The 57,671-nt window shown below is 38.5% G+C and carries 57 protein-coding genes and 1 pseudogene (2 of these 58 cut by a window edge); 8 read left to right on the top strand and 50 right to left on the bottom strand.

Annotated features, from left to right (window positions below; genetic code table 11):
- The 11 genes from IGJ53_RS13500 to IGJ53_RS13550 all read right to left on the bottom strand — a co-directional run.
- Positions 1-557: the 5' end (the start) of a T7SS effector LXG polymorphic toxin gene (locus IGJ53_RS13500; RefSeq protein WP_438750542.1), read on the bottom strand. It extends 820 nt beyond the left edge of the window; the window shows 557 of its 1,377 coding nt (coding positions 1-557); the start codon lies at positions 555-557; its stop codon lies beyond the left edge, outside the window.
- On the bottom strand, positions 538-900 hold the full coding sequence (locus IGJ53_RS13505) for a hypothetical protein (protein ID WP_002373785.1): 363 nt from the start codon (positions 898-900) through the stop codon (positions 538-540). The genes IGJ53_RS13500 and IGJ53_RS13505 overlap by 20 nt, the downstream gene beginning before the upstream one ends.
- 12 nt (positions 901-912) lie before the next feature.
- On the bottom strand, positions 913-1,167 hold the full coding sequence (locus tag IGJ53_RS13510; RefSeq protein ID WP_002310505.1) for a hypothetical protein: 255 nt from the start codon (positions 1,165-1,167) through the stop codon (positions 913-915).
- A gap of 3 nt (positions 1,168-1,170) precedes the next feature.
- Positions 1,171-1,593 (bottom strand): DUF4176 domain-containing protein, encoded by a 423-nt coding sequence (locus IGJ53_RS13515; protein ID WP_002310506.1) that lies wholly within the window; start codon positions 1,591-1,593, stop codon positions 1,171-1,173.
- Positions 1,593-6,023 (bottom strand): type VII secretion protein EssC, encoded by a 4,431-nt coding sequence (essC, locus tag IGJ53_RS13520; protein WP_438750453.1) that lies wholly within the window; start codon positions 6,021-6,023, stop codon positions 1,593-1,595. Before essC ends, IGJ53_RS13515 begins: the two co-directional genes overlap by 1 nt.
- Positions 6,004-7,173, bottom strand: coding sequence for a type VII secretion protein EssB (gene essB / locus IGJ53_RS13525; protein ID WP_259741654.1), 1,170 nt, complete (start codon positions 7,171-7,173; stop codon positions 6,004-6,006). The genes essC and essB overlap by 20 nt, the downstream gene beginning before the upstream one ends.
- Positions 7,170-7,448: an EsaB/YukD family protein gene (locus IGJ53_RS13530; RefSeq protein ID WP_002373795.1), complete on the bottom strand. Its 279-nt coding sequence runs from the start codon at positions 7,446-7,448 to the stop codon at positions 7,170-7,172. Before IGJ53_RS13530 ends, essB begins: the two co-directional genes overlap by 4 nt.
- A gap of 1 nt (position 7,449) precedes the next feature.
- Positions 7,450-7,959, bottom strand: coding sequence for a hypothetical protein (locus tag IGJ53_RS13535; RefSeq protein WP_010733091.1), 510 nt, complete (start codon positions 7,957-7,959; stop codon positions 7,450-7,452).
- Complete coding sequence (gene esaA / locus IGJ53_RS13540) at positions 7,956-11,354, bottom strand: type VII secretion protein EsaA (RefSeq protein WP_259741652.1); 3,399 nt, start codon at positions 11,352-11,354, stop codon at positions 7,956-7,958. The genes IGJ53_RS13535 and esaA overlap by 4 nt, the downstream gene beginning before the upstream one ends.
- A 381-nt stretch (positions 11,355-11,735) precedes the next feature.
- Complete coding sequence (locus IGJ53_RS13545; RefSeq protein ID WP_002310516.1) at positions 11,736-12,029, bottom strand: WXG100 family type VII secretion target; 294 nt, start codon at positions 12,027-12,029, stop codon at positions 11,736-11,738.
- Positions 12,030-12,577: 548 nt separating this feature from the next.
- Entirely contained in the window at positions 12,578-13,465 is an 888-nt protein-coding gene (locus tag IGJ53_RS13550; protein WP_252708091.1) for an Rgg/GadR/MutR family transcriptional regulator, read from the bottom strand.
- Between the two features lie 460 nt (positions 13,466-13,925).
- On the opposite strand from IGJ53_RS13550, the gene IGJ53_RS13555 reads away from it, so the two are divergent.
- Positions 13,926-14,633, top strand: a complete 708-nt coding sequence (locus IGJ53_RS13555; protein WP_002332246.1) for an AzlC family ABC transporter permease — start codon at positions 13,926-13,928, stop codon at positions 14,631-14,633.
- Complete coding sequence (locus IGJ53_RS13560) at positions 14,620-14,943, top strand: AzlD domain-containing protein (protein ID WP_002332245.1); 324 nt, start codon at positions 14,620-14,622, stop codon at positions 14,941-14,943. The genes IGJ53_RS13555 and IGJ53_RS13560 overlap by 14 nt, the downstream gene beginning before the upstream one ends.
- A gap of 87 nt (positions 14,944-15,030) precedes the next feature.
- Here IGJ53_RS13560 and IGJ53_RS13565 read toward each other — a convergent pair whose 3' ends face one another.
- The 15 genes from IGJ53_RS13565 to IGJ53_RS13635 all read right to left on the bottom strand — a co-directional run bounded on the left by IGJ53_RS13565 (position 15,031) and on the right by IGJ53_RS13635 (position 33,221).
- Complete coding sequence (locus IGJ53_RS13565) at positions 15,031-16,068, bottom strand: zinc-binding alcohol dehydrogenase family protein (protein WP_259741651.1); 1,038 nt, start codon at positions 16,066-16,068, stop codon at positions 15,031-15,033.
- Positions 16,069-16,627: 559 nt separating this feature from the next.
- Positions 16,628-17,623, bottom strand: a complete 996-nt coding sequence (locus IGJ53_RS13570) for a tRNA dihydrouridine synthase (RefSeq protein ID WP_010733088.1) — start codon at positions 17,621-17,623, stop codon at positions 16,628-16,630.
- Between the two features lie 416 nt (positions 17,624-18,039).
- The gene (locus IGJ53_RS13575) at positions 18,040-18,810 is read right to left on the bottom strand and encodes an ABC transporter permease (protein WP_002287492.1); all 771 of its coding nucleotides are present in this window, start codon (positions 18,808-18,810) and stop codon (positions 18,040-18,042) included.
- A complete protein-coding gene (locus IGJ53_RS13580; protein WP_086323474.1) occupies positions 18,803-19,738 on the bottom strand; it encodes an ABC transporter ATP-binding protein in 936 nt (311 codons plus the stop codon). Before IGJ53_RS13580 ends, IGJ53_RS13575 begins: the two co-directional genes overlap by 8 nt.
- Before the next feature lie 315 nt (positions 19,739-20,053).
- Entirely contained in the window at positions 20,054-21,703 is a 1,650-nt protein-coding gene (locus IGJ53_RS13585) for a MutS-related protein (RefSeq protein WP_010733087.1), read from the bottom strand.
- A gap of 116 nt (positions 21,704-21,819) precedes the next feature.
- Complete coding sequence (locus tag IGJ53_RS13590; RefSeq protein ID WP_259741650.1) at positions 21,820-24,423, bottom strand: alpha-mannosidase; 2,604 nt, start codon at positions 24,421-24,423, stop codon at positions 21,820-21,822.
- Positions 24,424-24,434: 11 nt separating this feature from the next.
- Positions 24,435-25,484 (bottom strand): PTS fructose transporter subunit IIC, encoded by a 1,050-nt coding sequence (locus IGJ53_RS13595; RefSeq protein WP_002373813.1) that lies wholly within the window; start codon positions 25,482-25,484, stop codon positions 24,435-24,437.
- A gap of 25 nt (positions 25,485-25,509) precedes the next feature.
- Entirely contained in the window at positions 25,510-25,824 is a 315-nt protein-coding gene (locus tag IGJ53_RS13600) for a PTS fructose transporter subunit IIB (protein WP_002373816.1), read from the bottom strand.
- 15 nt (positions 25,825-25,839) lie between these two features.
- On the bottom strand, positions 25,840-26,286 hold the full coding sequence (locus IGJ53_RS13605; protein ID WP_002302514.1) for a PTS sugar transporter subunit IIA: 447 nt from the start codon (positions 26,284-26,286) through the stop codon (positions 25,840-25,842).
- On the bottom strand, positions 26,287-28,209 hold the full coding sequence (locus IGJ53_RS13610; protein WP_259741649.1) for a BglG family transcription antiterminator: 1,923 nt from the start codon (positions 28,207-28,209) through the stop codon (positions 26,287-26,289).
- Between the two features lie 214 nt (positions 28,210-28,423).
- Entirely contained in the window at positions 28,424-29,320 is an 897-nt protein-coding gene (locus IGJ53_RS13615) for a sensor histidine kinase (protein WP_259741648.1), read from the bottom strand.
- Entirely contained in the window at positions 29,313-29,993 is a 681-nt protein-coding gene (locus IGJ53_RS13620; protein ID WP_002303698.1) for a response regulator transcription factor, read from the bottom strand. Before IGJ53_RS13620 ends, IGJ53_RS13615 begins: the two co-directional genes overlap by 8 nt.
- Positions 29,994-30,776 carry an ABC transporter permease gene (locus IGJ53_RS13625; RefSeq protein ID WP_259741647.1) on the bottom strand — a complete coding sequence of 261 codons (783 nt, stop codon included), beginning with the start codon at positions 30,774-30,776 and terminating at the stop codon, positions 29,994-29,996.
- Positions 30,769-31,686 carry an ATP-binding cassette domain-containing protein gene (locus tag IGJ53_RS13630; protein WP_002315832.1) on the bottom strand — a complete coding sequence of 306 codons (918 nt, stop codon included), beginning with the start codon at positions 31,684-31,686 and terminating at the stop codon, positions 30,769-30,771. The genes IGJ53_RS13625 and IGJ53_RS13630 overlap by 8 nt, the downstream gene beginning before the upstream one ends.
- 164 nt (positions 31,687-31,850) lie before the next feature.
- Positions 31,851-33,221 (bottom strand): MFS transporter, encoded by a 1,371-nt coding sequence (locus tag IGJ53_RS13635; RefSeq protein ID WP_408581862.1) that lies wholly within the window; start codon positions 33,219-33,221, stop codon positions 31,851-31,853.
- Positions 33,222-33,286: 65 nt separating this feature from the next.
- Between IGJ53_RS13635 and IGJ53_RS13640 the strand changes: the two genes are divergently transcribed.
- Positions 33,287-34,207 (top strand): transcriptional regulator, encoded by a 921-nt coding sequence (locus IGJ53_RS13640; RefSeq protein ID WP_438750464.1) that lies wholly within the window; start codon positions 33,287-33,289, stop codon positions 34,205-34,207.
- Positions 34,208-34,318: 111 nt separating this feature from the next.
- Here the strand turns inward: IGJ53_RS13640 and IGJ53_RS13645 are convergent, their stop codons facing one another.
- The 17 genes from IGJ53_RS13645 to IGJ53_RS13725 form a co-directional block, all read right to left on the bottom strand.
- Entirely contained in the window at positions 34,319-34,726 is a 408-nt protein-coding gene (locus IGJ53_RS13645; protein ID WP_316400945.1) for a DUF1430 domain-containing protein, read from the bottom strand.
- A gap of 106 nt (positions 34,727-34,832) precedes the next feature.
- Positions 34,833-35,609 carry a sulfite exporter TauE/SafE family protein gene (locus IGJ53_RS13650; protein ID WP_010733078.1) on the bottom strand — a complete coding sequence of 259 codons (777 nt, stop codon included), beginning with the start codon at positions 35,607-35,609 and terminating at the stop codon, positions 34,833-34,835.
- Positions 35,610-35,652: 43 nt separating this feature from the next.
- Positions 35,653-36,075 (bottom strand): PTS sugar transporter subunit IIA, encoded by a 423-nt coding sequence (locus IGJ53_RS13655; RefSeq protein ID WP_010733077.1) that lies wholly within the window; start codon positions 36,073-36,075, stop codon positions 35,653-35,655.
- Positions 36,072-37,043, bottom strand: a complete 972-nt coding sequence (locus IGJ53_RS13660; protein ID WP_010733076.1) for a serine hydrolase domain-containing protein — start codon at positions 37,041-37,043, stop codon at positions 36,072-36,074. The genes IGJ53_RS13655 and IGJ53_RS13660 overlap by 4 nt, the downstream gene beginning before the upstream one ends.
- A gap of 1 nt (position 37,044) precedes the next feature.
- The gene (gene murQ / locus IGJ53_RS13665) at positions 37,045-37,929 is read right to left on the bottom strand and encodes an N-acetylmuramic acid 6-phosphate etherase (RefSeq protein WP_010733075.1); all 885 of its coding nucleotides are present in this window, start codon (positions 37,927-37,929) and stop codon (positions 37,045-37,047) included.
- Positions 37,930-37,932: 3 nt separating this feature from the next.
- Positions 37,933-38,784, bottom strand: a complete 852-nt coding sequence (locus IGJ53_RS13670) for a MurR/RpiR family transcriptional regulator (RefSeq protein WP_010733074.1) — start codon at positions 38,782-38,784, stop codon at positions 37,933-37,935.
- 17 nt (positions 38,785-38,801) lie between these two features.
- Positions 38,802-39,275, bottom strand: a complete 474-nt coding sequence (locus IGJ53_RS13675) for a PTS system mannose/fructose/N-acetylgalactosamine-transporter subunit IIB (RefSeq protein ID WP_010733073.1) — start codon at positions 39,273-39,275, stop codon at positions 38,802-38,804.
- Between the two features lie 11 nt (positions 39,276-39,286).
- Positions 39,287-40,105: a PTS system mannose/fructose/sorbose family transporter subunit IID gene (locus tag IGJ53_RS13680; RefSeq protein WP_010733072.1), complete on the bottom strand. Its 819-nt coding sequence runs from the start codon at positions 40,103-40,105 to the stop codon at positions 39,287-39,289.
- Positions 40,098-40,904 carry a PTS mannose/fructose/sorbose/N-acetylgalactosamine transporter subunit IIC gene (locus IGJ53_RS13685; RefSeq protein ID WP_010733071.1) on the bottom strand — a complete coding sequence of 269 codons (807 nt, stop codon included), beginning with the start codon at positions 40,902-40,904 and terminating at the stop codon, positions 40,098-40,100. Before IGJ53_RS13685 ends, IGJ53_RS13680 begins: the two co-directional genes overlap by 8 nt.
- A 202-nt stretch (positions 40,905-41,106) precedes the next feature.
- On the bottom strand, positions 41,107-41,367 hold the full coding sequence (locus IGJ53_RS13690; protein WP_010733070.1) for a hypothetical protein: 261 nt from the start codon (positions 41,365-41,367) through the stop codon (positions 41,107-41,109).
- 188 nt (positions 41,368-41,555) lie between these two features.
- Positions 41,556-42,074, bottom strand: a complete 519-nt coding sequence (locus IGJ53_RS13695) for a PedC/BrcD family bacteriocin maturation disulfide isomerase (RefSeq protein WP_010733069.1) — start codon at positions 42,072-42,074, stop codon at positions 41,556-41,558.
- 16 nt (positions 42,075-42,090) lie between these two features.
- Positions 42,091-42,228, bottom strand: coding sequence for a bacteriocin (locus tag IGJ53_RS13700; RefSeq protein WP_010733068.1), 138 nt, complete (start codon positions 42,226-42,228; stop codon positions 42,091-42,093).
- A gap of 787 nt (positions 42,229-43,015) precedes the next feature.
- Positions 43,016-43,198: a Blp family class II bacteriocin gene (locus IGJ53_RS13705; RefSeq protein ID WP_259741646.1), complete on the bottom strand. Its 183-nt coding sequence runs from the start codon at positions 43,196-43,198 to the stop codon at positions 43,016-43,018.
- A gap of 12 nt (positions 43,199-43,210) precedes the next feature.
- On the bottom strand, positions 43,211-43,444 hold the full coding sequence (locus IGJ53_RS13710) for a DUF6861 domain-containing protein (RefSeq protein ID WP_010733066.1): 234 nt from the start codon (positions 43,442-43,444) through the stop codon (positions 43,211-43,213).
- Positions 43,445-44,821: 1,377 nt separating this feature from the next.
- The gene (locus tag IGJ53_RS13715; RefSeq protein WP_010733065.1) at positions 44,822-45,580 is read right to left on the bottom strand and encodes a LytR/AlgR family response regulator transcription factor; all 759 of its coding nucleotides are present in this window, start codon (positions 45,578-45,580) and stop codon (positions 44,822-44,824) included.
- Position 45,581: 1 nt separating this feature from the next.
- A complete protein-coding gene (locus IGJ53_RS13720; RefSeq protein WP_010733064.1) occupies positions 45,582-46,895 on the bottom strand; it encodes a sensor histidine kinase in 1,314 nt (437 codons plus the stop codon).
- A gap of 92 nt (positions 46,896-46,987) precedes the next feature.
- Positions 46,988-49,159 carry a peptide cleavage/export ABC transporter gene (locus IGJ53_RS13725; RefSeq protein ID WP_438750471.1) on the bottom strand — a complete coding sequence of 724 codons (2,172 nt, stop codon included), beginning with the start codon at positions 49,157-49,159 and terminating at the stop codon, positions 46,988-46,990.
- Positions 49,160-49,434: 275 nt separating this feature from the next.
- Here IGJ53_RS13725 and IGJ53_RS13730 point away from each other — a divergent pair, with 275 nt between their 5' ends.
- The 4 genes and pseudogenes from IGJ53_RS13730 to IGJ53_RS13745 form a co-directional block, all read left to right on the top strand.
- Positions 49,435-49,569 carry a hypothetical protein gene (locus IGJ53_RS13730; RefSeq protein ID WP_010733062.1) on the top strand — a complete coding sequence of 45 codons (135 nt, stop codon included), beginning with the start codon at positions 49,435-49,437 and terminating at the stop codon, positions 49,567-49,569.
- A 75-nt stretch (positions 49,570-49,644) separates the two neighbouring features.
- On the top strand, positions 49,645-49,788 hold the full coding sequence (locus IGJ53_RS13735; RefSeq protein WP_010733061.1) for a class IIb bacteriocin, lactobin A/cerein 7B family: 144 nt from the start codon (positions 49,645-49,647) through the stop codon (positions 49,786-49,788).
- Between the two features lie 21 nt (positions 49,789-49,809).
- Positions 49,810-50,148, top strand: a complete 339-nt coding sequence (locus tag IGJ53_RS13740; protein WP_010733060.1) for a hypothetical protein — start codon at positions 49,810-49,812, stop codon at positions 50,146-50,148.
- Positions 50,149-50,794: 646 nt separating this feature from the next.
- A pseudogene (locus tag IGJ53_RS13745) lies at positions 50,795-51,101 on the top strand (tyrosine-type recombinase/integrase); the annotation flags it as partial.
- Positions 51,102-51,160: 59 nt separating this feature from the next.
- Here the strand turns inward: IGJ53_RS13745 and rpsI are convergent.
- From rpsI to IGJ53_RS13765, 4 genes are all read right to left on the bottom strand, one after another.
- Positions 51,161-51,553, bottom strand: coding sequence for a 30S ribosomal protein S9 (rpsI, locus tag IGJ53_RS13750; RefSeq protein WP_002287505.1), 393 nt, complete (start codon positions 51,551-51,553; stop codon positions 51,161-51,163).
- A gap of 15 nt (positions 51,554-51,568) precedes the next feature.
- A complete protein-coding gene (gene rplM, locus IGJ53_RS13755) occupies positions 51,569-51,997 on the bottom strand; it encodes a 50S ribosomal protein L13 (RefSeq protein WP_002323724.1) in 429 nt (142 codons plus the stop codon).
- 534 nt (positions 51,998-52,531) lie between these two features.
- Complete coding sequence (locus IGJ53_RS13760; RefSeq protein ID WP_002310545.1) at positions 52,532-52,999, bottom strand: Dps family protein; 468 nt, start codon at positions 52,997-52,999, stop codon at positions 52,532-52,534.
- 119 nt (positions 53,000-53,118) lie between these two features.
- On the bottom strand, positions 53,119-54,657 hold the full coding sequence (locus IGJ53_RS13765) for a gluconokinase (RefSeq protein ID WP_010733059.1): 1,539 nt from the start codon (positions 54,655-54,657) through the stop codon (positions 53,119-53,121).
- Positions 54,658-54,736: 79 nt separating this feature from the next.
- Between IGJ53_RS13765 and IGJ53_RS13770 the strand changes: the two genes are divergently transcribed.
- The gene (locus IGJ53_RS13770; protein ID WP_010733058.1) at positions 54,737-55,423 is read left to right on the top strand and encodes a prepilin peptidase; all 687 of its coding nucleotides are present in this window, start codon (positions 54,737-54,739) and stop codon (positions 55,421-55,423) included.
- A 71-nt stretch (positions 55,424-55,494) separates the two neighbouring features.
- On the opposite strand, the gene msrA is transcribed toward IGJ53_RS13770, so the two are convergent.
- From msrA to IGJ53_RS13785, 3 genes are all read right to left on the bottom strand, one after another.
- Entirely contained in the window at positions 55,495-56,022 is a 528-nt protein-coding gene (gene msrA / locus IGJ53_RS13775) for a peptide-methionine (S)-S-oxide reductase MsrA (protein WP_002373839.1), read from the bottom strand.
- 83 nt (positions 56,023-56,105) lie between these two features.
- Positions 56,106-56,783 carry a beta-phosphoglucomutase gene (gene pgmB, locus IGJ53_RS13780; RefSeq protein ID WP_010733057.1) on the bottom strand — a complete coding sequence of 226 codons (678 nt, stop codon included), beginning with the start codon at positions 56,781-56,783 and terminating at the stop codon, positions 56,106-56,108.
- Positions 56,780-57,671, bottom strand: the 3' portion of a protein-coding gene (locus tag IGJ53_RS13785) for a glycerate kinase (protein ID WP_259741644.1). The gene runs 239 nt beyond the window's last position; the window shows 892 of its 1,131 coding nt (coding positions 240-1,131); its start codon lies beyond the right edge, outside the window; it ends in the stop codon at positions 56,780-56,782. The genes pgmB and IGJ53_RS13785 overlap by 4 nt, the downstream gene beginning before the upstream one ends.

The raw sequence follows: 57,671 nt of genomic DNA on the forward strand, positions 1-57,671 counted from the left end.
AAGCTGCTTGTAAACAAGTGCTTCGTTTTTGCATCGAATTCTTTTAACTGGTTCAATTTCTTTTGTATCCGTACGATATCTCGCTGATAGCTTTCGGCTCTTCTCAAGAAATCTTGTTGCTGGTTTCTTAACATTTCCGCGATTGTCGGGAGCGGGATATTGGCTAAGGCTCCTGCTGTGTGAGCTGCGTTTTCCAATGAAGCTTTCGAGCGTTGTAAGATGGTCAATTGCTGCTGCAGATTCTCTTCAACCCAATAGCCTTCACTAGCAATGAAACTGTTGGCTGCTGAAAATTGGTTCAGCTCCTGTTGGATCGTATCGATGGCACTAGACACACGTTTGATCGTCGGCAGGATCAAGTCTGAAAATAGCCCTTTTCCTGCATTGTAAGCAGCCCCGGACAAGGTATGACCATCAATGGCAGCGATCAGTTGTTGGCTCCCTGCATTCAGCTGACTGATAGTCGTTCGGGTTCGGGCTATAGATAGATTGCAGACAGCGAACTTTTTAAAGTTGAAGCGTCTTTGCTGGAGTAGATTAGTCCCATGGAAGCTTATTCCTTTCCTCTTGAAATTGTATTCGTTCTTCGTTTAACTGTTCTGTCATACTAAAGCATTCTTGGTTGAACTCTTGATTCTTTTGTTGTAAATATTGTTTCAATTTCCTTTGCCTATCAATCAAATCTTCTTGAAACCAGCTAGCTTCTCTATTGCCACCGCTAACTAGTTCTTGATTCAAGTTTTGTAAGTTGCGCAAGTCTCGCACTAAGTCACCTTCTAGCAACTCAGATAAATCTTGTAATTGTCTTTTTGTATGGGTCAATACGTCTATTTGTTGTTCTGTTTCTATAATTTTTTGATTATATTCGGTTCTTAACTTAGAATTGTTTGTTTGTTCCATATTAATAACCTCTTATTTAAATTTTGTCTGGCTATCTCGTGATGCAATAGCTGCTGCTAATTTCGGAAATTTATTTGCTTGTATATTGATACAGTCGACAAGTTTCGATAAATTCGTTAGCATCTGGTTGCTCACTTGCGCTCCTTTTTTCATTCCAGAAAGATTACTTTTTTCTAATGTACATTGGTACCCACTGCTAACAGATACTTTATTTATCCCCGAAGCTGCTGCTTGAGCTGCTCCTTGGTTTGAAGCGATTTTTACCATAAACTATCCCTCTTGCTTTCTAAATTTATAGAACGGATCTTCTTTTAGCTTCTCATCTTCATACTCATCTTGGATTTCTTCTGCTTTTTGAGGTTCTGGAGTCATCTTCTCTACAGAAGAAGCTTGATTTGCCATTGCGTTAGTCATTCGCCTAATCAACTCTTCTAAAAACTGAGAATCTGTTTCATTTGAATAGCCTTCAAAAACAACGTCTAAAATATCTCCAAATTCAATAGAAAAAATCTCCTCACTGGGTATATCTCCAAAAGGATGTGGTGCTACTTTGTATCTTGAGATGATCTTTCCCTGTTCATTTTTAGCAATAGCTCGTGCCACAACTAGATAAAGCCTTGTGCCGTATATTTCTTCGTTGTCTAAACGTACCATACTCCCTAATGGTAAAAATGCTGTACTTAATTGTTCCATCAATCTTTTACCTCCGTTGGAATCACGATTTGTGCTAAACTATCTTCTTCTAAACGATGTAAAACATTTCTTGGTACAGGTAAATTTTGTTGGTTATACGGGATGTTTCCCACAAAAGACTGCTTTTGCAAAATACTTCCAAAAAGTATTTGAGATATATTTTCTTTGAGTAAGGTGACAAAACTACCATAAGTTGCATCGATTTTTGTTAAATTATCAAAAACGATTACTTGTAACTGCTCTTTCCCGTTGGCTAATACCTGCGCAACTTCTTCAGCGTCCAAAGATAATTTATCTGTAAAATTCACTAACCCATTCACAACCACCAAGCGCTTCTTCACGTTACTTTCTAACATAGCGTCTATCGCTTCTTTCAATTCGACATTTTGGTGACTGATTTGTGTTCGATCAATGTAAACTGCTACCTTGTCAGCTATTTTCTCTAAAGTACCTGAAACATCAATGATGACAACATCTGCTTCTGATTGAAACCCTGTGACTTGTTGGATAAACCAAGGAGTCAATAGTTGGAATTGTCTATTGGATTCTGTGAAAATCCCCAATGTTTTTCCTTGAAATAAATGGAAAGACTCAGGTATTGATGATAACTTATTCAACCCTAAATAAAACGCATCTCTTTCTTTTTTCGGTACAAATCCATTAAATGTTTCATACGTCAATTCACTTGGAACCATCGGAATTTTTTCTGGTCTTACGCCATTCCATGCTTGTTCCATCGAAGATACTTCTTTTTCTAAATGTTCAAGAATTGCTGCATTATTTTCTCCTGCCACTGGTAAATAAATTTGGATAGCTGCGGGTTCATCGAGCACAACTTGGCCACGCCCATTAATTGCTTGAGGAACAAGGCTTGCACGACCTACTAAGCTGGTGATTTCCGTTTCATCATTCAAATATAGAGCTATTTTGGTAGAAATATTACTCAGCATATTCATACGAATGCTGCCTACTCGATTGGCAGTAAAAATAAGATAGCATCCTAAACTCGCACCATCACGAAGCAGCTGCAGGAGTAGTCCATCGATTTTTTCCTTACGCGTATCATCCGTGCTTAGACCATCATAACTATCAAGAACTGTAACAACGATTGGTAATGTTATTTGCCTTTTTGTTTCATATTGTTCAAGATTTGCTACGCCGCATTCTTTGAATAACTGTTTTCTTTCTGTTAATACAAGAGAAATCCTATCCAACATTTTTTGCAGCTTTTCGTCTTCCTCCAAAGTGACAATGTCTGCTGTGTGAGGCAAATTTTTTAATGGCAATAGACCATTATTCCCAAAGTCCAATAAATGAAAGTGAATTTGTTCCGGCGTGTTCTGACGTGAAAGATTCATCGTAATCGCTTGCAATATTGTTGATTTTCCGTACCCCGGACTTGCAAATATAGCAGTGTGGCTAGCTTTTACCAAATCATAATTATAGATTTCTTGTGTTTGTCTGGACGGTATGTCTACTACTCCAAGCGGGATATCCATTTTTCTTTCTTTCGTTTCTTTCACAGTCGGCGTCACGATCTGGTCTTCCAGATTGGGTAACCAAGGCTTCTCGGGGAGGATATAATCCGACTGTTGAAAAATTTGATCGATCTTGTCAATCACTGCCTCTAGTTGCGTTGGTAATTCGCTAGTATCTTTTCCTTGAATCACTTCCTCACCAGGATCATAGAGCACCTCTGATTGCCCTAAATCATTGATCATAAAAATCCGTTCGTCCACATTTTCTTCGATTATTTTGTCTGGATCATATGAAACACCGGCATAACCGCTTTGGAATAATTCATATACTTCATTTTCGCCAACTTTAAGATAACCACGACCAGGATTTATGATTTGAGCAGCATCTGGGGTTTTTAGTAATTCATTCGAATCTTGGACACTAGCCATTTTAAGTGCGATTTTACTTGTACTATTTGCTTCAATCTGATCATTTACCACGCCAGATGGCTTTTGTGTGGCTAGAATCAAATGGACTCCTAGCGATCGGCCGATTCGTGCTACTGAGGTCAATTCTTCTAAGAATTCAGGAACATTTGCTTTTAATTCAGCAAATTCATCTGAAACTAAAATCAAATGTGGTAATGGTTTACTAGGATAAGTGATAGCTGGATTAGGGTTTAGACGTTGTTTATATAAACTCATGTATCCATTGATATTGTTTACTCCATATTTAGCAAACTCTCTTTGTCTTTTGTTCAGTTCTGCTTTGATACTTGCCAATGCACGAGCCGTCCCTGCACCATCTAGATTAGTAATTGCCCCCATGAAATGAGGTAATTTTTCTAATGTATTTGCAATTCCTCCACCTTTCCAATCAATAATCAGCATTCCGATATCCTCTGGAGAAAAATTAATCGCCAAACCTAGCAAATAGGTGGTCAAAAACTCCGATTTTCCTGAACCAGTCGTTCCTCCAACGAGTGCATGTGGACCATGAACCCGCTCATGCAGATCCCAATAGACATACTCCGATTTTCCTCTCCAGCCAATCAAAGAACGAATTGATTTGTTTGGTTCAGCTTTCAACCAGCGAGTCCGAATAGAAAGTTCTTCTATTTTTTTCACTTCGTATTGATCTAATAAACTAAGACTTTCCGGCACCGCATTCTTCTCCACTTCCACGTGCTGCAGGTTCGCTAAACGTTGGATGGCTTGCTCCAGTGGATAGCTAGTTGGCTGATGATTTGGCAAGAAGGTCTGATTGATGTATTCGCTGTTTTGATTGATCAGGGTAGCAGATTCACTACTTTGATATTCGATGAGCGTTGTCGTTGTCTCCGGCAGCATGTTCAAGGCTTCTTTTCCCCAAATGACTGTCACACCGTACGGACTCATGTCTTCAGCCAGAAATTCATTCAATTCATGACCTGAAAGCCAGCTTTCATCAAGGATTGAAAAAATGTAATGCGGCTGAAAAACAACTGGTTCATTTCCGGCTTCTTTGACTTGCTGGCGTCGCTTTGTCAGCATTTGATAAAAGGAATTCAGGACCATGTCCCGTGACTGTGCGTGATGGACGATTCCCCGAAGATTCAAATGTCGGATCTTCGTATGGGGCAGCCAGCGCCAGGCACTCCACTCCTTTTGATAATCCGCTTCCGGAACCAATGTGATGAATTCGACATCTCGGTACGAATGAAGAACCGATAATTGGAAAAGGATGGTTTGGACGGCGGTTCGCAGTACTGCAGATGGTCCTGCTAATCCTAGCGTCTGATCCTTTAGCGGAACGACGATTGGCGCTTCGTCCAACTGTTTATAAGGCCAGACGAGCTGTTCTTCTGCTTCTTTGCTCAAATCATCTTCTTCTGCTGGCTGGTAGTTCGTCTTGAAACTGGAGATGATCTCTCCTGTGCCCACTCGAATATTCAAAAAATCTTCATTGCGGCTCATACGCTCATAGATCCGCGCATGATATTCTTTAGCCATCACAGCCAAATCATCTATAGAAGGATTCATGTACGCCAACGCTTCTTTTTGTTTTTGCTGCAGCTTGTTCAGTTCTGATTTTTTTTGAAGCATATACTGGCGGTAGGTGGTTTCCCGTTCCTCGTTTGTTCGTTTCGTTTCTTTTTTATTGGTCAGATAACTGGAAACTGAAAAACCAGCTGTCAATAGACTCGCACCACCCATGCTTAGCATCATGATCGGGTTTCCTCCGCTAAGAAAACTTGTGGCACCGCTTAAAACGACCATACCAAGTGGTGGCACGATTGTTTTCAATAAGTCATTTCTGCCTTCTGTTTCTTTTGGTTTCGGTGCAAGGATCTCGATTTCATTCGCTGGTTCTTTCAAATGGATACGCGGGCTTCTTCTAAAAAATGGGAAATCATCCGGATATTCCGGAAGAAACGTTTCTTCTACCAGTTTCCATGGATCCAGCTGATAGTTTGTGCCCAGACTGGTGAAACGCAGCTGCTTTTCCCGGACTTCGATCACTAAACGATCGACCATCAACCGATCTCCTACGCCAAAGGAAAATGTACCTTCTTGTATAAGCTGATCGTTATAGTAAACACGTTCCTTACTCGGATAGATCTTCAGCTGATATTCTTTGGTTTTAGGATCGATAGGAATTGAGATCAATGCATCTGTTTCTAAAAAAACTGCCGATTTTTTCGCTCCGGAGATCAGAAAATCTTTTTTTGGCTTATTCGTAAAAACAGTTTCCAGCTCTTCATGTCTTAAAATCAGCAAGTGTTCATCTGACTTGATTGGTTTTCCGTCACACAATAACTTCTGGTCTTCATAAGTGAAGCTTTGACCGTTAAGTACGACTTGACGCTGTTTCTCGGTGAGTTGTTCATGGACGAACGTTTCACCAAAATAAAAAATATCAAAGAGGATCTTTACAGATGTCCGGATTTGATCACTTAATGGGACGAACCGATCAGTTGGCTTCATTTCCATCTTCTCCTCCTAACAACTTCATGTATTTATTGATCTCTTCTTCATACTTTGTGAGCAATTCTTGTTTTTTCTCACCTTTCATCTTGTTGTTGGTCTTTGTTGCATCGTATAACTTGGTATAGGCGTGTAAGATATATTGATTGTCACCAAGATTCTTAGCGACATCCAGTGCCTTATCGAAGTTCCCTTTTCCGGCATAGATCCAGTAAAGCAATGTGTTGTCGCTCGATTTAAGGGACAAGTTATTTAAAATAGCTGCCTTTTGTTCATTGGACAAATTGTCCAGTTGTACGGCACTGACTGCGGCAACATATTTAGCACCAGTGGGCAGTTTTTCAGGTTCGTCTTCTTTCAACGTATTCAAAACACCAGCGTAATCATTGGCGATATATTGTGTCTCAGCGGAACTGATACGCTCTTGTGCCGGGAGTTTATCCAGAGCATAGATCCCAGTCGCAACAGCAAATCCGATTGTCGATACCCCCAATACCAAGCTGCTCCACTTAAAAATCTGATGATTTCTTTTACTGACTACTTGTGTTTCTTTGGCACGTTTTTGCTTTTGCTTCAGAATCTCCGTTGCCAGCAACTGATCGATGATTTCGATCGTATCTGCTTCGTTTATCTTTTTTGTAAAGGTATCTTTCAGCGTACCGCTGCCTTCAATCAGCAGTTCATAGTTTAATTTAGGATGCAAGATATAAAGGACCAGTGCCCGATATTGCTTGATAAAATCATCTTCTTCATTGATATAAGGGACGATCGTTTCCATAAATCCTCGGTGCCCGATAACTAGTTCTTCTCCACGAACGAATAGATTAGCAGGATGGAGGAAAGGCTGAGCTGGACGGTGTAGAAAATCCGTTAAGAAATGGATTTTTTGTGCCAGCAGCAAACGGTGGAAGAGCTCTTCCTTTTTGACGACTTGTTCAAGCGGCAAGGTATCCGTTTCTTTTTTATAGCGAATAACCAGCTTTTCTTCTGTTGCTTCTATAATCTCTCCTGACAGCATTCGGATACCAGGTGCTAAAAAGTGCTGATACTGTGTCAGTTTGTCCAGCCTATACTGATTGGCCTGCAGAGTCACCTCTACAGCGTTAGTCTCATTCATAAATCCAATGGTTTGGTCGATGTTCTGTATTTCTCTCACAGTGGGTTTTCCTCCCTGTTTTTTTGTCTTTCGATCACTTGTAACTGATCGCCATTGCCTAAAGAATAATCAGCTAAGATGGCCTCATTTCTCAAATGGATGGGTTTATTCAAAAGAGTCAATTCAAAATTTTCGGGAAGTCGGATATGAATGATTGGAAACGACTCTTGTAAAATTGTTTTCAGCCGTGCCACAGTGACTTGGCTTGGGACTTTCAGATCGATGATCCGATCAGCTGTATGCAGACTAATACTGATTGTTGTACCTTTTTCCATGCTACACGCCACTCCTGCTCCTTTTATTTTTGTGATAAGCTAATTGTTTCCCTAAAAATAGACCGATTCCTATGCATAGGCTTCCGCCAAGAACATAGCCGCTAAAGGTAACCAGCTGATTTACTTTCCTTTGCTGCATGGTTGAAGAAGAAGTGCTCTGGACTGAAGCAACAGTGTCTCCTTCTTTGAAGAGATAAGGCATTACTTTTTGGTCAAGAGCTTCTGGCTCAGTCGTTTCCTCAAAAAATACTTTTTCCTGTGCAGTTGAGACCAGTTCTTTTTGTTTTGCTTTCAATTGCTGATCTTTCGCTTCTTTCTCCGCCAAAAACAAGTCGTTGATGGCAAATGAGACCTCGTTTCCGCCTGCTTCCGTTTGCTGATCCTCATAGATTACTTGATTGTTGATTGTAAGAGACCCTTGTTCAGCATGCACACGTGTTCCGTCGAAGCTAATAGGAAAAAGAACACTCAAAATACCGATGATCCGACAGATTTTTCTTTTTTTATTCATGATTCACGCTCTTTTCTATCTTGTTCTTCAGGAAGAACAATGAGATTCAGAAACAGTCCTAAAACAAGAAGGATGGCGATCACAAGATAACTGACCCAACTGATACGGCCGCCATTCAGCAGGACTGTAAAACCATTTTGGATATTTTGGAGCGGTGACAGCCGATAGAGAAACTCGGTGAATGAACCTATTTTGACCGTCACTCCTAATAATGGTGTGAGTATGAAATACAATCCTAGAACGATGCCGTAACCATATAAGGTAAGTTTCTTGAATTGCCGTAAACAGCCTGTGACAAGCAGCTGCATGCTGGCAAAGGTCAAAAAGGCATAGCTGAACCACAACAAGCGATTCGCTGTGCCAGCACTTGCACTGGTAGCACCAGCATAAAAACCGGCAAGTAAGATCGTCACAAACGAAAGAAGGAAGACATTAGGAACGTTCAGCCATATCCTTGTCGGCTGAACCAGCAGATTGGCTTCTGTCACTTTACGTTTTTTCATAAATCCTAGTAATGAAAGCCCTGCGACCATAAGCAGAATCGCGCCAGTTAATGTTGCGTAATAAGGAACTAATGAGATTTGTCTTGTTTGCCCGAATACACCTTTTCCTTGGATCGGCCGTGACAGAAAATGGAAAACTTGTGTATTGTCTGCTCCGCCGTTTTTCGTGTTGGATAACACTTTTTCAAAGGTCTTTGCATATTCTTCGTTTTCTTTCGTTATTTGCTTCGATTGTTGAATCGATTGATCCAGATTGGTGAGGATCGTTGTTGCATTTGTCTGAACATCAGCTGTCGTTGTTTTTAATTCTTCGATTACCGGCGCGATATCTTTGACTTCTGCAGCAGATTTCTCGGTGCTAGCAGCCGTTTCTTTGGATGATCGCATCAGTTCCTGCATCGTTTGGACTAAAGACTCTGTTTGGGTGGCAATTTGTTTCGTCTCGTTTTCTTCAGGATGCGGATTTTCTTCATTGATCACTGATGCGGCTTCGATTTTTGCTGTTTCGCCCCATGCATTGTATGAATCCTTGATTTGCCGGTTGGCATCTGTGAACCATCGATTCAATTTATCTGCTTCCTGTAGCAGTTTTTCCGGGATGGTCATCAGATTCAATGTGCCATAAAGCGTAGGGCTGGCTTCTTCTTTATTCTGATCTGTTTCATGCCCAATGACCGCTTGCAGTCGATTGATCTGAGTCTCGGTGTCCTTGTAGATCCTGTCTCCTGATTTCTTGTATTCTTCATATAATTTATCGGTAATGACCGTTTGTTTCTCGTCATTCGTAATATTGTCATACCGACGATAGATCGATTGGTCTTTAGCTAATTCCAGAACTGTTTTCCCTTGGTTTTCTGATGCACGGATCATGGCAGCATAAGACTGGACTGATAACGACTGGTTCGGATTACCGAAAAGAGTCGCGATTTGCTGCGCAGCAGTATCCAGTACTTGTAAATGTGTCAGAATTTTAGGCACATCATCGATCAGCGGCTGATCCATCGGGAGATAGACGGCATAGTGATGATCGCTTTGGACCGTTTCGTTCCTGCTCCATGAATAGTGAAGTTCATTATAAGATGTCGCTTGTTCTATTGAGTTCAAATGCCAGATGATCGGTAGGTTGACCGTGAATGTCACCTGTTTCGGCAATTCTTTTTCTTGCGGGTCATCTGTTGAATCTTGCGTACTTTCTTCCGTTTCTTCGATTTTTTCAGGTGTTGCGAATGTAAATTGATGATCTGAATGGTCGATGATTGTAGTTTGATAGCGATAAGGATGCAGTTCATCATTCACTAACTGTTCAATTTCTTGCAGCTTGGGACCATCTAGCATCACACTGACTTGTTCTTGCGAATCAGCTGGTAATTGGATCGAATAGGTATTCCCTTTTGTCGGGTCCATGGAAAGCGTGACTGTTTGCTGCGGAATGGTGATCATTTCAGGATGTCCTTGTCTAGGATCTAAATACGTGAAATGGACCTCTTTTCCCAATGGCTTGTTCAAATCATTGGCGTATTTTCGGACGATTGCCAGTTCATCCAAGTAAAGGGAAGCTTGATCAGGTGTGATCACTTGCTGTTTTGCTAATTCGTCCACTAACTGTTCCAAGCTCTTGTCTGGAATCTGAGCCAATGAGGTCTCTAGTGTTCCTTGATACTCAGCGTTCAATTTGGGTGTGTTTCCTCCCAAATCGGAAATCAGCTGGAGGATAGCTGTTTTCACTTGCTCGGTGGTTGCTGTATCAGGAGTAGCTGCAGGATCATTATAATAAGTCGCTGCAATCTGGCTTTTCAACTGGGTCAACTGTTCTGTCTGGGCTTGTAGCTCAGCGATTTCTGCCTGAAGTTCCGTGATTCTTTTTATTTGTGTCACTTGGAAAAGAACCGATTCTGATAAAAATCCGGCGTACACACCTGTGCTTTCTTGTTCATTGCTGGTATAAAAATCACCCAACTGGGACAAGATTGTTTCATTCAATTGATCATGCTGCTTTTTATAGTCTGCCGTATCTGTTTCCCATTGTTCGTTGAGCTGTTTTTTTTGCATCGCTACTTGATCATTGAATTGTCTGATCGATTCTTTCAGTTTTTCATTTGCCTGCTTCGTGTAGTCCTCGACCGATTCTTTGACTGTTTCAGTCGATTGGCTGCCTCCTTCTAATCCTTGATTGTTTCTGTCCAGCAACTCTTTGACCGACTGGACAAAGGCTTGCTGCTGGGCAGTAAAAGACTGATTGTCTGTGTCTAAAATACTGGCTGTTTCCAGCACATTCGTATAATTGCCTGGGATTTCTTTGAATGGACTGTAAATAGATGATTCCAAATTCGTCTGATAGTTTACTTGTGTTCCGGCGATTTGATTCACGTTTTGCTGTGCTTCAAATAAATTCCCGACGATACTGGAAAAATACATTTGGATAATCCGCTGATTGAAGTCCGTTAAGATCGTGTTGACATTGTCTTGAATCATTTGATTCGTGATTTCATTTTGTCCATCTCGAACTTGATATTCGATCAATGCTTTTTCCGGATTGATACTTTGCAGCGAGAGCAATTTTTCAGAAAAATCTTGGGGAATGATGATTTGCGCATCAAATTGCCCGCTTTCTACACCAGCTGTAGCGATGTTTCGAGTGGTGGTTTCCCAGCGATTTTTACTGTCTTTATTGATCAATGTCACAAAATCCGTACCTAATGAATAATTTTTGCCTTCAAAGACTGCTCCTTTATCTTCGTTGACTAGTGCATATTGCATTTTCCCTGTAGAATCAGTTGTACTGATCGTGACATTATCATCTTTGAATCCTAAGTAAAGAAAGAAAAGCAGTAAAAATAAGCTAGCGGCAATTGTTAGAAATAATGAAATGTTCCTTCTAAAATCAGTTAACATCTAAACTCTTCCACTCCTTAAAATAAATGAGGTTAAAAACAATTGGCTCTACGCAGTAAGACAAATTTTTGCAGAAACTTCTTCAAAAGTTTGTACAAAAATTGGCCTTAGTGCAGATAGTTTTCTCAGCGCACTTTTAGCCAAAAGAAGGAACAGTGAGGAGAGGCTGGAAAAATAGTGGATCCAGCCTCTTCTTGCTCCTGAATCTGGCTTCATGTGCCGATTCAGTTTTTCAGTGAGAAGCGAACTCCATCAAAAAATGCAGAAAAACATTGTCATCCATTTTTTCTTACGATATCAAGCCGTGAGGAACGACCATGCTCGATGATGTCATGTGTCTGCTGATCACTCAAAACTGAATAATTCTTATTGCCTTATTGCTTAAAATCCAAATGAGCCAGCGTCTTGACGATCCCGCTCTGCCACAGTGTCAGCATACTTGTTCAACTGTTGATTGATGCTTTCCAATAACTGCTCCATCTGTTTGACATTTCCTTCCAGCTGATTGTATTGCTCTAAATATGCTTGGAAGGCTTGCCCTTTCCATTGTTGAGCGATTTGTTGGTTCATGGAATTGACCTTTCTGATCGCATCTTGGATTTGAGATGCTGCCTGCTGGTAGACCTTTGCCTGTGATTTAAGCTGTTCGGGTGTGACTGCAATTGCTCCTGCCATGTTTGTTCCTCCTAATAAAAAGTTATTTTTTGTTACGCGTACATCATAAACTATTTTTTGTCTCTGTGGTCAAAATGTAGCATTCACGCACATCATGTGTCGTATACGATGTGTTATTTTAGCTCCTTTTTTGACTGGTCAAAAACCCAAGAAAAATAACTATACAAATTATTTCTAATCTCACATATTTTTCTAAGTATGACCTTTTTAAATTTATTACAAATCACTTTGAAATAATTCTTAAATACTGGCTGATATTTTAATGTTTTATGTTCTTTTTCAAAAAAATATAAAAAAACAGCTAATATTTACCTGACAATACTCCTCTATCCCCCTTTACTTTCTATCCGGAACGAATATTCCTTCTTGTAAATGCAGATGATCCTCCTTCGTTTTATATGTGGTGAATATTCTCCCATTTATTAAGTACGTAAATATTTGAAAAAAATTTTTTGATTTGATTTTTTATTGTCTCGTTATCCTTTTGATATTTTTCATGCAAAAAAATAGCCAAGGTATTTGATGTAACACCTCGGCTGTCTGTCTTTTTATTTGTCTACTACTAGTAATTCGTCTAATTGAAAATCGATTTCATAGATTCTTTCTACATTTCTCAAAAGATCATGATTCATTTTATGATATTTCGTTGCACCAAGTTGCTGACAAGTCTGCAACGCTTGGTTTACTTTTTGTCTTCCTTTTTCATTTCCTTTGATCATCTCCCAGATTCCAGTGAGTAGGGAATACTGATTTCGTTCAAAGAACATATCTTCTTCTAAAAAGACTGCTTCAAGTTTTGAGATATATTTCCAAATTAGTCCGCGTTGTTGCTGCTGGATAAAATGGATAATCGCATTTGCCAGCATCCGAAAGCTCTCATTCTTTCGATCCTTGCTGTTTTGATAAGCGGAAATACTGACTAATGCTTTATCTAACACTAAATCGATAAAGAATGGATCAAAAGCATACATACAATGATTGAATAACACCAACTCATAATTCGTCCATGTCTGTGCATAAATCAGATACTGATAAACTTCTGAATCAGCAACAGCAATTGGCTCATCTACTATACGAGCAATCAGTAATTTGCATAAACTAGCTAGATGTCTCTCCTTTTGAGTGATGTCTCCTTTTTCTTCGCACAGGCTGATCAAATGTTGCAATTCTTCTTTATCTTGATTCATAAATGCTAAAACCATTTCTTTCATCATCCGGTCCATGTTTGCCACTTCCGGCGGATAATCGAATATCCTCAGTTCATCATAACCAAGATTGAGTTTTTGTAAAAAATATGAAAATTTGCTAACTGTCGTGTCTGCTTGATTTTTTACAAACCGTTCGTAAACGGATCGGCTGACTTCCTTTCCGCATAATTCTGCTACGGAGATACCTTTTTGCTTTCGAACAAATTCGATGATCTCCCATACTTCCATTTTGCCAACTCCTTTATAAATATGGCTCTCCTTCAATTGAAAACAATCGCAACATGATTTTGTATGAAGTAACATATACCAATCCATCAGATCTTCATTTTTCATTCCTAAAAATCATTTTTTTCGTAAGACGTTCCTTGTTTTTCATAATATCATCGCTGTTAAAACCAATTGTTCATTTACCAGTATTTTTAAAAAAACTTAATCATAATAGTTGTTTTATAATTTTGTAATCCATTAGGGAATAAAGAATAAGCGGCAAAACGATACATATAATGAGTTATTTTATTTTCGCTATATGAAAAATACTCATTTTTATTTTTTCTAGTAGAATTTTATCTTCTAAGTATTCCCCTCGTATGAACTATTTACCATTGACAAACGTTAAACAAAAATTTAGAATATTCACAAGTTTGACGACAATTATGAAAATTTATGTCGTGCTAAAGGAGTTTTGTTATTGGATGAAAAGTTAGATATAAAAACTGCGATCAAAGACACGTTACCTACCGTTTTTGGTTATATCGGTATTGGACTTGCATTTGGTATCGTTGGGAAAGCTGCCGGGTTTCATCCGTTGGTCGTCACGTTGATGTCCCTGCTGATCTATGCTGGTTCCGCCCAATTTATCACAGTCAGCATGCTTGCTAGCCATAGTCCACTGCTTTCCATCGTTCTCTCGACCTTTCTAGTCAATTCCCGAATGATTTTGATGAGTATGACGATCGCCCCTTATTTCAAGAAAAATCGGCTGCTTCAAAATCTGCTGATTGGCACATTGCTGACAGATGAAAGTTTCGCTCTGGGAATGAATAAATTGAACTATACGGGACAAAAGTTAAACTTTCGTTGGATGAATACAGCTAATTGGATTTCTTATTTGACGTGGGTGGGTTCTTCTCTTGTTGGCGCACTTTTAGGTAATTTTATTACTGATCCGAAAAAGTTTGGTTTGGATTTCGCCATCGTCGCTATGTTTATCGGTTTACTTTATCTTCAAGTCATTTCTGATAGAAACACCTCTAAACGATTACAGTTGATTCTGATTGGTCTCACTTTGATTCTGGTATATATCGGACTGATTTTTATCCCAAGCAACTTAGTGATCGTAGTTGTGACACTGATCGGGTGCGGATTGGGGGTGTGGATCAAACATGCCTTCTTTTGAGTTTACATTGCTGACTATTTTAGGTTGTACTCTAGCGACTTGGCTTTCTAGGGTCCTACCGTTTGTCTTACTGAAAAAATTCGATTTACCGCAACCGTTGCTTGAGTATTTAAGTTTTGTTCCAATCGTCATTATGTCTGCTTTATGGTTCAGCAGTCTATTTACCCAAAACATCGGACATCTGCCGCAAATCAATCTCGAAAATGCTCTGGCTTCAGTTCCTACTCTTTTAGCTGCTATTCTTTCAAAAAGCTTATTAGTCATCGTCTTGGTAGGTATTCTTTCCCTTTCATTGATTCGCTTATTATAAATAAAAAACAAGAGCTTATGGCAAATTACTGTCATGCGCTCTTGTTTTTATCAAAATCAAATAAGAAGAAAATCGGCGTATTCCTGCTTATCCGTTGAACGGACCACTAACAACGACTTTTCCTAACATATGTCCTGTTTCTACGTCTTTGGTTGCTTGTTTCAAATTCTTTGCATTGATCCCATCTGAATAGACCTTGCTCAATGTACTGCGGATAATCCCTTCGTTTGCTAAATCAGCAATGTGCGCTAAAGCTTCTCCTTGCGTTTCGATTTCATAGTTATAGTCTGTTTTAGCGAACATATACTCCCAGTCGAAGCTGATAGATTGGTTTTTCCAAACACCTATATCTAACGGCTCTTTGATCCCTACGATCGTTCCCACATGTCCAAATGGTCGGACAAGGTGCTTGATTTGATCAAAGTAGCGGGTAATATCGAATAATACAGAGACATACTCTACTTGATCGATTCCTAATTCACGAAAACTTTTACTTAAGTCTTGATGATAATCGATTGGATAGTCTACACCTGTTTTTTTCAGCCATTCAAAATTCTTCGGACTTGCAGTCGCATAGACTTCTAGACCAGCCCAATGTGCTAGTTGATTCAAAATCGAACCGACGCCTCCAGCTCCGTTGATCACTAAGATTTTTTTCCCGCGGTTGGCATTTTCTTCTGGAATCAGACCAAATTTTTCAAATAACAATTCATAAGCGGTCAATGAAGTCAATGGCAGCGCTGCGGCTTCTTCATCTGACAGATTTTTCGGTGCAAGAGCGGCAATACGTTCGTCAACCAGTTGGTATTCTTGATTGCTTCCTGCTCTTGTTGTTGTACCTGCATAAAACACGCGATCGCCGACAGAAAATTTTTGCACTTCATCGCCTACAGCAACGACTTTCCCGACCCCATCAAACCCTAAGATACGCAAAGCATTTCTTATCCCATTATCTTGGCGAAGTTTCGTATCGACAGGATTGACAGATACTGCGTTGACTTTTACCAGAAGATCCTGTGAACTGGGTACAGGTACCTGTTCTTTTTCATCAATAAAGCTTTTTGTATCATCGATCGGCAACCCTTCATAAAAACCGACTACCTTCATTAATTCCTTTTCTGACATACGAATTCCTCCCTAGATTCATCAAGTTGGAGCATCCATACAGTGTTCATTTCAATATATATAGTATGTTATTTGTTCCACCTTTTTTATCCATCATAATTATTCTCTTACTTAAAGTAAACTATTTGCACTTTTTTGGTTAAAAAAGAGGTTGCGACAAGACTTTTGTCACAACCTCTTGGTAAACGGTGTTCTCCTACCAACTCTTCGGTCACAAGTTACAATATTCATAAAATATGAGGAGCTATTTTTTGAAATTGCTCCTTGTGACTCAGAGCTAAACGGCAGGCTCACAACCTCTGATATAAACGGTGTTCAATCAACTGACCCTCGGTATTAGCTCAAAAAACGACAAAATATGAGGAGCTATTTTCCCGTTTGTTTCTCTAATACTCAGGTCAAAACGCTGATTTCACAACCTCTTCCTTAAACGGTGCTCAAAAGCTTGCATCTGCGGTAATAAGTCCAACCAATTCAAAAACATTAGGAACTATTTTTGTTTGGCTGTTCTTATTACTTGATGCAGGACAGCTTTTTCACGACCTCTGATTCACGGTGTTCAAGCAAGAAATGATTGTTCACTGAAAAGCGTTGGATGTTCTTTTTCAAAGGTGTCCAAGATTTCTCGTACTTCATCGGTAGATTTCGTATTCATCAACTGAACACGCAAGTCATTTGCTCCTGGAAATCCTTTGATATAGATTTTAAAGAAACGATGCAGTCCTGTGATCGAACGCGGAATGATTTCTGAATAATGATCTTGCAGATCTAGTTGCAGACGAAGTAGTCCGATCAGTTCTTTTTCTGTATGTTCCCTCGGTTCTTTTTCAAATGCATAAGGATTCTTGAAAATCCCTCGGCCAATCATGATGCCATCTACGCCATATTTTTCGGCCAATTCTTCTCCTGTCTGGCGATCGGGGATATCTCCATTGATCGTGATTAGTGTTTGCGGAGCGATTTGGTCACGTAAAGTAATGATTTTAGGAATGACTTCCCAATGTGCATCTACTTTACTCATCTCTTTACGCGTACGCAAATGGACAGAAAGATTGGCTATATCTTGATGAAGTAGGTGACTGATCCATTCTTCCATCTCAGACATTTCCGTATAACCGATACGAGTCTTGACGCTGACAGGCAAACCGCCAGCTTTAGCCGCTTCAATCAATTGTGCCGCTACTTCTGGACGAAGGATCAAGCCACTGCCTTTTCCACGTTCTGCTACATTAGGAACTGGGCAGCCCATGTTGATATCGATTCCTTGGAAGCCCATTTCTGCCATAGCAATGCTCATTTCTCTAAAAAATTCTGGCTTGTCTCCCCAAATATGGGCAACCATCGGCTGTTCATCTTCTGTAAAGGTCAATCTTCCTCGTACACTGTCTTTTCCATCTGGATGACAGAAACTATCTGAGTTTGTAAACTCAGTAAAGAAGACATCCGGTGCTGCTGCATGCTTTACGACATGGCGAAATACAACATCTGTTACATCTTCCATTGGTGCTAAAACAAAAAAAGGCTTTGGCAGCTCTTTCCAAAAATTAGTAGTCATTTATTTGTTACTCTCCATTCTATCAAGCAGTGAAGTCGCAATCTTTCTCAAAAACATTGTCATTATACTAGGAAACAAAAAAAGAAGCAAAGTGAACAGCTTAAAAGATGTTTCTGATTGAACAAAAAAAAGACTGTGACAAAAATCTTATCACAGTCCATTTTCCGGAATAAACGGTGTTCAATCAGCTTGCATCTGCGGTAATAAGTCCAACCAAACGAAAAATAGGAGGAGCTATTTTTGTTTGGCTGTTCTTATTACTTGATGCAGAACAGCTTTTTCACAACCTCTCCACTAAACGGTGTTCAATCAGCTGACCCTCGGTATTCGCTCAACAAACGACAAAATATGAGGAACTATTTTCCCGTTTGTTTCTCTAATACTCAGGTCAAAACGCTGATTTCACAACCTCTTTTCTAACTTCTCAATCCTCTTCCTTTATTGATCAAATACCAAGTAACGGCGTACAAAACAACGATGAATAGCACAAGTACGATCATCGATGTTGCTACTGGCACATCGATTGTTCCAAGGAATCCGTAACGGAAACCGGAGATCATATAAACGATCGGATTGACTTTCGAAACAGCTTGCCAAAATGGCGGCAACATAGAGATGGCATAGAAAACGCCACCTAGATAAGTTAACGGCTGCAAGACAAATGTAGGCACGATCGATACATCATCATAAGACTGAGCAAAAATCCCGTTGAGCAGTCCTGCTAACGAAAACAAGATTGCCGTCATCAATAATGTAATAATGACCATAAACCATGAATACACATGAAGTGGTACAAAGAACAAGGAAATGATCGTTACGAGAGAGCCGACGAGAATACTACGACCCACTCCGCCAATCACAAAGCCCCAAATGATCACATGCGTAGGAACAGGCGCTACCAAGATTTCTTCGATGTTTTTCTGGAATTTTTGAGAGAAGAAGGACGAAGAAACGTTGGCATACGAACTAGTGATAGCAGACATCATAATCAAACCAGGCACGATGAATTCCATATATGAAAAACCACCCATGTCACCGATCCGACCACCGATCATTTTTCCGAAAATAACAAAGTACAAGGATGTCGTGATCACAGGCGGAACCAGTGTTTGGACCCAGATACGCAAATAGCGGTTCGTTTCCTTGATAGCTAAACTTTTTAATGCAGTAAAATAAAGATTAAACATTTTTCTCCTCCGTATGATTATTTTCTTCTGTGATTTTCAAAAACAGTTCTTCTAAACGATTCGACTTATTCCTCATAGAAAGAACTTTGATTCCTTGTCTTGTCAGCTGATCGAAGATTCCGTTCACCCCTTGATTTCGTTCAACTTCGACAGCGATTGTCTGTTCATCTTCAAATGTACAAGCGTATCCTTCAATCACAGGTTTGGTCTCATATGGCGCTAAATCAAAGATAAATGTTTCAAATTGCAGTTTGGATAGAAGCTCTTTCATACTAGTATTCTCAATCAGTTCACCTGATTGGATGATCCCGATGTTGCGACAAAGCATTTCAGCTTCTTCTAGATAATGCGTCGTCAAAATGATCGTTGTACCATTTTCGTTCAATTCTCGGAGAAACTCCCACATCTCGCGTCTCAATTCAATATCGACTCCTGCTGTTGGTTCATCCAAGATCAGCAAACGTGGTTCATGCATCAATGCCCTAGCAATCATCAGTCTTCGCTTCATTCCCCCGGAAAGCATACGTGCACGGACATTTCTCTTTTCCCAAAGATTGGACTGCTTCAAATATTTTTCGCTGCGTTTCATCGCTTCTTTGCGAGAGACACCGTAGTAGCCTGCTTGATTCACGACGATTTGCTGGACCGTTTCAAAGGGATTGAAATTGAACTCTTGCGGGACTAATCCAATCTGTTGCTTTGCTCGGACTAGATCCGTATCCAGATCATAACCGAAGACCTTCACTTTTCCAGATGTTTTATTGACTAAAGAAGTAATGATTCCGATCGTTGTAGACTTCCCAGCTCCATTTGGTCCTAATAGCGCATAGAAATCTCCTTCTTTCACGGAAAGATCGATTCCTCGCAATGCTTCGACCCCACTTCCATAAACCTTTTTCAAATTATTTATTTCAAGCGCATTTGCCATTTATTTCCTATCTCCTTATAGACATGATTCTTTATTGTATCATGGAATACAGCAGATGAAAAAACAACTTGGTTCCAGCGAAAAATCAGGTTGCTGGGCTCAGGAAAATCTCCTAATGAAAGACATCAATCGGACGAAGCCAGACAACCTTTTCAGAAAAAACAAATCGAAGATAAAGGATTACTATTCATATGTGCAACAAAAGGAGCGTGAGACAAAAGTAAAGAACACTTTTGTCTCACGCTCTAAACACGTATAAACGGCGGAAGCATGAGCCAAGATTTTTGATCCAATAAATACTTTCGATCACTTCGCCTATCCCAATACATGCCACTGCCGCTTTTCATCAAATGACGCGGCTTCCGTTTTTGCGGTTTCTACTAAAGTCTCTGGGTAATCCAAGACTTTCAGCAAGGCAATCGCATTTCGGGTCCTTGAAGGTCCTTCTTTTAATTTGAAATCAAAACTGATTCCTTTTCCTTCTGTTACTTGTTCTTCAAAGTGGACATTCTCACAATAATTCTTTAAAATCTCTGTCAATTCGATATCATGTGTGGCGACAAATGCTAAAGATGGATACTCCGCAAGCCACCGAACGACTGAAGCGGAAGAAGCAATCCGTTCGATCGTATTTGTCCCTTTTAAAATCTCATCTACGAAGCAGTAGCAGCGTTCTTTGGAAGCCACTTGGTCCAACAAACGTTTGATCGATTTGATTTCTGAAACAAAATAACTGTCGCCTTCAAATAAATCATCTTCGATTGCCATGGAAGTCAACACATGTCCAGGTTGCAGTGTAAACTGTTCTGCAATCGCTGTTTGGATCGTCTGTGCTAGAATACAGCTGATGGCTATACTTTTGACATACGTAGATTTTCCTGATGCATTGGAACCCGTGACTAATGTATTCTTCTGCCAGTTGACTGGATTCACTACCGCTTCTTTTAACAATGGATGATAGATATCTTTCGCTGTCACACCGCCCTCAGTAAACTCTGGTCGGCAAGTGATGGGCATATAAGTACGGTAATTCAATATTGCAGCGGCTACTTCTAATTCTCCCAACAATTCCCACAACTTGATGGCTTCAGTTGAATGTTTTTCTAATTTAGTGAGAACGAAATGATAGGAGATAAATGGCAGCATGAACATGATGTTGACATATTCAAAAATCAACTCTGCTTCACTCCCGCTCTTCATACGAAATGAAAAACCTAATTTAGGGATGTCTCTTAATGGTTTAGTTTGCTGTTTCAGCTCTTCTTGAAGTGGTGTCATCATTTTTGCTAACTGATTGGCGGCTGAAATCGTTGAAACCAAATAACTCATGCTATTCAGCTCTGTTTCTAGTGTTTGTTTCTTCACTAGATAATAGACCGTATTGAATACTAACCCACCGATTGCCAAATAGATTCCTAGTACTTGACCTAAAAGAAGCAAACCTACACCCACCAGCGGAAGCAAGCCAAGAAAAATAAATAAACCTACGCGTCCAATCTTTTTACTTTTTCCATCCGCTAGATATTGTTTTGCAAAATTATGATCTTTTTTTCCTAAACGAGCGAATTGATATTGGATTTTTTCTCTCAGTTGAGGATTTTCCTGATAAAAAGCAATCAGTTTTTCTAACTGCTGATCTTCACCAAAATCAAAGCTGCGTAAACGTTCATACAACGCTTCTGAACCTACACTAGAATAGGTACTGTTGATCCCTTCAAATACTTCGAACATATCCAGGTCATACCAAGTAAGATCGTCGATTTCACTATCCCATGAACGGAACTTCTTCTCCGTGAGCCATGCTTCCTTCAAACTTTCTTCTTTATCAAATCTCGGTTGATAAGGAATTTTTCCCCATTTGCTACGAACTGTTTCCTTTAATTTCAAACGTGAAAAAATGTCTAAAGCAACTAATAAAATAACAGCTGCAATAATGATTGAAACGATAAATTCTCTTTGACCCATATCCCTCTCCGTTCCTTTATTTGTTAGTTTTAGTATAGCACTGTTGCGCTATTTGAAAAGGGGGTAAAAAAACACCTTCCAAAATAAAAGGTGTTTTTTTCTTGTATATTACATATTTATCTCTCATTTATCAAAATTGACAAATAATCATAGGGAGGAATTGTTGTTAATTCTTGTTTATTCTCCAGTGAATTGACAACTGTCCCAAGGGAAAGGATAGCCTCAGGTACTATTTTTTCTTGTTCTGTTGGATTAGCTAAGCGAAGAACAAATCCTTGTTCATGAAAATAAGAAGGATAAATCGACGATACAATTAAGTCTTCAGGTAATTCAATCAATGAAAATTTACGAGGAACATCAAGTTCATTTTGTAATGGCCAAATCTTGTTATCTAACCTGTGAATAAATACATTCAGTTTCTGCTTTTGATAAGAAATAGATTGTTCTAACCGTTTTTCTGCCTGTTTTGCCACTTTGAACTCATTAAATCTTCCTTCTTCTACATTAAATCCAAAAGTGACTTTATACTCACCTATCTCTTGAGCTAGCGGTGTTTCCATCATGACATGCCCTTCATTTGTCGTATCTCCTGAAGCTCGCCCAGGTCGCCAAGCAAGATTAGGTTTTCCAAGTTCCCCTGTTGTTGAAAATAAGGTTATGATCAATTGATTTTCTATACGTTCATACTCTTTTAAACCATCTGCATAAAACGTAAAATAATGATCATTTTCTGCCACAGAGACACTCTTATCGAATATTTCTAAATTAACAGGTTTCTCTACCATAGTTTCTGACCAATTCGGAGGAATGACATCAGGGGCATTTTCAATAAATCCGTTTTGAATTTGTGCAATTGATTTTTCAGATTTATCTAAAACATTAATTGCTAAGCGCATACGATGCGAGTAAACAGTATTATGAATTTTGAGTGTGCCTTCAACGATTTGACTTTCTCCCAGACTGAACGATATTTCATAAGATATTTCTTCCATTTCGGGTTTTTCAGATAAACGATCTTTTAAATTTTTAGGAAGTTGAGCTTTTCCGTAAACAACTAATGTTTCTTGTAAAGAATCTTTATATACTTTAGCTGTTTCTAATTTTAGAGATAGTTCTGTATCTCCTTCTAATGGTGAATAATCATACGTATCGCCATCATTTGCTGAATCGATCAAATGAACGAAATCAAGATATTGTCTATCTCCAACTATCAAATTCAATTGCCCATCTTTAAAAGAAAGTTTATATTTATTGTTACTTATCTCAGTTTTGTCTATCTCGATTGCTGTTTCTAATTTTTCATTATTTTTCTCAAATTCAACAACAGTGTATCCTAGCGCTGGCACATTTACATTTATTTTTATGTCAAGTTCATAATAAGCTGGTTCATCAAAATATTCGAAACCTGTAGCAGTCATCCGATAAGCATTTTTCCTTTCTGGAAAATAAACTTCTTTTTCAATGATATTATAGGGACTACCTTTGAAGTGTATTTTCTTTGAATCAGCTACTACATGCACGATTTTCGATCCACTATAATTCTCAGTCGTTGTGTTGAAAACAAGGACTTCATTCGATTTTAGCTTTAATGCATCAGCCATCCGTTTTACAATAAGGTTTTCGATTCCGTCGGCTATCTCATTAGCTTCTTTGATTCGATGGAAAATATCTTCCGCAACATTATCTGAAACACAGCCACCAATACTATCATGAGCCTGGTTTTGCAAAATCTTTTTCCATAACCGACGAAGTAGGCCTTTACTGATATGGATACCATTTCTTTCTGCAATCAGCATGAGCGGCTCAACTCGTTTTAGAATTTTTTGTTCCAATTTAAAATTTTCTATTTTCATTTTTGTTCTTACTGAGCCAATCGAACGATGAACACGAGAGTAAACCGGCTGACGAAGTTCACCTTTATATTCAGGTAATTCTTTTTTATTTCTGATAACTTCTACATAAGAAGGATAATCTGAAATAATATTGTGGAATTTACTGTATTTATTCAACTTCTCTACGACTTGATCAAAATTTAAAATCATTGACTTTTGATCTACACCCGAAGGTACTAAAATATCTTTGTTTTTTCCTTGCATATGAAGCATTTCAACTGCTTCATCCAACTTTTCTTTTGCAAATTCAGGAATATCTTTAATTGCGTCTAAGGTCATCATTCCAGTCATATAACCAAATGGAAAATTCATGGCATAAACAAATTTATCTCCCAATCCTTTCCAGATAAAGTATGGAGATGGAACCATCGTTTCAAAGTTTAATCCTCGCCAACACATGAAATTATCGATTTCTACTTGATGCAAAAGTGTAGGCAAATTCGCATTGAACCCAAACGTGTCAGGCAAATACCCTACCATCATTGGATCTCCATATTTAAGGATCGTATCACTGATCCCAATCATTAAGTTTCTTAAAATTGATTCAGCATCCACTAATAAGGCATCTGTTTGTGCATACCACGGTCCCACGAATAGTTGTCCTGTTTTCATCAGTCGTTGGATAACCTTAAGCTTTTGCGGATTGATCTCCAAATACTCATCGACGATTGAAGTTTGTCCATCTAAACAAAAGTTTACTTTAGGGTTCCTTTCCAATTCATCTAGAACTTCAGTAAAGACCTGATCAGACAATACGATGGCATCTTCATTTGTAAAATACCATTCTCTGTCCCAGTGCGTGTGTTGAATTATATGTGCATTTACCATATCAGATTATCCTACTTTCCTTCTTCTACTGAATTTACTTGTTGTTCTTTTTTATACTTGATGGATTTTAGTGCATTGACCATTAACGCTGTAACCACTCCCCCAATAACAATTGATACTAAATATAAAGGTATATTCGTAACAAAAGGAATCGCCATAAAGGTTGAAAGCATTGTTTCTTGTGTAACACCAAAAAATCCATTTAGACCACATGCTACTACAGTACCAACCACGATGCTCGGTATTACTCGTAAAGGATCTTTCACGGCAAACGGAATCGTCCCTTCAGTAATCCCAACAAGGCCCATAATCATAGCTGTCTTTGCATTATCTCGTTCTGATTCATCATAAAGTTTTTTGTTTAAAATTGTTGCTAAAAACATTCCAAATGGCGGAATAGCAATTCCTAACAACATGGCTGTACTAGGTCCAAAGCTTCCGCTTGAAAAAGAAGCAACCCCAAAAGCATATGCAATTTTATTGATAGGTCCTCCCATATCAAACGCCATCATTCCTCCTAAAATAGCCGACATCAAAGCAGCATTTGCTCCTGACATGCCTTCTAGCCAATTAGTCAGTCCTGTTGTCATTGCTTGAATAGGCGTAGCTAGTACATACCATAATATGATTCCAACAACTAATGTAGTAACAAAAGGAATCAGCATAATTGATTTTAGACTAATAACTTGCATCGGTACTTTTACTTTTTTCAATGCATTAGCTAAATAGCCACAAGCTAATCCAGCAACCATTCCTCCAATAAATCCCATACCAAGATTTTGACACATCATCCCAGTGATAAAAGCTGGTGCTAGACCGGGACGGTCAGCAATTGAATATGCGATATAGGCTGAAATCATCGGTACGATAAACTGTAATCCCGTCTGACCAATCATTCGCAGGACTCCCCAGAATGTATCCGTCTGGTCCCAAACACCTGTGCCACCAAAAATGACTGCAATAGAAGTTAGTAACCCTGCTGCTACGACAAGCGGGATCATATAGGAAACCCCACTTTGGAAATGATTTAGAATTTCTCTTCCTTGTTTCTTGAATTCCATTAGTAACTCCCCCACGATATATTTTTTATTTGTTAATTAATGCAATTGCTTCATCAATCGTCTCTTCACCATCTTTTACTACCTCTGAGGTCCCTACTGTTAAAATCGGTTTACCATCAAAGCGATCTCGTTCTGAAACATTTGTATCTACTGCAAATATGACAACATCTGCCTCGGAAACATCCGAAATTGAAAGTTTGTTTTCTATCCCCATAGCCCCCTGTGTTTCTACTTTAATATCTAACCCTTTCTTCTTCGCAAACTTTTCTAAATTAGCTTTTGCCATATAAGTATGGGCAATCCCTGCGATACATGCTGTTACTGCTACTATTTTTGTCATATGAAATTCCTCCTTTTAAAATGATAGAGCTTTTACCAATTCTTTTTTATTTCTCGAATCTTTTATTCTTTTAACAAACTCGTCATCCATCAATCTTCCAGATAATTCTGCTAAAATACGTAAATGATTAGTACCTTTATCAGTGTCTTTTATTGCTAACAAAAAGACGAGATCAACTGGTTGATCATCTAATGCGCCCCATTCAACAGACCGCTTTAACTTTGCTACAGCCACTGTTGATTCAATTACTGCTAGGCTTTTGCCATGAGGAATGGCGATATTTTTCCCAATTCCTGTGGTCATATGGTTTTCTCTGTCAAATACGTCTTTTTGAAATTGTTTGTGGTCAGACACAAACCCATTAGTCTCTAACAATTTTGATAATTTTTCGACTACACTTTTTTTATCAGATGCATTTAAATCTATCACTATATTATTTATATTGATTTTTTCACTGATCATTTATAAGCCTTCTTTCAATATATAAACTAATTTTTCAAACGACGAACTCGTTTTTAAATTTGCTAATAACTCATGATTCGAAGCGATTTCATTGAATGTTTCATAAATTTTGTTCAATTCAGGTTTTACTTTTTCATTAAGTGCAAAAAAGAAAACAGAATGAACAAGTGTCCCATCCCAATCAATTCCTTCTGGATTAACGTAGACACAGATTACTGGTTTTTTTATAAAATCTACTTCGATATGCGGCATAGCAAAATCATTCATCGCTGTTGAAGATAGTTTTTCTCTTTTGATTGCTCCCTCTAGTATCCCTTCTTTCGCGTAATTTTCTTTTACCAATTTTTTGGTAATTATATTTAAAACGTTCACTTGATTATCCTTTATTTGGTGGGTAAAAAAGCAAAATCGTTTATCTAATAAATTTAGAAAAGCATCTTCTGTTTGTTCATTTAACTGTAGATACTGTTTTACTTTTCTGACATCTGCCCCTAACATCAAAGGACTAACAACAATAACAGGAAAATTTGTATTTTCAATCGGAATCGTGCTTATAACAAGTTCATCAGTGACTTTTCTATCTTGTAGTTCATTGATGCTTAGTACATCTTCTATCTCAACCATATCTGCAAAACCGTTATTTATTCTTTGCTCTAATAATTTTGATGTTCCATATCCGCTACTACAAACTAATATCACTTTCGTTTTGTCAGGTTTGTAACGATCCAAAAGTGATTGAATATGGAGTGTTACGTAAGCGATTTCTTCTTCATTGAAATGTATACAGAATCTCTCTTCGATTTCCTCTAATAAATCTACACTTATCATAAATGACCTTTTAAAAGAATATTTGATTTTGTCCGTATAAGGGTTATAGATATTTACTCCCAATTTGAGTCTTTTAACTGCTGCATTGAGATGTAATACTAGATTATTGATCAATTCTTCATCAGGATAAAATTCATTTAATTTAATTCTTACTAACTCTTGTAGCTCAACACCCATATCTAAATAGGAAAGCTTCGTTTGATCTAAGTCGTGATTCATAGCATTTTTTTCAATCGAAGTAATGTGAATGTCAACATAAGCTTGTTCATCTATTGGCACAATAATTGAAAATGCTTTTTCAATCATTTTGATTAAAATAAGTGTATTCTCTGAGATTTCTTCTTCAGAATTATTACTACGTGATAAGAAATTGCTTGTTTCAATCCTTTCTATCGCAATAGCAAGGTGGATAGCTAAAGTTTGAAATTCATAATCTGTAAATTTCAATTGTGTCTTATTCATGTATCGATTAAGCAATTCGGCTACTTTTTTCAATATGTCCTTATTTAAGAAATTATTCGCTTCACCAATGAAATTGATATTCAAGTCTAAGAGATCTGTTTTACTGTTAGATGCTGTAAAGCCACCCCAATAATAGTTCACAACTTCTGACATCAACCTTCTTTTACTTTTTTCATCAGCTTTGATGCGCACGCCATTTCGATCTGAAACTAAGGACATCCCATGCTTGTTTAGTCTTTTTCTAACATCTTTCATTGTGCTTTCTACCGTCGACCTGCTCACGTATAATTCGTCAGCAAGATTTTGAATCTTTAGAGAATCATTAGTATTCAATAATTTAGCAAACACATAAGTTAGACGGTCCTCCGGAGAGTCTGCGATATTGATTTTATGACTGGATAATAAATTTCGAAGTGTTTCTTTTTTTCCAATAAGCGAAACGCCTTTTTTAGGTTGAACCAACATTTGTACATCTGGCATTTTTTGGATTATTTCTTTCAAAATTAAAATATCTTTGCTAATTGTTTTCGTAGATACATATAATTGTTCTGATAATTCTTTGTAAGTCGTGTGCTCATTTTCAATCAAAAAGTATAGTATTTTCATTTGCCGTTCGCTAAATTCGATGCCCATTATCTTCACCTCCTGAATACAGCTTAAGTGTACAATTATTATCTCTATTTTCATACAGAAGAAAGTTCTTGATTAATGTAGAAGTTTCTAATATTCTTGATTATTTCAAATCAATAAAAAAGCCTGCAATATTTATATCACAGGCTTTTTTCTCTATTAAATATATATAGATAGATAATACATTTTTCTACTAGTTCTCACTAATCTTGTATAATTAAACCCTCCGCAACTTGACGGAGATGGAGAAGATGCCCCCGTCTAATTTAGCGGTCATCTCTCCTCCCATTCCTTCCACCAATTTTTTTGACAGGTAAAGCCCGATTCCGCTAGATTCCGTATTTGTGCGGCTGGTATTTTCGGTATAAAAACGCTGGAAGACTTTTTCAACAGAGGTTTGCGCTCCTGCTTTGATAGGATTGGCCACTGTTAATCGAATGAATGGATCCTCTTTTGAAAATGTCACCTTTGCTTGTCCATCTGCATAACGCAATAAATTCTGTATGATATTTTGCAGCACTCGCAACAACATGAGCGGATCTGCTAATACAGTTGTATTTATCGAGTGTTCAGCGAACGCTACCTCGATATTTTTCTCAGAAAATTGTTCATAAAAAGAGAAAAATACTTCTTCCACCTCTTTAGAAAAAGAAAGTGTATGGAAATCCATTTCTTTTTGCTTCGTCTCTATTCGAGCAAGATCATAAAACTGATCCGTCATACTAAGTAATCTTGCAACAGATTGTTTGATGATCGTTAAATACTTCTCCCGTTTCTCCGTATCCTCTACCTGTTCCAGTAATTGTACATAACCGTTAATAGCAGTCAAAGGAGTTCTGAGATCATGAGAAAGGCCGACGATCGATAGTCGGATGTTTTCTTCCATTTCTTGAAATACTTGTCCTTTTTGTTCATTTTCATCCACCCATGTATTCAGTGCATCTACTAGGTCCATTAGATTCTTTTCTCGAAATTCGACTGAAAGACGACCACCATATTCTTGTCGTTCAGAAAGCGTGGCGATTTTCTTAGTCAATCGCTTGATTTCCCTTTGCAGGAAGAAAATAAAACTTCCCATAAAGATAACAACGAGAAGCAACAGCCACTTAATCAAATCTAAACCCCACTCCCCACACCGTATGAATATACACAGCATGTGCCTTTGCTAGTTTCCCTCGAAGATTGGAAATATGCATATTCACTGTTTTCTCACTATCAAAATATGGTTCTTGCCAAACTGTTTCATAAAGATTTGCTCGCGAAAATACTTTTTTCGGATGTTCTAAAAAAAGCTTCAGCAGATCGAATTCTCTTCCTGTCAAATGGACAGCCACACCATTCACATTTACATCCCTTGACTCTTTGTCCAGTAAGATTTCCTTGTAATAGATGCGTTGCGACAGATCTTTTACTTGGACAGAAGTCTGATGACGAAGTTGGATGCCGATTCGTAACAACAGTTCTTCGATATCAAATGGTTTCGTCACATAGTCATCCGCTCCTGCTGCCAACAAGGAAACTTTATCTCTTTGATCGCTTTTTGCTGAAAGAACGATGATCGGAACATTCGATGTCTGTCGGATTTCTGCTAACAATGCTTCTCCTGAAAGCCCTGGAAGCATGAGATCTAGAAGGATCAAATCAACAGGATATGTGCTTAACAATAATTTTCCTTCCGTACCTGAATAAGCATCAAGAAGTTTGTATCTCTGTTCAAGAACCTCCTCCAGTAAGGAATGAACAGCTTCATCATCTTCGATAATCAAAATAGTTTCCAGCAGGACCACCTACTTAATGTCAGATTTTTGGAAAATAAACATTCCTAGAGCTGATGATACCACGAGTGTTACTAGACTGACCAGAATCATTTTCGGTGCTTGCGAATAAGTTGCTTGTTGCGCAAAGTCCGTATACATGAGCCACGTTTCCGTAAACCACTCCATTAGAAATTCCAAGCCTTTGATTTTTGCGAAAACACCGGGAACGAAGGCAGTTCCCATGATATAAAGAAAAGAAAGAAGCAAACTGACACTGGTACTTCTAGTGACGAATGTCAAAGCCACTGGAACAGATAATGTCCCTAATGTCAGCAGAAGCAAGACAGGAAATACTTGCAGAACATAATTTCCATAGTTTTTGATTCCTTCGATTTCACCAAATCCGAAAGCAAGTGTGTAAGCAAGCATGGCTAGACCCGTGATCAAAACCACGCCAAGTGTTGTGATCAAAAGCGTAACGAGAAGTTTCGACATATAATAAGTCATTCGATTCCGTCCTAAAGATAACGTATTTCGAATCGTACCGTTTTGAAATTCTTCCCCAATATAAAAGCACGCAAATGCTGCGAAAGCCAGAAGAATCCATGCAGCCATTTTTTCCACCATTAAAATCCCTGTTGCACCGTTGATGACTGTATCCGTTGCTTGGTTTAATTCATTGCCGTATTTTATATGCATATACCATTCGTTCCAAGAATAAAAAAGCGGAAGTACGACCATCAGTCCTAGTGAGACCCACATTTTACGGCTCTTCCATACTTTTATTTTTTCAGCAGTTAATAGATTAAACATGTGTCTTGCCTCCAGTTAATTGTAGGAAATAATCTTCCAGTTTTTGCCCAACTAGGTGGATGCCATCCACAGGAACTTTTGCCTCTACCAATGCTTGATTGATGGCTGCTACTTGGTCAATCCCTTCAAAAAGCTGGATAACACGGCTAGATTGGACAAAATAATCCCTATAACCAAGAGAGTCGAGAACCGTTACTGCTTGTTCCGTCGCCGAAGTGTCAATTTTTATAAATTGACGAGATTCTTGTGCCAATTCTTCTTTCGATAATTCTTTGATCAAGTGTCCTTCATGCAAAATACCATAGTGGGTGGCGATCTGTGACAATTCATCTAGCAAGTGGCTGGAAAGCAAGACGGTGATTCCCCGTTCTTTTACCAAACGTTGGATGATTTCTCGCATTTCTGCCATCCCTGCTGGATCCATCCCATTCGTCGGTTCATCTAAAATCAAAAATTCCGGATTCGTGATCAGTGCATTTGCAATAGCTAAACGCTGGCGCATACCTAAAGAGAAATTCTTTGCTTTCTTTTTCCCTGTATTTTCCAATCGCATCATTTTCAGCAGGTCTTCGATTTCTCTATCTGACACACCGCCGTTCGCTGCTTGGATACGTAGGTTATCTCTTGCAGTTAATTCTGGATAAAGAGCAGGGGTTTCAATTGATTGACCCATACGTCGTCTTGCTGCCTGCAAATCCGTCGTTCCAAATAATTCGATTGAACCTTCATCAATCGAGATCAAACCCATAATAGTTCTCATAAAGGTAGACTTCCCCGCTCCATTTTCCCCAATCAATCCATAGATCATTCCACGTTTGATTTCGATCGATACTTTATCTAATGCTTTGGCAGCACCGTATTTTTTGGTTATACCAGTCGCTTTCAAGACCGTTTCATTTCCAAAATCCATACTTATCCTTCTTTCTTATTGATAAGTGAAGTATAGTTGACGGGTATAAAGAAAGCAGCCAGAAATGTATAAAGAAAGTGTAAATTTTCCAATTGAATGTCAAAAAAAAACAATCTGACAATACGTGTCTTTCCTATTATCAGGCAGTTTGTTATACGCTTGTATCAGTTTCCTGATTCTTTCTTTTCGACCAAAGTCGTTTCTCTGTATTCCTCTTCACTGAAAATTTTTGCTTCTTTCAGATCAAGCTTGAGTAATTTTACCAGACCGGTTATAAGGATAACTATAGCAAGACTCCCTCCCAGAAAAATCAGACTGTCTCGCAGACGTGGTTGCGTTGTCTGCCAATCAAAAAGCGCACCAAACAGTGCTAATCCAAGTGGACTGGCCACCATGGTAATCGTTGTTATCGTTGACATCAGACGTCCTTGTATATGCGTTGGAACTTCTCGCTGAAGCCAGACCATAGTTGGGATATTCATCAGATTGTTCACGATAGCAATCGCAAAAAGAAGCAAGCCATCAATGATAACTGCAAGAATCTCTCCGTGGACCAAAAGAACCATTAAACTAATGCCTACATAACCAACTGCATAGCCATAAGAAAGCTTACGAGATCGTTCAAGAGGAGCCGATGGATCTTTTATTTTTCCTGCTAACCAAGCACTTACTAACATCCCGACAAAAAAGAATGTTTCAGTCAATCCATAAAGAACATTAGATACCTTCAAAGTACGAAGCATGATGATGGGCAGCCCTACATTGATGATGGCACTGAAAAAATTCATCAGTAAAGCAAAAACCAACGAATAGATAAGATATTTTTGATGTTTGATGTAACGCAACCCTTCAAGAAAAGAACCTTTATCTGATTCGGTAGCTCTCTTCAGTTGGTCTTCTTGTGAATGAACAAGATGAAAATCCATTGTCAATGTAATGAATAACGTCATGATCTCAGTCAGTATCTCAATAAAAACAAAAAGCCAGAATGGAAGAAGTGTATAAAGTACCGCACCTAAAACTCCTGTTAGTAGACTCGAGATACTCGTAGCCATGCTCAAGTAACTGGCAAGTTTCATCAAATCATCCGACAATACTAGATCGGGTTTTGCCGCCTGTTGTGCAGTATAAGTAAATTGGTCGGTGGCTTTCAATACAATAATCAGCAAGATTGATTGCAAAAGAATTCCTTTTTGCGGATGAGCAGACAGCCCCCAATATAAACCGTATATGGCTAAAATAACTAACGTTACAAGCTGGCTGATGATGATCACTTTTTTACGATCGTATCGATCCACGATGGGTCCAACGATGGGCGTTAGAAAAATGGCAAGTATTGGCTGAATGACAGATGCTAAAACAAATGAAATAGCTAACCCGGTTTTTTCAAGTAGCATCAGACTAAGTCCAAATGTAAAGATAGAAGAACCAAATGTCCCGATAAGAGAAGAAATTGCTGCTTTCATAACTTGTTTCTTTGATTGCTGTTCAAGAGTGAGTGTATTCATGCTCCATGCTCCCTTCGTTTTTTTCATCCTATCAGCAGACCAATTTTTTATGTTATTATGTTCACTATAATGAACACAAAAGAGGGAAGTATATGGAGAAATATGGATTGACAGCGCGTCGCATCAGGATAGACAAAGGGTTGCTGATGAAGGAAGTGTATGGAGGAATCGTTGGACGGACCTTTGCTTATCGTTTTGAACGGGGGGAAGTAAACCTTGCTTTAGAGGATTTTTTATCTGTTCTCGATAATTTAGAATTAGAAAACCCCGATGAATTTTTCTTTTTACATTATGGAGAAAAATATCGCGGACAGAAAAGTTTCTTAAAAGAAATAGCAGAAGAAACCCAACGATTTCAACATGTGGAAAAAGAACCTAAGTTTTATTTGAAGTACAAAGATAGTAAGAAAAAAGAAGAACGTTTTTATGCGTACCTCATCCACTTACTCGCTACTATTGATCGAATCGATGCACAGACAAGCGAAGTCAATACCGAAGAAATGAAGTTCATGGAAGATTATTTGATGCAGATGGAGACGTGGACGCTAAAGGAAATGAATAACGCAAGCATCATTTTGCCAATGTTGGCAGATGATATCCGCCCTTTATTCCTCTCACGCTTTAAAAAGAATTATCAGAACTACCGTGATTTTGAAGAAGACTGGTCTTTTAAATATGCCAATCATCTACTTAACTATGCCTTGATCCAGCTACTCTTTGATAGATATGAAGAAGCATTGTCTTTAGTTCCCGACCTCCAAACTTTAGTGAAAGAACATCCGAGTTTACAAGGACGCTTAGTCATCACATTGCGTCTTTCTCAACTTGAATTGATTGCTGCTGTTTTTCGAGAAGACGATGATTTCATTCGTTCAGAGACCCAACGAATCCAGACAATCTGTGATCTTTGCTTCCTAGATGAAGAAGTACGTATAGCCTACCCTCGAATCACCGCAGAACACGTCAAAAGAGCCAGAGCATATAAAAAGCAAAAGAAAAGCACTCATCCTTAAAAACGGACCTATGAAAAATAAGAGGGGTTGTGACAAGACTTTTGTCACACCCCCATGTTTGACTTTTCCAAAGACAGTGAAAAGAGTATTTTTACTTGTGAAACTAAAAAATCATTTACTTTCACATAATCTGTTCTGTTTTTTCTCGATTAAAAAAAATGTAGACAACAGCACAATACATTCGATTAGTATGTATAACGAAAAAATAAAGATATCCGTTATCCTAAATGAATGGACAGCTACATAGATAAAAAACAAAAGATATTGTAAGCCAAACAGCAGAAAAATTCTTCTATAAGTTTTGAAAAAAGAAACACCATTTAACCGCCAAACAACAAATTTTTGCTGATAAAGGCGGAAATAGCTCAGTGTGGAATAGGTAATCAAAACAATAACCAATAAAATAGTAATCGATAAATCAGTTATCCTTTGTCTTATGTCCCACAAATAAATCAATTGCAATTCTGTTTTCCTTAGCTGTTCCATAATGATTAAAACAATAAATTCTCTTTGACCCATATCCCTCTCCGTTCCTTTATTTGTTAGCTTTAGTATAGCACTGTTGCGTCATCTAGAAAGGGCTTTCAAAGGAGGGAGGACAATTCCCTATTGAAGCAGGAATTTCTCAAATCAAATTCACTGCGTTGTAAATATTGATCGCCAAAACCAGCAGGATTACTCCTTGGAAAACAAATGTTACTTTTTCAGAAGACAAGAATTTTGAGAGATAAGCCCCCAATACTCCGCCTAAAAGCGCTGCTGGAACAATATAAAGTAGCATCGATAAATCAAATTGAGCGAAACCGCTCCCTAGAAAAATCGACACTAGCTTAGCCAGCTGAGAAAAGAAAATCGTACAAATGGAATAAATCACTGCTTCTTTGATTTTGAAATGGAACATCAACATCAGTAGCGATACATTGATCGGACCACCGCCGATCCCCAAAAAACTCGCTAAAAAGCCTAAAATCAGCCCGCACGTAAGATAACTGAAAAAAGAAGACATCTGGAATCCTTTCCAAATATTCCTTGTATAAAGAAAGGCAAAGATCAGCGATGCGATTGTGAGAATGATTTGCAGGAATTGAACAGTTGTTTCATCATCAAAAAAAAGTAGCAGCTGCTCAAATAGGAGATTCCCTGCAATTCCACCTGCGATTGCTCCAGAAGAGACCCACAGCACAATAGCAAATCTGATTTTCTGTCCGCTCTTCAGCTGACGCACAGTCGAAGAAATGGACATCGTGAATACAGCAACTGTCGAATAAAACGAAATAGCCGAAACAGAATGGTAACCGATAAAGTCCAGTACCGGTTTGATGATCACACCGCCTCCCATTCCAGAAACCGCCCCAATCGTATTGGCCGCGATGATCACAAAAAAGTAAAGAATACCGATCATTTCATCCCTCCTTCTACTCAGAAACATACTACCTGCTAAAATTCTATTCCTCGTATTCTTCTTCGCCTGTTTTCTCAGCCAGTGACAGTTTTTCTACTGCATTTCTGCCAACTGTTTCTAGATGGCTAGCTAAGGATGCCGAACTCGTAAGCGGTGAAAGAGCCGCTTCGATCAGCATCGCCAGATTCAACCCGGAAACGACATTCAAATTCGGATAGCTGCCTAGCTTCATCAAAGCTGTATTCCCTGGCGTACCGCCTTTTAGATCGATTAAGATCACGATTTCCGTTTGCAGATCGAACGTCGCTAGAACTGCCTCTAATTTATCCATCGTTCCTGAAAGACCGTCATCTTCCTTCATAGCGATGACAAAGACATTCTCCATTTCTCCCACGATCATTTTGGCAGAATTCACTGTTTCTGCGGCCATGTTCCCGTGACTCATTACAATCATAACTGGTCTCATATCTGTTCCTCCTTAAAAAATTCACGATACAACGCGTACCGTTCTTCCATGAAATACGGGGTATCGCGGGTAGGATGGATCCGATTCGTCAATAAGATCAATGCTCTCTTCTGTTTCAAATCAATCCCGATCGAGGTCCCTGTGAATCCCGTATGATAGATGATCGTTTCTCCAAATGGTTTTTCCCATCCTAATGTCCGTTGCTGGTAAGTTTGTAAGAGCTGATTGCGTACCGTTCCAGTAAACAGGACCGATTGTCCTTGCTCTTCCATCATTGCTTTCGTAAATGCAGTAAGGTCTTCCAGTGTAGAAAACAATCCCGCACTACCTGCCGGACGCCCCAATTGAAAAGCTTTAGAATCATGGACTTCGCCTAAAATCAGCCCTCTTTCTTCCGTCGATTCTGTGGGAACGACCCGATTTAGTTCTTTTGGGAAATACGTCGTGTCTTTCATCCCTAGTGGTCTGAAAATATATCGCTGAAAAGATCGTTCTAAATCGGTGCCGTCTATGGCTTCAATGACCATTCCCAACAAAAGATAGCCTATATCAGAATAATTGACCTTTGTTGTCTGGGCTGGCTGCTCGTATGTCTCAAAAAACTGCATAAGCGTTCGAGACGAAAAACGAGACTTATCAGAAAAATCCGCCGGCAGACCGCTTCGATGCAACAATAGATCCTCGATCGTCATGGTGAGCTGGGAGAATCGCGGGAGAATCTCTGCTACCTGAGTCAAAAGGGTTAATTGACGAGATTGGACAAGCTGCAATATCCTAGTCGTCGTTCCGATGACCTTCGTCAAAGAAGCTAGATCATAGATAGCGCCCTTCGAAACAGTTTGCTCGGAAAAAGGGGGGATCTTCCCCATTTTCCCGAGAGAATAGTTTCTGACTTGCTGGTCGATTACCGCTGCTGAAAGACCGGCGATCCCTGTATTCTCAATAAATTCATGCAATCTTTTTTCCATTTTATTTCCTGATGATGTGGTCATTGTTTTCCCGCAGATAAGTTTCAGCAGATTCTCGATCCAGTTTCTGCTCATACATGACGATTGCCACATTTACTTTCTTTCCCGCGTCCTCAAATAAAGCTGTCGCCGCTGACTTGTCGATCTCTAACGCTTGGGTGAGGATCGAGATGGATCGTTCCATTAATTTGTGGTTCGTTGCCTGGACATTCACCATCAGATTCTGATAAACTTTCCCACTCTTGATCATGACACCGGTCGATAACATATTGAGAATCATTTTCTGCGCCGTTCCGGCTTTCATACGTGTCGATCCGGTAACCACTTCTGGGCCCACGACGGCTTCAATCGCCACTTGTGCTTCTTGTGACATCACATTATGCGCCGTACAAGTGATCGAAATCGTCAAGGCCCCCACTTTATTGCCATAGGTTAAAGCAGATAAGGCATAAGGAGTCCTGCCGCTTGCTGCAATCGCGATAAGGATATCTGCTTTATCCAGTTTCACCTTTTCTAAATCGCTGACAGCTAATTCTTCGGAATCTTCCGCTCCTTCTATAGCCGTGTACATTGCTTCTGTTCCGCCTGCTAAAATCCCAAAAGCTCGTTCTGGCGGCACGCCATAGGTAGGTGTCAGTTCAATGGCATCCAATGCTCCTAACCTGCCAGATGTTCCTGCGCCAATATAAATCAGCCGTCCTCCGTTATTGAAACGTGCGGCTGCCTGTTCGATTGCTTCTGCTATATTCGAAAGCGCGTTTTCGACAGCCAAGGCCACTTTCTTGTCTTCTCCATTCATGACTTTGACCATTTCTGAAGCAGACATTTGATCGATATGCAAACTGTTTTCATTACGCTGTTCCGTTGATAATTTTGTCATTTCCATTGGCTATTCTTCCTTTAATGGACTAATCCAGTTTTTTGTCGTAATCATGTTTTCGGTGATTTCTTCATCGATCGTTTCTTGGATCACACCTAAATATAAAGCCGTTCCCACAATCATCGATGAATACATGGATGAAATCGCTCCTACGCGCAACAGATGTTCATTTCCCGGCACGAGAAGGACTTCATCTGCTAGATTTTTTATTTTCGGTCCGTCATTTCGCGTGATGACGATCAGAGGAACCTTATTTTCTTTCGCATATTCACAAGCCAGTAAGACTTCTTTCGTATGGCCGCTGTAAGTAACCGCAATCACCACATCATCGGTTGTAGCGTAACTCAGCATCTCCAAACCGATATGCACATCAAATACATAAGAAGCACGTCTTCCAGCTCGATTGAATTTATGGAAAAGATCATAGGAAACTAAGGAGCTCGCGCCTATCCCGAATAGATAGATATTCTGTGCTCTTTTTACATGATCGATTGCTACTTGCAATGCTTTTCGATCAATCGTTGTAAAAACATCTGTAGCCGTGTCTTTGATCAGCGTTTCTACTTTTTCACATAACACGTCTAACGTATCCTCTGCAGAGACGATGGGATCAATTTGTCGCTCATTGGCTCTCAATGCCTGATCAGTCGATAACTGGACCTTCATTTCGTCAAGTCCGTCATAACCGATCGTTTTGACAAAGCGAATGACTGTCGCAGAAGAGACGCCGGAAGCTTCTCCGATCTCAGAAGCCGTTTGCCTGATCACCTCTTCTGGAAAATGCAAGATGTGATCAGCGATTTTCCGATGTGCTTTTGATAATGATGTATAAACTTTTCTAATTTGCGGTAAAACTTCCATTTTTTCTCCTTCTTCTCTTACAAAAATGATATGATTGATTCGCCTGATTCTGACGGGATCATCTGTGCAGTGATTTTGATCCCTTGATCTGTCAGGCGTTTGAGCAAATCGACCTCTTTTTGAGTCACAGCCACCGATTTTTTGATTGGCTTGCTACCATCTTTTCCGGACACGTTGCCCACGTTGAATGCTTGTAGCGGGACTCCTGCATCGATCAGCGCACCCATGTCCTCGATCGTCTTTGTGATTAGAAAGACTTTTTCGTCCTCATATTTTCCGTTCAAAATATTTTCTGCTGCTTTTCGCTTAGACAGAATAGACAATTTCACGCCAACCGGTTTTGCCATTTTCAATGCGCCGATCTGCAACTGATCTTTGACCGCCTGATCATTTACTACCATGATCCGTTGTGCGCCTAAAGAATTGGTCCAGACAGTCGCCACCTGCCCATGGATTAATCGTTCGTCAACTCGTGCATGTATGATGCTCATTTTTCTTCCTCCTAAATGAATTGACTGATCCAAGTTAAAATCGCTTGTAGATTTCCAAGGACCATCCCTAATAAAATCAAAACAAAAATCAAACGTGTAGAATTCATTTTCTTTTTACCTAGTAGCCAGTAAGAGAGGAATACGATTCCTAGCGGCACTAGACCTGGCAGGATCTTATCCAGCATTTCTTGGACTGATAAGGAAACTTCACCCATTTTATAGGTCAGATCCAGTTTATAAGTGATAACAGACGGGATCAATCCGCCCACCACTGTCAATCCTAAAATCGCCGCAGCTTCTGTAAACAGTTTCATTTTATCTGCAAATTCAGTCGCGATTTTTTTCCCTTGTGCGTATCCGATATAGATGAATTTATAACGAATCCACATGACTACTGTCCCCATAATCAAGGGTATCAAAAGCCCGAGTACTTGACCAGCTTGAGCCATGTAAGCTGCGATAGAAAAAACGATTGCTCGATAAATGGCGATGAACACCGTGTCGCCGACTCCTGCAAATGGCCCCATTAGTCCGGTCTTCAGCCCTGTAATCGCTTCCGGGTCAGCCATTCCAAACTCTTCTTCCAACCCTGCATCTGCCCCAACGATCAAACTGGACATTGCCGGAGTAGTGTTGAAGAAACCAAGGTGTGTCTTCAAGGCGATACTCATTTTTTCCTTGTCATCTGAATAAAGTCTTTTCAGCACCGGCATGATGGAATAGGCATAACCGAGTCCTTGCATTTTTTCGTAATTCCAGCCCCATTGAAAACCGAATAGATTGCGTATATACATCTTATTGATATCTTGCTTCGTCAGTTTTTTAGTCATCAATCTCAATCTCCTCATCGTCTTCATAAACCACATTACCTGTGTTTGAAGCTCCAATCGGTGTCTGCTGGTGATTCATGATATACATCGCAGCCAAAGCAACCCCAACTAAAGCCACCCCTAATACTGAAAAGAATTCTGCCCCGAAAGCCAGTAGAACAAACCCAATCAGGAAATATGGCCAATATTTCTTGATCGGTAGATAACGCATCAAAATGGCGATCCCCATTGCTGGTAAAATCGCTCCAGAGGCTTTCAATCCAGTCATGATCCATTCAGGAATCATCTCATTGATCACATTGACCACTTGTTCGCCGAAGAATAAACCGATGAATACCGGGATGACCCGAGAGATCGTCCAAGGAAAAATCCCTAAGACATTGCATCGCTCCACTCCTTTATAATCACCTGCTTCCGCATAACGATCTGCTTTGTGTTGGAAAAATGTATTCGTCATACGTCCTAAGATATCCAATTGCGTCAACAGCAAGCCGATTGGCACCGCCACACCGATTCCGTATTCTACCCCCTTTCCTGAAAGTATCGCGTACGCTGTCCCCATAATCGCTCCCGATAAAAAATCTGGTACAGTTGCACCGCCATATGTTGCGACCCCCAAAGTCATCAGCTGCAAAGTTGCTCCGATCATCAACCCGGTTTTTAGATCCCCCATCACCAAACCCGTAAAAGCAGCAGCAAAAAGTGGCGTATATGGTCCAACTTGCACAGAAATCTGATCCAAAACACCTAAAACTGTAAACGCGCATAAAACCAAAATAATACCTAACGATAAATGCATGTGTTTTTCCTCCTTCTACAAAATGAATGCGCTATCAAATACAACACAATCATACACCTAGAGAAACCAAATTACAATAGTATATTTTTTTATACATTTATGAAATATCATTACAATAAAAAGTGAGACGCCAAAATATTGTATTGTAATGAATAGCTTGTTCCTGCTCCCGGTTATGCATCTTTATTTTTTCTCCGCCATTTCATACCATTTGGCGGAGAAAAAAGACACTTCCAACATAGGAAGTGCCTTGAAATGATGCAATTGAGCGATATTCATAAAACTTATCAATCGAAAAACGTCTTGTCAGGTTACGATAAATACCATGATTGATTACACCACTAAAAAAACAAAGATACACCAATGAAAAATGCTGCATAAAGAAAATGGTCAGTCCAATAAAAGTAATGTTATAGACAGTTACTAAAGGGAGCCGATAACTTACCAACAAAGACCATTCCATTTTCTTCCTGAAAGGGATTTGGGTAACTCTTGAAGCACTTGAGATCAGTAAAACAAAAAGCATACTGCTCAATAAAAAACAGCTAGTCAAAACAAACGGAAACAACATAACAGATTGACGGTAAAGTATCAGTATACGAAAATCAAAGAGAATAATTGTATTTTGATTCTTAATAGTGTTGATTCGAATTAGTAATTCAAAGACTGAAAATCAGCTAATGTAGTGTTTGATCCAATAAACCCATTTACTGGAATCTGATGGTCGATTCTAATAAATGTTGGAGTATATTGAAGCCCAACTTTTTCATTAAAGAATGATAGCATCAATTGTTTGTCTTCACTTGATAACGTATCACCATAAGGTTTTTCTAAATTGACATAATAGATCGGCAATTTACTAGTCTCTTTGAATTCAGACAACACTTTTGAAAACTCTCGGCAGTACGGGCATCCTTTATAACCAATCAACATTAAATATGAATCATCACTTTTCAGTAGATTGATTAGTTCTGAATCATTTACTTCCTTAATACCAGATATATTTTGTAGATATTCTTCTTCTGTTACATTTGTTGCATTTTGATGGTCAACTTCAGTGGAATTTGTGCCAGGACTATTCTCATCCGCATAGGAATTTTGCGGAACAAATGACAGCCCAATTGTAATTGAAAATAATAATGCTATTATGGATAAAAATTTTTTCTTCATTCTTCTCTCTCCAATTTTATTTAAAAAAGCCTTTTATTGCATTTAATACATCCTGGGCGACATGAGGACCGCCAGAAAGGATATCAAATCCTCCAGGAGTTCCTCCTTTGATTTTTTTCAATTCTTCTTTTGGTAATGTTTTTCGATTTGTCATCTGTACCACTCTCCTTCTATTTGATGACAATAGTATATTTTTTTCTTTGATTATTTAGTGACTTATATCCGGAAATCAACAATTTATGTCTTGAAATGAAGACCTATTTTGAGTTCAAAAGGAATGCTCTTATTTCTCTTTTTTTCAGCACGCTTATTATTTGGGTTCATTTATTTCAAAATCAAATTCTTTCATTATGAGATAGGTTAAGTAAGACTAAAGAGGATATCCTCATTTTACTTCGATAATTGAAAGAAATATGAGTTTGAATCCAAGCGAGAAAAGTACAGATGGCTTCAATGTTCTACATGAATCTCTTGCTGATCTTTCTTCTCCCAAGGTCCATTCACTACAATTTATATCAGAGTTAGACCGACTGATACAAAAAATAAATCTAGAAATCGGTTTAAATGGTATGGGATCATGGGCGAAAGCCACTGCAATAGCCAGAAAGTTTGGATCAAGAAACTAGTTATTGTGTGATCACTTAATAATAAAGGTGCTCTTTTTTATGATATTTTTCTCAAAAGATGACTCCGCAATAGAAAAAAACTCAAGAACTTGCGCTCTTGAGTTTTTCGATCTATTTCAATTTGATTTTGTTCTGCTCTCTAAAATATAAATGACATTATCTATCAAGTGAAAATACTCCAGAAAAATTCATAGATAATCAAAAAAAATGCTATAGCAACTGTTAAAATCAATTTCTTTTTCGAAGGTAAATCTTTCTTCTTTAGATAGTTACCCAATGCAACTAAAGAAATTACAGCAGAAAAAACTAATGCTTTTACCATTGGTCCCAAATACTTCCTATAGCTCCCGTCAGACAACCTCCACCAGCTCCACCAAGTCCACCAAGCGCGCCACCAATTATTGCTCCACCAACGCAAGAACCACCTACACTACCCCAGTTAATTTTTCCGCCAATTACTCTTAACATTTCTTCTTGATTCAGTATTTCTTTTTTCATTAATAGTTCCTCCTAATTTCCTAAAAATCCACCAATACATGCAGCAGAACCACCAATGACCCCGACATGTGCCCCAACAAATGCTCCTGGGATAGCACCTAATCCAGCAGCTAATCCGCCACCAGCTGCACCAGCTACAGTTCCTGCTCCTATTCCTTTACCAATGTCTTTTAGACAATCTTTTGAGCTATAACCTCCCATTAATTGTTTCATTTCTTGTTTGTTTAGTTTTTGAAACTTTTGCATGATAAAACTCCCTTTCAAACAAATTTATGTTACGTATACAAGATACCACCGTTTTCTTCTTTGTTTGGTTTTTTATCTCAAAACAATAAAAAACTGTCCTGAATCGATAGAAACAACCCTTTCTAAATTAACATGATAGATTAGATTGACAGTCTGCTTGTTCCTTTATAATCAGATAAAACTTTTGAAAATTCATGACAGTCAGACATGCTTTAAAATTAATCAATAATAAATAGGCAATTGCCATCATTTTCTAGAGTGCCTTATACGTTTCTTTCAATAATCTCAATAGGTAGATATATGTAGGAGCTGATGGAATTAAATTCTTTAACATCTTTTTTTGCTTTTCAACGTAATTAATAGAGACAAAATAGGATTTATGATTCTCATTCTATAGGAATCCTTTTATATCAGAAATTTAGTAGTATCCTTATTACATCAACAGTGATAAAAAAGGATTTCTGTAGATAGTAGTTGAACCAATTTGAACCATGATAGATGGATAGATGCTAGTTGAATACAATTTGCTATTCACTATCTATTGAGCTCTACATAAATAATCGTCAGAAGTAATAGCCTTATTTATAATCATTAGAATTGTGTCCATCAATTTCTTTACATCATTTTCTAAAATACCAGATATGTTTTGTAGATATTTTTCTGTCACATTTGTCGCATTTTTATGATTAACTTCAGTGGAATTTGTGTCAGGTCTATTCTCATCCGCAAATGAATTTTGTGGAGAAAAAGAAAGTCCAATTGTGATGAAAAAAATACTACTATACTAAATAGAGAATTTTTTTTATTCATTTGGTTCCCCCATTTCTACTTAGAATAGTTTTTTTATTGAATTAAAAACATCTTGAGTAACATGTGGACCACCTGAAATAATATCAAATCCACCAGGAGTTCCTCCTTTTTTTTATTGCTCTTTTGGTAATGTTTTTCAATGAATTATCTGAACCACTCTCCTTCTGCTTGATGACAGTTGTATATTTTTTCCTATGATTATTTAGTAACTTATATCTGGCAATCAACAATTTATTTCTTGAACTGAAGACCTATTTTGAGTTCAAAAAGGTGCTATTTTATGATTTTTTCTTAAAAGATGATTCCGCAATAGAAAAAACTCAAGAGCGCAGGTTCTTGAGTTTTTCAATCTATTACAGTTTAATGTTAAATTACAATTAGTTATTCAAATTGAGAATATCTAAAGACACAAATAGATATTGGGTAATGTATTCTAATTAAGGGACTTGAATGAAAAAAACAAGAATAAATTACAAGCCGCCACTAAGTTAGTGCAGCATCATTTACCTAAATTCGCTAATTATTCCTGTTTATCGTTCTATCTATCGTTATATCATAGTAACGCACCTATTTACGAACTGATCTTTCAATGCTATCTAAGGTTTTTCTTAAGATTTTGTTTTTTGCCAATGGGAACCTACAAGAATACTCTTCTGGAAAGAATATCGTTCTACTCTTATAATCTACAGAAATCACTTTATTTGGATTGATTAGAAACGACTTATGAACACGAAGTAATTCAGGATATTCTTTTTCTAAATCATTCAACTTCCCATAAAATTCATACATCATGTTTTCGCCGTATAATATAATTTTATGAGGCGTAACCGACGTTTCTAAGAAATAAATCGAAGTAATATCCACTCTAAAATTCCTTGCACCAATCATAAAGGATAGATGACGTTCATTGGTTCTATTATCTACAAATGTTAACTTGTGGCGTCCATCTAATACATATTCTATTTGTCCTTTTTCACTTTGTTCGTCCTTAACAATATAATCTAACGGTGCTATTTGTCGTTTTAACGTCTCCATTGCCAACTCTTGATGAGAAGTGATAAAGACGATTTGAGCGAACTCGTTATCAGTTCTAATACGTTGTGCGACATCAATTCCATCTAAATGTTTTCCAAGATCAATATCTAAAAAGTACAAACTATTTGTTACCTTGTTTTTTGATAAATACAAGAAAATATCTCCCGGGTCAGTCGTTGCTAAAACCAGTTGCATATCATAATCATTGATCATGACCCAATTATCGATGATTGCCTTGTAATGAGACATCAAAATTATGTCATCTTCGCAGAGAATAATTGGTAATGTCATATTATTCACTCTTTCTTATAGTTAGTATAGAAACAAACATTCCTTGATTTGAGTAATGTGCTAGGTCAGCTTGCTTGGCCGAAGTAAGGATATCCTGAGCATTGGATAAGCCTAGTCCCCTGTCCTTTCCCTTTTTACTAAATCCTACTTTTTTCATCTCTGATAAAGAAGGCAACTTGCCAAGGAAAGAATTTTCAATTGAAATCTCAATCGAATCTGTGGAATCAATGAACAATGTGTTTATTTTTTTTTCTTCTGATTCAATTGCTGCTTCCACCGCATTGTCGATTAATATACCTAAGATTCGGACAAGTTTGATTTCATCCATATTGATGTTTGCTATTGGAATAAGACATTCAAAATTTACCTCAATGCCAGATTGTTCTGCATGGATTAACTTTGCTACCATCAAGGATTTTACGGAGTCTACTTTTAAGTTGCTTAGTCCTGAAAAACGCATCACACTGTTATCTATCATCTGATGAGAATAATCGATCATCTTATTTAAATACCCTTCATCGATCGCAGATTCATTTTGCATTGCCTTGAGACCTAGTAGCATATTTTTATAGTCATGGCGGAATTTACGCAGTTCCTGATAGTTTCTCTCAATGTCCGCAGTATAGACTCGCATCATTTCCATCTGTTCTTTAAGGTTGCTCAATTCAGTTTTTTCGTGATTCTTTTTCAAAGTAAGATAAGTAAAATACATCGTAACCGAGAATTGAGTAACTAAAAAACTGATCATTACGATTTGAAAAATGCCTAGTATCTGCATCCTTCTTAATACTTCTCCAAACAAATAGACAAACGTCAAAAATATTCCCAGCTGCATACAATACACTTTTGCTTCTTCGGAAGGAATTGAACGTTTCATTACCTTTGATTTTATTGTCAACGCAATGATGATTGACAGAATCCAATCAAATCCAATCAAAATAACTACTAACAAAGGTCCTCGTTCATTCAATACGTTGAATTCGAGTTTAAAGATTCTAGATATAATGATGGATGAAAAGAGTGGTACTATGCTATAAATCGTTAAGGAAAGCAAAAGACCTAATAACTCGGTAAATTTGACTTCTGGTTCCTTTCGCCAAGACTTAAATCTTAGTATCACAATTAAAGATATCAGGGCTATTCCAGTCAAAAGTGCATCTGTTACTGAAAGTAATGTGAGTGGAAAAAGGAATATAAGTAGAGCAAAATAGAATGATTTTTTTCGAATATTTGTTAGTAGCCCAATCATGAATAGAAACAGCAACAGATCAAATAATTCTTTAAAAAAATACGAGAAAGAATCTACAAAAACCATATAAACACTTCCCTATTATTATAGATATCTAATTATAACAAGAATCAATAAAAATAGGCAGAATGTTTATAATGCTCTATATTGTTCCTTTTTTAAGCAATTGCCATCATTTCCCAAAGTTCTTCATAGGTCCCATTTAGTGCTCTTAATTGGGTATGAGTTCCAGATTCGACAAGCTGCCCTTTATCTAAGACAAATACCTGATCACAATCTTTTGCAATGGATAAGTGATGGGCGATAAACAGAATGGTTTTATCCTCTAGGTTCATCAAATTTTGAATTATTTGATGCTCTGAGCGAGTATCTAAACCGCTAGTTATTTCATCGAGGATGAGAATTTCTGAGTTCTTTAACAACGCTCTCGCAAGAGCTAAACGCTGTTTCTGACCACCTGAAAGATTGCTGGCACCTTCTTCAATAGGAGACTGGAATTGAAGGGGAAGTCCTTCAATATATTCTTTTATCTGAGCCATTTCACATGCCCAAATAATCTGTTCCTCCGTGGGTTGATAGTCTAAACCAAAAATCAAGTTTTCAAAGATGCTGCCACTAAAAAAGAAGGTTTCTTGTGACACATACCCGATCTTATTTCTCAAATCGATTCTTGGAATATCTTGAATAGATTTTCCTTGAATTTGTATTTTGCCTTTTTGAGCAGTATAGAAGTTCACGAACAATTTAGCTAAAGTCGATTTTCCTGATCCACTCATTCCAACGATTGCTACTTTCTCATTTGATTTAATTGAAAAGGAAAGATCATTTAGAACATTTTCGTCGAATCCATAGGCAAAGGATAAGTCCTTTACTTCGATTAATGGCTCTTTCGTAAACAATTCAACGTTATTCATTTGTTGACTGGTTGCCTCACCCAGAAATTCTCGATCCAGAAAGAAAACCTCGTTTAATCGATCGTTAGCTACTTTAGCCGTTTGAATCTTTACCTGAAGATTAATGATGTTTTGCAAAGGTGTTGTGAAGAAAGACATCAGGGCATTATAAGTAATCAATTGCCCAATAGACAAGCTCCCTTCGATTACTAAGTACGTACCTATCCACAGTAACGTGGTAGAACCTATTACTTGAAGCGCCGTTTTTAAGTTCGATTGTAGGTTATCAAGATTCGCATTTTTGAATGATTTATCCATCATCTCTTTGAATTGACTCTGAACTTTCTCAAATACTTGATCTGTCGCATTAAAGGACTTTATTGTCTCTATCCCTTTCAAGCTTTCAATAATCTGAGAATTGACTACAGCACCAGATTCCATTTGCTCTTCATTTGTTCGATCAAATGGTTTCATGAATAGAAAGACGATTAAGCCGTAAATTGGAAGTGTACTGAAACTAATTAAAAACAAAAGATGATTTTGTAAAAATAAAGCAGTTCCAATAATTATAACCATGGACACATCTAAAAATAGGGATAGTGTCGCATTCGCCAAGGCATCGATGATTTTATTGGCATCTAAAAATCTTGAGACAATCTCCCCTGATTTTCTTGTTGAAAAGAAGTTCATTGGTAAATTTAAAACATGGTTGAAATACTTCAGCATAATTGAAGAACTTAGCTGTTGTCCTAACTTAATTAAAAGATACTGTTTAAAATACTGGAATAGTGTTTGTATCACATACATTGACAAAAGACCTATTGAGATGATTTCTAATAAGTTAACAGATCTTGAAGGAACAATTCGATCAATTATCACTTGAAAGTAATAAGAACCTATGATGCCAAATCCGGTTAATATAAAAGAAAGAAGTACAATACCGGCAATTGTCTTCTTATGACTTGACAATATGGGCACAAAAGAGAACAATCCATTTGATTTATCTTGTATGGGATGATAATTCTCAGTAGGAGCAGTAGTTAATAAGATTCCTGTCCATATAGAAGCAAACTCTTCTGGCGTTCGTTCTATTTTTCCTTTAGCCGGATCTGCCAGAAGCAACTTTCCATTTTTCATTCCATAAACGACAACGTAATGGAAGAATGCTCCATCAATGATTACGTGGGCAATCAATGGATAGGGCAAGTCTTCTTCCTTCCAAATTGATCCATCAGTTTGAAAAACCTGTGTTTGAAATTGGAAATCGTTTAATGCTTGGACTAATCCAAAGGCTGAAGTACCTTGGCTGTTTGTCCCGGACATTAAACGTAATTTACTGATAGGAACGCTCGTATCATAATAATTTAGGACCATAGAAAGACAGGCAACACCACAATCTTTTTCATCATGTTGCTTAATCAACTTTATTTTTCTCATTGTACGTACACCTTCTCTAGCACTTAATATGGTAAATATACTTCTATTCATATAATATTATTCAGAATTGTCCTGAAATCACTCATTCATATCCTAAAGTGAATAGAATTACAGCTGAAACGATAAATGAGTAAAAATTACACTAAAAAGACACAGATGGATAGGCTCGTTTACATTTCAGTACAGAATAATGTCATCTTGAGATAATTTATCTTAAAAATTCAATTCGAATGATATATTTTTTTCGTAATAAAAATTATATGGGAAGTTTTACTATGAAAAACGTTCAAAGTTTAAGCAAAGAAGAATTGGTACTAGTAGTCGGTGGCTATACTGCTAAACAATGCTTGCAAGCAATTGGTAGTTGGGGGATTGCTGGTACGCAGGGGGTCCCGCTGGAGCTTTCGTAGGTGCACATGTCGGGGTCATTGCTGGGTCAGCGGTATGCATTGGTGGATTTTTAGGACAATAAGGAGGATATGAAAATGAAAACTGCAAATATTACATTATTAACAGATCAAGAAATGATGGGAATTTTTGGAGGTAAAACTAATTGGGGATCAGTCGTGGGTAGCTGCGTGGCAGGTGGATTAGTCGGTGCAGGACAAGACTGGATTTCACAAAAATAAATCTTTATAAGGAGGATTACTATGCCGAAGAATCAAAAAAAGGATTTCTTTTTAACAGCTTCTATTGCAATAATTGGGCTGGCAGTAATATACTTTTCAAATACATTCTTGAATAGTTTAGCGATGTCGGTTTTTTCAATCGGCATAGTAGTCTTAACTACTCTACCGGTTCAGATCAGAAAAAAGAAACAGCGCAAATTAATTGTGGATTATTTAAATAGGATCGATACTACTCTACAAGAAAATATATATGAAGCTACTCAAGTCACTCCGAAACAATTAAAAAACTACACAGTACTAGGAACTGGTATAGCATCTTCTAAGCTTTATAAAATTGAAGAAATCATATCAAAGATGTAGAATGCATGTTCATTTAATCATTTGATGAACTATAACAAATCGGGTAGAGTTGAGAACAATGGATATTTTTATTTCGAAATGTTAATTTATTTCTTAGAAAAAAACTAGCAAATCGCAATGGATGATTTTCTCTTTTGTAAAAATGAAGTCAATTATGCTATACTAATTGCGAAAAAAACTGTGCGTCAACATAGTCCTTAAGTAGCCCATTTAAGACGGTGGCGAAAATATCTAGTCAAAAAATAGACCGTTAACCTGCCAGAGTGATACACTCTCTATGAAGTAGACACTAGAAAATAAAAAATCTAGTTCAACTTCAGTAAGGAGTGTTTTTGTTATGACTATAAACAAGAGTAGTTTGGAAGAAAGGCTTTTTTGGATTAATGAAATTATTGAAAAAAAGAAAGCCATAAACTTTATTTCTAAGAAAAGCGGAATTCCTAACGGATACTTTATCCGATTGGGTTCGCAAATATCAGGCATATGGAGAAGAGGCACTTCTACCCTATAGGAAAAGGTACTTTTACACCGAAGAGACAAAACAAGCAGCAGTTGAAGATACCCTGTTGGGAGGGGAAAGTAAAAGAAGCGTGATTAGAAAATATAATATTTCTTCAAAATCTGTTCTTTTAACAAAGAAGTATAGGATGTTCTAAAATCTGTCCCGATTAAGGATAATGGATATTTTTTTGATCCTGACGGCTTTCAACAATCTGCTAAGCTCGCCAGATTACTGAAAAAAACTAGATATTCCAAAAACTACCTTCCACGGCCTAAGAGACACTCATGCTTCTTTTCTATTTTCACAAGATATTGATATTGCCTATGTATCAAAACGCTTAGGTCATATCAATATTCAAACAACGCAGAACTATTATCTTGAATTGATGCCAGAAAAAAAGCACCAGCAAGATGCTGATGCTTTAAACCTCTTAGATTCTTTGTCAAATTGATAATTTGAACCAACTTGAACCAAAAAACTCTTGTAAACGTTGATCCAATAAGGAATTGATTAACGTTTTGAGAACTGTGAAGCTTTACGAGCTTTCTTAAGACCTGGTTTTTTACGTTCGACCATACGTGCGTCACGTGTAAGCAAGCCAGCACGTTTAAGCGCTAAACGGAAGTCAGGATCAACTTCTAGCAATGCACGAGCGATACCATGACGGATAGCTCCTGATTGTCCAGCGTATCCTCCGCCGTTTACGTTAACAAATACGTCATATGCGCCTTTTGTTTCAGTAACAGCGAAAGGTTGATTGATTACTTCACGCAAGTCAGCATGTGGAATGTATTCTTCAACATCTTTTTTATTTACAGTAATTTTGCCAGTTCCTGGTACTAGACGTACGCGAGCAACTGCGTTTTTACGACGGCCTGTGCCGATATATTGAACTTGTGCCAATGAAATTCCCTCCTATTAGATTAAGTTTGTGATGTCTAAAACTTCTGGTTGTTGTGCTGCATGTGGATGTTCTGCTCCACCGTATACGTTCAATTTTGTAAATTGTTTGCGGCCTAAAGTGTTTTTAGGAAGCATACCTTTTACAGAAGTTTCGATCAAACGACGAGAATTTTTAGCACGCAATTCGCCAGCAGTGATTGATTTCAATCCTCCTGGGTAGTTGCTGTGACGGTAATAAATTTTGTCAGTCGCTTTTTTACCTGTTAATTTCACTTTATCTGCATTGATGACAATGACGAAATCGCCAGTATCCAAATGAGGTGTGAAAGTTGGTTTATTTTTACCACGTAGTACAGATGCAACAACTGTTGAAAGACGTCCCAATGGAACATCAGTTGCGTCTACTACATACCATTTACGTTCTACTTCGCCTGGTTTGGCCATATATGTTGTACGCACGTTATTTTCCTCCAATTTAAGTTCTGATGTTTGACATACACTTCGAGTTTCCGGGGCTCTTTGTGGGGCAAACAATACCATTTAACATATTACCCGCTAATCTAGTCAATGTCAACGTTTTTCTGCTTGATTGAAAAATTTATATGAAACTTTACTTCTTTTTCTTCCTTTTATATAAAAGGGTCGTTTCCTGCCAAAATGAAAAACAAAAAGAGGCTGTGACAAAAGTCTTGTCACAACCCCTTATTTTAAATAAACGGTGTTCTCCTGCCAACTCCTCGGTCACAAGTCACAATATCCATAAAACATAAGAAGCTGTTTTTTGAAATTGTTTCCTGTGACTCGGAGCTGAACGGCAGGCTTACGACCTCTTGGTAAACGGTGTTCAATCAGCTGACCCTCGGTATTAGCTCAAAAAACGGCAAAATATGAGGAACTATTTTGACGTTTGTTTCTCTAATACTCAGGTCAAAACGCTGATTTCACAACCTATTTTTCGGTCAAGTTCAACAACAGTTTTTACGCGTCGATCTCTGGCGCCTTGCCTAGATGAGCTTGGATCATCCAGATACGTTTTTCTGTGGCTGTTTTGAATTCGATAAAGATATCTTGTGTTGGATCGTCGCCTTCTTCTCCAGAAACTTCGATTCCTTTTTGGTAAAGATCAGCTAGATAACGGTAGCCTGCAACAAGTGTTTCCAAACGTTCAGGAATCGTGCGGTCCCAACGTCCTACTTCATCAGGGATTTTCGTGTTATCTGCAAATTCACGCAATGTAGAATAAGGAGAACCGTCTAATGTGATCAAGCGTTCGGATACTTCATCTAACTGAGCGTTCAAATCATCCATGAACTCATCCATCATTGGGTGCAATGTAAGGAAACCTGGTCCTCTCATGTACCAATGTGTTTGGTGAACAACAACAGACATTTGGCTTAGATCTGCAACTAATTGATTTAATACTTCTTTGGTTTGTTGGAATTTCATCTTTCTTGCCTCCTAACATTTTCTTACACTTAAAATAATAGTAGACTTTCAATGAAAAGTACAACAAAATCCTTTACCTGAGAACGATTTTCATTTCGCTTTTTTATCCGTAAAGCCAATCATTTTTCAGAATCAGCTAATTCTTCTCGCAGTTGAGCAAATTGCTGATAAGTCTGTGCTAAATGCTTTTGTGTCGAAACAAATAATGGATAGATTTTCTGATATTTTTTATGATCGTTTTCTTGTACTCCGACTTGCTCTTTCAATTCTATCAATTCCTGTGCTTCACTGATACTTTGAATCTTTCCGATGCTTCGCCAGCCTAAAATCACAGCTCCTAATGCGGATGCTTCTGTGACAGTAGGGAAAACGAGCGGGTAACCCAGTACATCAGCCATCATCTGACGAAAAATCGGAGATTGAGCAAACCCGCCTGTAGCACGGATCTCTGTGAGCTGATTTTCTTGGCAAACTCCTTTTAAAATCCGATAAAGGTTGAGACAGATCCCTTCTAGAATCGCCTTCATCATTTCTTTTTCTGTATGTTGCCGCTGTAAGCCGATAAAACTGCCAAACGCATCTGCGTCCCAAAGCGGTGCTCGCTCACCAAGCAAATAGGGATGAAAAATCAGACCATTGGCACCCGCTGGCACAAAAGCGATAGCCGAAAGCAGTGCATCATATGGATTTTCACCTTTTTCTTTAGCAGATTGAACGACTTCCTGTAAAAATGTATGTCCTGCCCAATCAAAGATGCCAGCACCATTGCTAGTCGCTCCTCCCACTACCCAATGTTTCTGATCCAGAACATAACAAAACGTCTCCATTTCTGGATGGAATTGAGGCTGAGTAGTAATAAAACGAAGTGCTCCGCTCGTTCCTACGGTCAAAGCGGCGATCGTATCACCAAAAGCACCTAACCCTAGATTAGAAAGCGGCCCGTCTGCCCCTCCCAAAACAAATGATATATCATTTGGTAAACCTAGTTCTGCTGCTGTTTCTGACGGTAGACCTGTTACTTGATAGGTGGAAGGAACTACTTGCGGCAATTGTTCTGTCCGAATGTCCAAGTAGTCAAGCACTTCTTCTGCCCATTGGAATTCATGGATATCAAAGTATCCAGTTCCTGAAGCTGTTCCGTAGTCGCTGATCAGTTCGCCAAACAATCTATAAAAGATATAGTCTTTGATACCGACAAAATAAGCAGTTTTTTTGAATAATTCAGGTTGGCTGTTTTGCAGCCACTTGATTTTGTTCAATGGTGTCATTGGATGAATCGGTGTCCCAGTCTGTCGATAAAATTCTTTGCCAAGCACGGTATATTTCAGTTTTTCTGCTTCGTCCGCTGCTCGGTTATCTGCCCAAGTGATCATTCGAGATAACGGTGTTTTCTCTTCATCCAACAATATCAGGCTATGCATCGCAGAAGAGAAGGAGACAAATTGAATGGTCGTGTCTGAAGGCAACTGTTTAATTACTTCTTTTATAACGGTGCAGACGCCTTGAAAGATCAATTCCTGATCTTGTTCTGCCATCCCTTGTGTTTCTTGGATCAAAGGGTAGCGAAAATAAGCGGATGCTGCTTCTTGGGCTTCATCTGTGAAAGCAACTGCTTTGGTTTGTGTGGTTCCGATATCTAATCCGATTGAAACGTTCATTTTTTCACCTCAAATTTTATGTATGTACAAAAATTTAGTTTAAGCTTGCGTATCTTGGTTTTGAAAAGGGGGAGCTGGCGTGTTACTTTATTTTATCATTGGTTGCTGTATCGGGTCATTTTTATGTTTAACCGCCCAGCGGATTCCGTTAGGTCACTCTATTATTTATCCTAGATCTCATTGTGTCAAATGCTGTCGTTCGCTTTCTTGGTATGAATTGATTCCGATTCTCTCGATCATCGTCCAACGATTTCGCTGCCGCTATTGCCGGTGTCGGTTGCCCTTCTACTATTTGTTGGCAGAAGTCTTATGTGGTGGTCTTTTTGCCTGGTTCTTTACTTTTTCTTCCGCAAGAAATTTTTCGACGTTCATTTGGGTGCTTTCGGCTTTGCTATTTTCGTTGATGGACTTGTTTTACTTCATGGTCCATTCTCACACGCTATTCTGCTCCTGGGCAGTCTTATGGATTTTTTGGTTGCAGGACGGCGTTTTCCAATGGCAAAGTGTGCTGTTAACGTTCATCGTAGGCAGTGCATGCCTTCGCTATGGTCAATCCTATCTCGGAGCTGGCGATACTCTGTTGGTGCTTTCTTGGAGTGGGGGCTTGCCTCTGGAAGAGTTGCTTCGGGTCTTGTTTCTGGCTAGCCTGTTTGGAATAACCGTTTTTTCTGTTTACTTTATCTGTCATAAAAAAAAGTTGGAAAAGCTGCCTTTCATTCCTTTTTTGAGTAGTGCCTTGCTGATCGTCCTTCATTTTAGGTATTGAAAAAAGGTTGTGACAAACGACTTGTCACAACCTCTGATATACGGTGTTCCAAAAGTAGCTTTTTCGGCTTCTTATTTCTTTCCGCCCCAATGTCGACGAATGAAACCGGCACGTCCAGAACCTTCTCGATAAAGATTGTAATGGAGCTTGTTTTTCTTGTAATAATCCTGATGGTAATCTTCTGCAGGATAAAATTCGCTTCTTGGTTCGATTTTTGTCACGATCGGCTTATCGAATCGCCCGCTGTCTTGCAATGCTTGTTTTGAACGCTCTGCAATGCTTCGTTCTTCTTCATCACTATAGTAGATCACTGGTCGATAAGAATCACCACGATCAGCGAACTGTCCTAACGCGTCAGTCGGATCGGTTTGCTGCCAATAGATTTCCACCAACTGATCATAAGAAATAACTTCTGGGTCGTATTCGATCTCTACGGCTTCTGTATGCCCTGTTGTGCCTGTTGTTACTTGTTCGTAAGTTGGATTTGGTACATGCCCGCCAGTATAACCGGATGTCACAGAAATGATCCCTGGCTGCTCTTCAAATGGTTTGACCATACACCAAAAGCATCCGCCTGCGAAAACTGCTTTTTTTGTCATATAAAATCCCCCTTTTTTCTCATCATACCTTGATTTCCAAAAGGAGGATAACGTTTTGCTTGTGACTGAAAAAACGGAAACTATTATACACGTGATACGGCTTCTGATAAATGCCAAAACGAACGTATTTGATCAAAAACGGTTAAATCAGGAATCACATATTCAGCAGAAGGAAGATTTATGTTTTCACCTATTCCCAATACATGCATGGTACCAGCCAAAGCTGCTTGACAGCCAGCTTCTGAATCTTCAATGACCAAGCATGCATTTGGCGGTACATTCAATTGCTGTGCTCCTTTGAGAAAAACTTCTGGATCAGGTTTTGCTTTTGATACTTGCGTGCCGTCAATAATGACATCAAAATAACTTGTCAAATTCGTTTTTTCTAAAATGAGGCGTGCATTTTTGCTTGCTGATCCCAATCCAATCTTGATGTTTGTTTTTTTCAAGTACTCAAGAACAGCTATTGCACCAGGCAAAACGGAGGTTTCATCCATTTTTTGAATCGCTTGAAGATATAGATTGTTTTTTTGCTCAGCAAAGGCTGATTTCTCTTTTTCTGAGAATTTCTGTTCCATTTTTCCAAATGACAGCAATCGCTCCAGTGACTCGGTTCTGGATATCCCTTTCAGCTGCTCGTTTTCTTTCTCAGTGAATGGAATGGACAGTTGGTTAGCTAAAACCAGCCACGCTTCGTAATGATAACGAGCTGTGTCTACAAGAACGCCATCTAAATCGAATAGTGCTGCTTTGATTTTCATCGATTTCCTCCTTGAAAATGAACGACTTGAAGTAAAGATGCGATGTTTTTAGCTGTACGATGCAGATTATCAGCGGCTTGCTGTAAAGCTTCTTGTAAAGGGACAGCTGCAGGAAGGATCGGAAAAACGGCCGAAATGCCAACATCTGCTGCTTTTTCGCTTCCTTTACCAACACTTCCGCAAATAGCTATCACAGGAACGCCCTCTGGTACTCTTCTAGCAATCCCAACTGGCGCTTTTCCTTTTAGACTTTGTCCATCCAGACGCCCTTCGCCTACGATTACGAGATCTGCTTGCTGTACCCGTTTATCGAACTCCAGCAAATCCAATACGTAGTCGATGCCAGAAACTATTTTCCCTGAAGCAAATGCTAATAGTCCTGCACCCATGCCACCACCAGCACCACTGCCCGATACCTCGATTACTTGAGGGGCAAATCTCATGTAAAAATCATGCATGGCTTGGTCAGCTACTGCTAGTTCATTTTCTTTCAAGCCTTTTTGTGGTCCGAAAACAAAAGAAGCGCCTTCTTTTCCGCATAAAAGATTAGTAACATCAGTAATGACAGTGATTTTGGCTTTAGTCAGCTCGATAGGCACGTTCGTTTTATCGACTGTAGCAATTTTACCTAGATTTTCTCCCAGTGCTTCTACTTTTTGATTATCTTGATCGTAAAAAGTATAACCTAGGCCTTCTGCCATGCCGATGCCGCCATCGTTGGTACTACTTCCGCCAACGCCGATGATGATGTGTCGAACACCTTGTTGCAACAATTGTCGAATCAGTTCTCCTACTCCTCGCGTGGATAACCTAAGTGGCTGTCGTTGGTTTAATGGGACATCTTTCAATCCGACGATTTCTGCCATTTCAAAAATCGCGGTTTGACCG

Source organism: Enterococcus sp. DIV1283b, from assembly GCF_051710965.1.
Lineage (GTDB): Bacteria > Bacillota > Bacilli > Lactobacillales > Enterococcaceae > Enterococcus_B > Enterococcus_B lactis.

Excerpts from the sequence above, each read along its gene's own strand:
- IGJ53_RS13505 (WP_002373785.1), bottom strand. The coding sequence starts at position 900 with ATGGAACAAACAAACAATTCTAAGTTAAGAACCGAATATAATCAAAAA.
- IGJ53_RS13510 (WP_002310505.1), bottom strand. The coding sequence starts at position 1,167 with ATGGTAAAAATCGCTTCAAACCAAGGAGCAGCTCAAGCAGCAGCTTCG.
- IGJ53_RS13515 (WP_002310506.1), bottom strand. The coding sequence starts at position 1,593 with ATGGAACAATTAAGTACAGCATTTTTACCATTAGGGAGTATGGTACGT.
- essC (WP_438750453.1), bottom strand. The coding sequence starts at position 6,023 with ATGGAAATGAAGCCAACTGATCGGTTCGTCCCATTAAGTGATCAAATC.
- IGJ53_RS13530 (WP_002373795.1), bottom strand. The coding sequence starts at position 7,448 with ATGGAAAAAGGTACAACAATCAGTATTAGTCTGCATACAGCTGATCGG.
- IGJ53_RS13535 (WP_010733091.1), bottom strand. The coding sequence starts at position 7,959 with ATGAATAAAAAAAGAAAAATCTGTCGGATCATCGGTATTTTGAGTGTT.
- esaA (WP_259741652.1), bottom strand. The coding sequence starts at position 11,354 with ATGTTAACTGATTTTAGAAGGAACATTTCATTATTTCTAACAATTGCC.
- IGJ53_RS13545 (WP_002310516.1), bottom strand. The coding sequence starts at position 12,029 with ATGGCAGGAGCAATTGCAGTCACACCCGAACAGCTTAAATCACAGGCA.
- IGJ53_RS13550 (WP_252708091.1), bottom strand. The coding sequence starts at position 13,465 with ATGGAAGTATGGGAGATCATCGAATTTGTTCGAAAGCAAAAAGGTATC.
- IGJ53_RS13560 (WP_002332245.1), top strand. The coding sequence starts at position 14,620 with ATGCCTTCTTTTGAGTTTACATTGCTGACTATTTTAGGTTGTACTCTA.
- IGJ53_RS13565 (WP_259741651.1), bottom strand. The coding sequence starts at position 16,068 with ATGTCAGAAAAGGAATTAATGAAGGTAGTCGGTTTTTATGAAGGGTTG.
- IGJ53_RS13570 (WP_010733088.1), bottom strand. The coding sequence starts at position 17,623 with ATGACTACTAATTTTTGGAAAGAGCTGCCAAAGCCTTTTTTTGTTTTA.
- IGJ53_RS13575 (WP_002287492.1), bottom strand. The coding sequence starts at position 18,810 with ATGTTTAATCTTTATTTTACTGCATTAAAAAGTTTAGCTATCAAGGAA.
- IGJ53_RS13580 (WP_086323474.1), bottom strand. The coding sequence starts at position 19,738 with ATGGCAAATGCGCTTGAAATAAATAATTTGAAAAAGGTTTATGGAAGT.
- IGJ53_RS13585 (WP_010733087.1), bottom strand. The coding sequence starts at position 21,703 with ATGGGTCAAAGAGAATTTATCGTTTCAATCATTATTGCAGCTGTTATT.
- IGJ53_RS13590 (WP_259741650.1), bottom strand. The coding sequence starts at position 24,423 with ATGGTAAATGCACATATAATTCAACACACGCACTGGGACAGAGAATGG.
- IGJ53_RS13595 (WP_002373813.1), bottom strand. The coding sequence starts at position 25,484 with ATGGAATTCAAGAAACAAGGAAGAGAAATTCTAAATCATTTCCAAAGT.
- IGJ53_RS13600 (WP_002373816.1), bottom strand. The coding sequence starts at position 25,824 with ATGACAAAAATAGTAGCAGTAACAGCATGTATCGCAGGGATTGCCCAT.
- IGJ53_RS13605 (WP_002302514.1), bottom strand. The coding sequence starts at position 26,286 with ATGATCAGTGAAAAAATCAATATAAATAATATAGTGATAGATTTAAAT.
- IGJ53_RS13610 (WP_259741649.1), bottom strand. The coding sequence starts at position 28,209 with ATGGGCATCGAATTTAGCGAACGGCAAATGAAAATACTATACTTTTTG.
- IGJ53_RS13625 (WP_259741647.1), bottom strand. The coding sequence starts at position 30,776 with ATGTTTAATCTATTAACTGCTGAAAAAATAAAAGTATGGAAGAGCCGT.
- IGJ53_RS13630 (WP_002315832.1), bottom strand. The coding sequence starts at position 31,686 with ATGGATTTTGGAAATGAAACGGTCTTGAAAGCGACTGGTATAACCAAA.
- IGJ53_RS13635 (WP_408581862.1), bottom strand. The coding sequence starts at position 33,221 with ATGAAAAAAACGAAGGGAGCATGGAGCATGAATACACTCACTCTTGAA.
- IGJ53_RS13640 (WP_438750464.1), top strand. The coding sequence starts at position 33,287 with ATGGAGAAATATGGATTGACAGCGCGTCGCATCAGGATAGACAAAGGG.
- IGJ53_RS13645 (WP_316400945.1), bottom strand. The coding sequence starts at position 34,726 with ATGGGTCAAAGAGAATTTATTGTTTTAATCATTATGGAACAGCTAAGG.
- IGJ53_RS13650 (WP_010733078.1), bottom strand. The coding sequence starts at position 35,609 with ATGATCGGTATTCTTTACTTTTTTGTGATCATCGCGGCCAATACGATT.
- IGJ53_RS13655 (WP_010733077.1), bottom strand. The coding sequence starts at position 36,075 with ATGAGACCAGTTATGATTGTAATGAGTCACGGGAACATGGCCGCAGAA.
- IGJ53_RS13660 (WP_010733076.1), bottom strand. The coding sequence starts at position 37,043 with ATGGAAAAAAGATTGCATGAATTTATTGAGAATACAGGGATCGCCGGT.
- murQ (WP_010733075.1), bottom strand. The coding sequence starts at position 37,929 with ATGGAAATGACAAAATTATCAACGGAACAGCGTAATGAAAACAGTTTG.
- IGJ53_RS13670 (WP_010733074.1), bottom strand. The coding sequence starts at position 38,784 with ATGGAAGTTTTACCGCAAATTAGAAAAGTTTATACATCATTATCAAAA.
- IGJ53_RS13675 (WP_010733073.1), bottom strand. The coding sequence starts at position 39,275 with ATGAGCATCATACATGCACGAGTTGACGAACGATTAATCCATGGGCAG.
- IGJ53_RS13680 (WP_010733072.1), bottom strand. The coding sequence starts at position 40,105 with ATGACTAAAAAACTGACGAAGCAAGATATCAATAAGATGTATATACGC.
- IGJ53_RS13685 (WP_010733071.1), bottom strand. The coding sequence starts at position 40,904 with ATGCATTTATCGTTAGGTATTATTTTGGTTTTATGCGCGTTTACAGTT.
- IGJ53_RS13690 (WP_010733070.1), bottom strand. The coding sequence starts at position 41,367 with ATGGAATGGTCTTTGTTGGTAAGTTATCGGCTCCCTTTAGTAACTGTC.
- IGJ53_RS13695 (WP_010733069.1), bottom strand. The coding sequence starts at position 42,074 with ATGAAGAAAAAATTTTTATCCATAATAGCATTATTATTTTCAATTACA.
- IGJ53_RS13700 (WP_010733068.1), bottom strand. The coding sequence starts at position 42,228 with ATGACAAATCGAAAAACATTACCAAAAGAAGAATTGAAAAAAATCAAA.
- IGJ53_RS13705 (WP_259741646.1), bottom strand. The coding sequence starts at position 43,198 with ATGAAAAAAGAAATACTGAATCAAGAAGAAATGTTAAGAGTAATTGGC.
- IGJ53_RS13710 (WP_010733066.1), bottom strand. The coding sequence starts at position 43,444 with ATGCAAAAGTTTCAAAAACTAAACAAACAAGAAATGAAACAATTAATG.
- IGJ53_RS13715 (WP_010733065.1), bottom strand. The coding sequence starts at position 45,580 with ATGACATTACCAATTATTCTCTGCGAAGATGACATAATTTTGATGTCT.
- IGJ53_RS13720 (WP_010733064.1), bottom strand. The coding sequence starts at position 46,895 with ATGGTTTTTGTAGATTCTTTCTCGTATTTTTTTAAAGAATTATTTGAT.
- IGJ53_RS13725 (WP_438750471.1), bottom strand. The coding sequence starts at position 49,159 with ATGAGAAAAATAAAGTTGATTAAGCAACATGATGAAAAAGATTGTGGT.
- IGJ53_RS13730 (WP_010733062.1), top strand. The coding sequence starts at position 49,435 with ATGAAAAACGTTCAAAGTTTAAGCAAAGAAGAATTGGTACTAGTAGTC.
- IGJ53_RS13735 (WP_010733061.1), top strand. The coding sequence starts at position 49,645 with ATGAAAACTGCAAATATTACATTATTAACAGATCAAGAAATGATGGGA.
- IGJ53_RS13740 (WP_010733060.1), top strand. The coding sequence starts at position 49,810 with ATGCCGAAGAATCAAAAAAAGGATTTCTTTTTAACAGCTTCTATTGCA.
- rplM (WP_002323724.1), bottom strand. The coding sequence starts at position 51,997 with ATGGCCAAACCAGGCGAAGTAGAACGTAAATGGTATGTAGTAGACGCA.
- IGJ53_RS13760 (WP_002310545.1), bottom strand. The coding sequence starts at position 52,999 with ATGAAATTCCAACAAACCAAAGAAGTATTAAATCAATTAGTTGCAGAT.
- IGJ53_RS13765 (WP_010733059.1), bottom strand. The coding sequence starts at position 54,657 with ATGAACGTTTCAATCGGATTAGATATCGGAACCACACAAACCAAAGCA.
- msrA (WP_002373839.1), bottom strand. The coding sequence starts at position 56,022 with ATGACAAAAAAAGCAGTTTTCGCAGGCGGATGCTTTTGGTGTATGGTC.
- pgmB (WP_010733057.1), bottom strand. The coding sequence starts at position 56,783 with ATGAAAATCAAAGCAGCACTATTCGATTTAGATGGCGTTCTTGTAGAC.